This is a genomic window from Pseudomonas sp. SMSB3 (assembly GCF_052041965.1).
Classification (GTDB): domain Bacteria; phylum Pseudomonadota; class Gammaproteobacteria; order Pseudomonadales; family Pseudomonadaceae; genus Aquipseudomonas.
Genome location: NZ_JBKGGV010000018.1, coordinates 1 through 54525, shown reverse-complemented (window position 1 = coordinate 54525; position 54525 = coordinate 1). Strand labels below are relative to the sequence as shown.

At 59.2% G+C, this 54525-nt stretch carries 58 protein-coding genes and 5 tRNA genes; 3 read left to right on the top strand and 60 right to left on the bottom strand.

Annotation, left to right across the window (positions count from 1 at the left end; genetic code table 11):
- Positions 1–20: 20 nt before the first annotated feature.
- Positions 21–830: a helix-turn-helix domain-containing protein gene (locus ACLEJW_RS21850; protein WP_145190342.1), complete on the bottom strand. Its 810-nt coding sequence runs from the start codon at positions 828–830 to the stop codon at positions 21–23.
- Between the two features lie 178 nt (positions 831–1008).
- Here ACLEJW_RS21850 and ACLEJW_RS21845 point away from each other — a divergent pair, with 178 nt between their 5' ends.
- Together ACLEJW_RS21845 and ACLEJW_RS21840 are read left to right on the top strand one after the other, a co-directional pair.
- The gene (locus ACLEJW_RS21845) at positions 1009–2451 is read left to right on the top strand and encodes an alanine/glycine:cation symporter family protein (RefSeq protein WP_145190339.1); all 1443 of its coding nucleotides are present in this window, start codon (positions 1009–1011) and stop codon (positions 2449–2451) included.
- Positions 2452–2523: 72 nt separating this feature from the next.
- Entirely contained in the window at positions 2524–3510 is a 987-nt protein-coding gene (locus ACLEJW_RS21840; RefSeq protein ID WP_145190337.1) for an asparaginase, read from the top strand.
- A gap of 15 nt (positions 3511–3525) precedes the next feature.
- Here ACLEJW_RS21840 and ACLEJW_RS21835 read toward each other — a convergent pair.
- The 9 genes from ACLEJW_RS21835 to ACLEJW_RS21795 form a co-directional block, all read right to left on the bottom strand.
- Positions 3526–3621, bottom strand: a tRNA-Sec gene (locus tag ACLEJW_RS21835).
- 6 nt (positions 3622–3627) lie between these two features.
- The gene (selB, locus tag ACLEJW_RS21830) at positions 3628–5550 is read right to left on the bottom strand and encodes a selenocysteine-specific translation elongation factor (RefSeq protein WP_440778236.1); all 1923 of its coding nucleotides are present in this window, start codon (positions 5548–5550) and stop codon (positions 3628–3630) included.
- Entirely contained in the window at positions 5547–6974 is a 1428-nt protein-coding gene (gene selA, locus ACLEJW_RS21825) for an L-seryl-tRNA(Sec) selenium transferase (RefSeq protein ID WP_440778235.1), read from the bottom strand. Before selA ends, selB begins: the two co-directional genes overlap by 4 nt.
- A 129-nt stretch (positions 6975–7103) precedes the next feature.
- On the bottom strand, positions 7104–8024 hold the full coding sequence (gene fdhE / locus ACLEJW_RS21820; protein ID WP_440778234.1) for a formate dehydrogenase accessory protein FdhE: 921 nt from the start codon (positions 8022–8024) through the stop codon (positions 7104–7106).
- Positions 8025–8028: 4 nt separating this feature from the next.
- Positions 8029–8685, bottom strand: coding sequence for a formate dehydrogenase subunit gamma (locus tag ACLEJW_RS21815; RefSeq protein ID WP_440778233.1), 657 nt, complete (start codon positions 8683–8685; stop codon positions 8029–8031).
- Positions 8682–9632, bottom strand: coding sequence for a formate dehydrogenase subunit beta (gene fdxH / locus ACLEJW_RS21810; protein WP_145190322.1), 951 nt, complete (start codon positions 9630–9632; stop codon positions 8682–8684). Before fdxH ends, ACLEJW_RS21815 begins: the two co-directional genes overlap by 4 nt.
- On the bottom strand, positions 9632–12700 hold the full coding sequence (fdnG, locus tag ACLEJW_RS21805) for a formate dehydrogenase-N subunit alpha (protein WP_440778232.1): 3069 nt from the start codon (positions 12698–12700) through the stop codon (positions 9632–9634). The genes fdxH and fdnG overlap by 1 nt, the downstream gene beginning before the upstream one ends.
- A gap of 229 nt (positions 12701–12929) precedes the next feature.
- A complete protein-coding gene (locus ACLEJW_RS21800; protein ID WP_313645759.1) occupies positions 12930–13478 on the bottom strand; it encodes a single-stranded DNA-binding protein in 549 nt (182 codons plus the stop codon).
- A 9-nt stretch (positions 13479–13487) separates the two neighbouring features.
- Positions 13488–14882 (bottom strand): MFS transporter, encoded by a 1395-nt coding sequence (locus ACLEJW_RS21795; RefSeq protein WP_440778231.1) that lies wholly within the window; start codon positions 14880–14882, stop codon positions 13488–13490.
- A gap of 129 nt (positions 14883–15011) precedes the next feature.
- Between ACLEJW_RS21795 and uvrA the strand changes: the two genes are divergently transcribed.
- Positions 15012–17846, top strand: coding sequence for an excinuclease ABC subunit UvrA (gene uvrA / locus ACLEJW_RS21790; RefSeq protein ID WP_178108359.1), 2835 nt, complete (start codon positions 15012–15014; stop codon positions 17844–17846).
- 70 nt (positions 17847–17916) lie between these two features.
- Here uvrA and bfr read toward each other — a convergent pair whose 3' ends face one another.
- The 50 genes from bfr to birA all read right to left on the bottom strand — a co-directional run bounded on the left by bfr (position 17917) and on the right by birA (position 54420).
- Positions 17917–18381: a bacterioferritin gene (gene bfr, locus ACLEJW_RS21785; RefSeq protein WP_145190308.1), complete on the bottom strand. Its 465-nt coding sequence runs from the start codon at positions 18379–18381 to the stop codon at positions 17917–17919.
- A 163-nt stretch (positions 18382–18544) separates the two neighbouring features.
- Entirely contained in the window at positions 18545–19984 is a 1440-nt protein-coding gene (locus ACLEJW_RS21780; protein ID WP_440778230.1) for a catalase, read from the bottom strand.
- Positions 19985–20155: 171 nt separating this feature from the next.
- On the bottom strand, positions 20156–20542 hold the full coding sequence (gene rplQ / locus ACLEJW_RS21775; protein WP_060478900.1) for a 50S ribosomal protein L17: 387 nt from the start codon (positions 20540–20542) through the stop codon (positions 20156–20158).
- A gap of 42 nt (positions 20543–20584) precedes the next feature.
- Positions 20585–21586: a DNA-directed RNA polymerase subunit alpha gene (locus ACLEJW_RS21770; protein ID WP_003255452.1), complete on the bottom strand. Its 1002-nt coding sequence runs from the start codon at positions 21584–21586 to the stop codon at positions 20585–20587.
- 22 nt (positions 21587–21608) lie between these two features.
- The gene (gene rpsD / locus ACLEJW_RS21765; RefSeq protein WP_012316514.1) at positions 21609–22229 is read right to left on the bottom strand and encodes a 30S ribosomal protein S4; all 621 of its coding nucleotides are present in this window, start codon (positions 22227–22229) and stop codon (positions 21609–21611) included.
- Between the two features lie 15 nt (positions 22230–22244).
- On the bottom strand, positions 22245–22634 hold the full coding sequence (rpsK, locus tag ACLEJW_RS21760) for a 30S ribosomal protein S11 (RefSeq protein ID WP_012270237.1): 390 nt from the start codon (positions 22632–22634) through the stop codon (positions 22245–22247).
- An 18-nt stretch (positions 22635–22652) separates the two neighbouring features.
- Positions 22653–23009, bottom strand: a complete 357-nt coding sequence (gene rpsM / locus ACLEJW_RS21755; RefSeq protein WP_012316515.1) for a 30S ribosomal protein S13 — start codon at positions 23007–23009, stop codon at positions 22653–22655.
- Between the two features lie 131 nt (positions 23010–23140).
- Positions 23141–23257: a 50S ribosomal protein L36 gene (gene rpmJ / locus ACLEJW_RS21750; protein ID WP_002555468.1), complete on the bottom strand. Its 117-nt coding sequence runs from the start codon at positions 23255–23257 to the stop codon at positions 23141–23143.
- Positions 23258–23285: 28 nt separating this feature from the next.
- Entirely contained in the window at positions 23286–24617 is a 1332-nt protein-coding gene (secY, locus tag ACLEJW_RS21745) for a preprotein translocase subunit SecY (protein ID WP_003257108.1), read from the bottom strand.
- Positions 24618–25052 (bottom strand): 50S ribosomal protein L15, encoded by a 435-nt coding sequence (gene rplO, locus ACLEJW_RS21740; protein ID WP_023382625.1) that lies wholly within the window; start codon positions 25050–25052, stop codon positions 24618–24620.
- Between the two features lie 3 nt (positions 25053–25055).
- A complete protein-coding gene (gene rpmD / locus ACLEJW_RS21735) occupies positions 25056–25232 on the bottom strand; it encodes a 50S ribosomal protein L30 (protein ID WP_003255463.1) in 177 nt (58 codons plus the stop codon).
- A 2-nt stretch (positions 25233–25234) separates the two neighbouring features.
- Positions 25235–25735 (bottom strand): 30S ribosomal protein S5, encoded by a 501-nt coding sequence (rpsE, locus tag ACLEJW_RS21730; RefSeq protein WP_003255465.1) that lies wholly within the window; start codon positions 25733–25735, stop codon positions 25235–25237.
- 3 nt (positions 25736–25738) lie between these two features.
- On the bottom strand, positions 25739–26089 hold the full coding sequence (gene rplR / locus ACLEJW_RS21725; protein ID WP_008089801.1) for a 50S ribosomal protein L18: 351 nt from the start codon (positions 26087–26089) through the stop codon (positions 25739–25741).
- Between the two features lie 10 nt (positions 26090–26099).
- Positions 26100–26633 (bottom strand): 50S ribosomal protein L6, encoded by a 534-nt coding sequence (gene rplF / locus ACLEJW_RS21720; protein WP_009681972.1) that lies wholly within the window; start codon positions 26631–26633, stop codon positions 26100–26102.
- 12 nt (positions 26634–26645) lie between these two features.
- A complete protein-coding gene (gene rpsH, locus ACLEJW_RS21715) occupies positions 26646–27038 on the bottom strand; it encodes a 30S ribosomal protein S8 (RefSeq protein ID WP_008089805.1) in 393 nt (130 codons plus the stop codon).
- 209 nt (positions 27039–27247) lie between these two features.
- Positions 27248–27553, bottom strand: a complete 306-nt coding sequence (rpsN, locus tag ACLEJW_RS21710; protein ID WP_145190302.1) for a 30S ribosomal protein S14 — start codon at positions 27551–27553, stop codon at positions 27248–27250.
- Positions 27554–27566: 13 nt separating this feature from the next.
- Positions 27567–28106: a 50S ribosomal protein L5 gene (gene rplE, locus ACLEJW_RS21705; protein WP_012316517.1), complete on the bottom strand. Its 540-nt coding sequence runs from the start codon at positions 28104–28106 to the stop codon at positions 27567–27569.
- Between the two features lie 20 nt (positions 28107–28126).
- The gene (gene rplX / locus ACLEJW_RS21700; RefSeq protein WP_003255476.1) at positions 28127–28441 is read right to left on the bottom strand and encodes a 50S ribosomal protein L24; all 315 of its coding nucleotides are present in this window, start codon (positions 28439–28441) and stop codon (positions 28127–28129) included.
- 11 nt (positions 28442–28452) lie between these two features.
- A complete protein-coding gene (rplN, locus tag ACLEJW_RS21695) occupies positions 28453–28821 on the bottom strand; it encodes a 50S ribosomal protein L14 (RefSeq protein ID WP_008089810.1) in 369 nt (122 codons plus the stop codon).
- Positions 28822–28844: 23 nt separating this feature from the next.
- A complete protein-coding gene (rpsQ, locus tag ACLEJW_RS21690) occupies positions 28845–29111 on the bottom strand; it encodes a 30S ribosomal protein S17 (RefSeq protein ID WP_008089812.1) in 267 nt (88 codons plus the stop codon).
- A 2-nt stretch (positions 29112–29113) separates the two neighbouring features.
- Positions 29114–29305 (bottom strand): 50S ribosomal protein L29, encoded by a 192-nt coding sequence (rpmC, locus tag ACLEJW_RS21685; RefSeq protein WP_002555481.1) that lies wholly within the window; start codon positions 29303–29305, stop codon positions 29114–29116.
- Positions 29305–29718 (bottom strand): 50S ribosomal protein L16, encoded by a 414-nt coding sequence (gene rplP / locus ACLEJW_RS21680; RefSeq protein ID WP_003255479.1) that lies wholly within the window; start codon positions 29716–29718, stop codon positions 29305–29307. The genes rpmC and rplP overlap by 1 nt, the downstream gene beginning before the upstream one ends.
- 12 nt (positions 29719–29730) lie before the next feature.
- Entirely contained in the window at positions 29731–30417 is a 687-nt protein-coding gene (rpsC, locus tag ACLEJW_RS21675) for a 30S ribosomal protein S3 (protein ID WP_003255481.1), read from the bottom strand.
- Positions 30418–30430: 13 nt separating this feature from the next.
- The gene (gene rplV, locus ACLEJW_RS21670; RefSeq protein ID WP_003103908.1) at positions 30431–30763 is read right to left on the bottom strand and encodes a 50S ribosomal protein L22; all 333 of its coding nucleotides are present in this window, start codon (positions 30761–30763) and stop codon (positions 30431–30433) included.
- An 11-nt stretch (positions 30764–30774) separates the two neighbouring features.
- Entirely contained in the window at positions 30775–31050 is a 276-nt protein-coding gene (gene rpsS, locus ACLEJW_RS21665) for a 30S ribosomal protein S19 (RefSeq protein WP_003255482.1), read from the bottom strand.
- 16 nt (positions 31051–31066) lie between these two features.
- Entirely contained in the window at positions 31067–31891 is an 825-nt protein-coding gene (gene rplB / locus ACLEJW_RS21660) for a 50S ribosomal protein L2 (RefSeq protein ID WP_003255483.1), read from the bottom strand.
- A gap of 14 nt (positions 31892–31905) precedes the next feature.
- Positions 31906–32205 (bottom strand): 50S ribosomal protein L23, encoded by a 300-nt coding sequence (gene rplW / locus ACLEJW_RS21655; protein WP_003255484.1) that lies wholly within the window; start codon positions 32203–32205, stop codon positions 31906–31908.
- Positions 32202–32804 carry a 50S ribosomal protein L4 gene (gene rplD, locus ACLEJW_RS21650; protein ID WP_060509677.1) on the bottom strand — a complete coding sequence of 201 codons (603 nt, stop codon included), beginning with the start codon at positions 32802–32804 and terminating at the stop codon, positions 32202–32204. Before rplD ends, rplW begins: the two co-directional genes overlap by 4 nt.
- Before the next feature lie 12 nt (positions 32805–32816).
- Positions 32817–33452 (bottom strand): 50S ribosomal protein L3, encoded by a 636-nt coding sequence (gene rplC, locus ACLEJW_RS21645; RefSeq protein ID WP_003257089.1) that lies wholly within the window; start codon positions 33450–33452, stop codon positions 32817–32819.
- Between the two features lie 80 nt (positions 33453–33532).
- Complete coding sequence (gene rpsJ, locus ACLEJW_RS21640) at positions 33533–33844, bottom strand: 30S ribosomal protein S10 (protein WP_003186070.1); 312 nt, start codon at positions 33842–33844, stop codon at positions 33533–33535.
- A gap of 141 nt (positions 33845–33985) precedes the next feature.
- Positions 33986–35179, bottom strand: coding sequence for an elongation factor Tu (gene tuf / locus ACLEJW_RS21635; protein ID WP_010951775.1), 1194 nt, complete (start codon positions 35177–35179; stop codon positions 33986–33988).
- Between the two features lie 31 nt (positions 35180–35210).
- Positions 35211–37355 carry an elongation factor G gene (gene fusA, locus ACLEJW_RS21630; protein WP_313457618.1) on the bottom strand — a complete coding sequence of 715 codons (2145 nt, stop codon included), beginning with the start codon at positions 37353–37355 and terminating at the stop codon, positions 35211–35213.
- Positions 37356–37385: 30 nt separating this feature from the next.
- The gene (gene rpsG, locus ACLEJW_RS21625) at positions 37386–37856 is read right to left on the bottom strand and encodes a 30S ribosomal protein S7 (RefSeq protein WP_003246741.1); all 471 of its coding nucleotides are present in this window, start codon (positions 37854–37856) and stop codon (positions 37386–37388) included.
- Between the two features lie 106 nt (positions 37857–37962).
- Entirely contained in the window at positions 37963–38334 is a 372-nt protein-coding gene (gene rpsL, locus ACLEJW_RS21620) for a 30S ribosomal protein S12 (protein ID WP_003255492.1), read from the bottom strand.
- A 211-nt stretch (positions 38335–38545) separates the two neighbouring features.
- Positions 38546–42745: a DNA-directed RNA polymerase subunit beta' gene (gene rpoC, locus ACLEJW_RS21615; protein ID WP_145193585.1), complete on the bottom strand. Its 4200-nt coding sequence runs from the start codon at positions 42743–42745 to the stop codon at positions 38546–38548.
- A gap of 64 nt (positions 42746–42809) precedes the next feature.
- A complete protein-coding gene (gene rpoB / locus ACLEJW_RS21610; protein ID WP_145193587.1) occupies positions 42810–46883 on the bottom strand; it encodes a DNA-directed RNA polymerase subunit beta in 4074 nt (1357 codons plus the stop codon).
- A gap of 220 nt (positions 46884–47103) precedes the next feature.
- The gene (gene rplL / locus ACLEJW_RS21605) at positions 47104–47469 is read right to left on the bottom strand and encodes a 50S ribosomal protein L7/L12 (protein ID WP_003255496.1); all 366 of its coding nucleotides are present in this window, start codon (positions 47467–47469) and stop codon (positions 47104–47106) included.
- A 77-nt stretch (positions 47470–47546) separates the two neighbouring features.
- Positions 47547–48047 (bottom strand): 50S ribosomal protein L10, encoded by a 501-nt coding sequence (rplJ, locus tag ACLEJW_RS21600; RefSeq protein ID WP_138221852.1) that lies wholly within the window; start codon positions 48045–48047, stop codon positions 47547–47549.
- A 198-nt stretch (positions 48048–48245) separates the two neighbouring features.
- Positions 48246–48941, bottom strand: coding sequence for a 50S ribosomal protein L1 (gene rplA, locus ACLEJW_RS21595; RefSeq protein WP_145193589.1), 696 nt, complete (start codon positions 48939–48941; stop codon positions 48246–48248).
- Positions 48941–49372, bottom strand: a complete 432-nt coding sequence (gene rplK, locus ACLEJW_RS21590; RefSeq protein WP_003255500.1) for a 50S ribosomal protein L11 — start codon at positions 49370–49372, stop codon at positions 48941–48943. Before rplK ends, rplA begins: the two co-directional genes overlap by 1 nt.
- Positions 49373–49491: 119 nt before the next feature.
- On the bottom strand, positions 49492–50025 hold the full coding sequence (gene nusG / locus ACLEJW_RS21585; protein WP_012316525.1) for a transcription termination/antitermination protein NusG: 534 nt from the start codon (positions 50023–50025) through the stop codon (positions 49492–49494).
- Positions 50026–50034: 9 nt separating this feature from the next.
- Positions 50035–50403 carry a preprotein translocase subunit SecE gene (gene secE / locus ACLEJW_RS21580; protein ID WP_145193591.1) on the bottom strand — a complete coding sequence of 123 codons (369 nt, stop codon included), beginning with the start codon at positions 50401–50403 and terminating at the stop codon, positions 50035–50037.
- 44 nt (positions 50404–50447) lie between these two features.
- Positions 50448–50523, bottom strand: a tRNA-Trp gene (locus ACLEJW_RS21575).
- Positions 50524–50577: 54 nt separating this feature from the next.
- Positions 50578–51771 carry an elongation factor Tu gene (gene tuf / locus ACLEJW_RS21570; RefSeq protein ID WP_010951775.1) on the bottom strand — a complete coding sequence of 398 codons (1194 nt, stop codon included), beginning with the start codon at positions 51769–51771 and terminating at the stop codon, positions 50578–50580.
- Between the two features lie 78 nt (positions 51772–51849).
- Positions 51850–51925: transfer RNA gene (locus ACLEJW_RS21565), tRNA-Thr, on the bottom strand.
- 29 nt (positions 51926–51954) lie between these two features.
- Positions 51955–52028 (bottom strand) — tRNA-Gly (locus ACLEJW_RS21560).
- Between the two features lie 24 nt (positions 52029–52052).
- Positions 52053–52136: transfer RNA gene (locus ACLEJW_RS21555), tRNA-Tyr, on the bottom strand.
- A gap of 152 nt (positions 52137–52288) precedes the next feature.
- A complete protein-coding gene (locus ACLEJW_RS21550; RefSeq protein WP_440778229.1) occupies positions 52289–52714 on the bottom strand; it encodes a hypothetical protein in 426 nt (141 codons plus the stop codon).
- A 7-nt stretch (positions 52715–52721) separates the two neighbouring features.
- A complete protein-coding gene (locus ACLEJW_RS21545) occupies positions 52722–53471 on the bottom strand; it encodes a pantothenate kinase (RefSeq protein WP_313303220.1) in 750 nt (249 codons plus the stop codon).
- A complete protein-coding gene (gene birA / locus ACLEJW_RS21540) occupies positions 53461–54420 on the bottom strand; it encodes a bifunctional biotin--[acetyl-CoA-carboxylase] ligase/biotin operon repressor BirA (protein ID WP_313303222.1) in 960 nt (319 codons plus the stop codon). Before birA ends, ACLEJW_RS21545 begins: the two co-directional genes overlap by 11 nt.
- Positions 54421–54525: the final 105 nt, after the last annotated feature.

The window sequence follows — 54525 nt, the reverse complement described above, 5'->3', positions numbered from 1 at the left end:
GCTGGATCTCCAAGCACCCTTCACTCAATCTCAAACAAACTGTTGCGCAACGGTCCCACACTCAACCTCTCGCGCACATCGTCGTCGATGCGCGGGTCATCGGGCCGGTACAGCTTGACCTGGCGGTACGCGTTGATGCGGTTGATTTCCTCGCCCAGGTACTCCCACACCACCCGCGTGCAGGCCGGGTTGCGGCGGTCGCCGCTGGAGACGCCAGACTTCAAGCCATTCAAGCGGGTGATGCGGCTCTTGAAACTGGGAATCAGGATGGTCTGGCTCATCTCATTGAAGGTCAGCGACTCGTAATCGATCAGAAATACCCGGTCTTGCAACTGAAACGCCGCGCCCAGGTAGCGACAGCGCACCTCGGCGTGCTGGTCGGTGGCACTGGAGCGCTCCTGGCGTTCCTGACGCTCGAACAGAAAGCGCCCCTGCTCTTCCCACAGGTGCACCAACGACACCAGGATGGTCCCCGGCACCGACATGCAGTTGGAATATTCGAAGTAGTAGCCGCAATAGCGTGACAGGTTGCCGGCGTGCTCATGCAGAGGGCGGAACAGTTCGCTGATCGGGTCGCCGGGCTGTTCGGCAACGGTCGAGATGCGGGCGCCGATCAAGCGCTCGAACTGCTCGGCGGGCAGGTTCAGCTCGTAATCCTCGACGCCGAAGAAATCACCGATGCGCTTGAGGTTGAACGGCGTCGGGCGGCTTTGGCCACTGAGGTACTTGTTGAACTGCGCGCGGTTGATCGAGAGCTGCCGGCAAACTTCCGAGATAGAGCGGTAGTGGCTGCAGGCCAGCTTGAGGTTGGTCGCGAAATGATCGCTCATGGCGGGAACTCAGGTGAAGCGAATGGCGCAATTCTAGCATCAAGTAGCGCCAAGTGAGAGCAACCCGCGAAATTGTAACCTCAGTTGTCATGGCCAACCATGCGCCCCAACGAATAGCGGTGCGCCTGCCGTCCGCTGGTCTTTCAATGCGAAGAATAAGAATCGAGGTCATTTTCCAATGCTCGAAGCACTCAACGATTTCCTTTCCGGGAAACTCCTCATCGTGCTGATCGTCGGTCTGGGCGGTTACTTCACCATCCGTTCGCGGTTCGTACAGTTCCGTCATTTCGGCCACATGTTCGCCGTGTTCAAGGACTCGCTGCGTGGCCAGGCAGGCCAGCTGAGCTCCTTCCAGGCCCTGATGCTGAGCCTTGCCGGGCGCGTAGGCGCCGGTAACATCGCCGGTGTCGGCATCGCCGTTACCCTGGGCGGCCCAGGCGCGGTGTTCTGGATGTGGGTCACCGCCCTGGTCGGGATGGCCAGCAGCTTCTTCGAATGTACCCTGGCCCAGGTCTACAAGCGCGCCGATGGCGATGGCCTGTACCGTGGCGGTCCGGCGTACTACATCCTGCACGGCCTCAAGCGCCGCAGCATGGCCATCGTGTTCTCGATCCTGCTGCTGGTCACCTATGGCTTCGCCTTCATCGGCCTGCAGTCCTACACCGTGACCCACTCGCTGCAAAATGCCTTCGACTTCGACCCGAGCCATACCGGGATCGTCCTCGCGGTGCTGCTGGCCATTACCTTCCTCGGCGGCATCAAGCGTATCGCCGCGGTGTCGGACCTGCTGGTACCGATCAAGACCCTGGCTTACATCGGTGTGACGCTGTACGTGATCGGCACGCAGATCGACCATGTGCCGGCGATGCTGGAAACCATCTTCAAAAGCGCCTTCGGCCTTGACCCTGCATTCGCCGGCCTGCTCGGCAGCGCCATCGTCATGGGCGTCAAGCGCGGCGTGTTCGCCAACGAAGCGGGCCTGGGCAGTGCGCCCAACGTGGCTGCTGTGGCAGCCGTGAAGCATCCAGGCGCGCAAGGCGTGGTGCAGGCGTTCAGCGTGTTCCTCGACACCTTCGTGATCTGCACCTGCACCGCCCTGCTGATCCTGCTGTCGGGCTTCTACACGCCGGGCTTCGAAGGTGACGGTATCGTCCTGACCCAGAACTCGCTGGCTGCGGTGGTGGGTGACTGGGGCCGTCTGTTCGTCAGCGTGGCGCTGTCGCTGTTCGTGTTCACCTGTATCCTCTACAACTACTACCTGGGCGAAAACAGCCTGCAGTTCCTGACCCGCAATCGCGGCGTGCTGCTGGCGTTCCGTGGCTTGGTGCTGGCCCTGGTGGTATGGGGCTCGATGCAGGACCTGACCACGGTGTTCGCCTTCGCCGACATCACCATGACCTGCCTGGCGTTCGTCAACCTGATCGCCCTGGCGCTGCTGTTCAAGGTCGGCCTGCGGGTGATGCGCGATTACGATGACCAGCGCAAGGCTGGGATCAAGCAGCCGGTGTTCGACGCCTCCAAGTTCGCCGACCTGGACCTGGACCGCAACGCCTGGCCAGTCAATCCTCAGGTGGACACAGCCGCTGACAAAGCAGTTGGCCAGGCTCAGCCGCAGCGCTGATACCCTCCCCTGCCCAGCCGCCCCGCTCGCGGGCGGCTGCTCACACTCCGCTCACCGCTACGGAAGCTTTCCATGCGTGCAGTCAAGAACCTCCTCGTGCTTTATACCGGTGGCACCATCGGCATGCTCGAAACCGCCGAAGGCCTCGCGCCCGCCGGTGGCTTCGAGGCGCGGATGCGCGACCACTTCGCCCAGTTGACCGATGCGCCACAAGTGCCTTGGACGCTGCACGAACTCAACCCGCTGCTCGACAGCGCCAACATGCAGCAGCACAACTGGCTGGCCATGCGCGATGCCATCGTCGCAGCCGTGGATGACGGCCACGACGGCGTGCTGATCCTGCATGGCACCGATAGCCTGGCCTACAGCGCTGCGGCATTGTCGTTCCTGTTGCTAGGGTTGCCGATCCCGGTGTTGCTGACCGGCTCCATGCTGCCTGCCGGCGCCCCAGACAGTGATGCCTGGCCGAACCTGTGCGGTGCGTTGCGCCAGTTCGAGCAGGGCTTGCAGGACGGTGTGCAGCTGTTCTTCCACGGCCAACTGCTTGGCGGGACACGCGCCTCGAAGCTGCGTAGCGAAGCATTCGATGCCTTCAAGGCACTGCCACGTCATCGCCAGGGTGAGCGGGCCGCCGAGGTGCCGAGCGCCTTGACTTACCGCCAGCGGCGCACGCGCGTCAACCTCGCGCTGATGCCGGTGTACCCGGGCTTGCAAGCCGCGCACCTGGCAGGTTTGCTCGACAGCGGCGTACAAGGGCTGTTGCTGGAATGCTATGGCAGCGGTACCGGACCTTCGGATGACCTGGCATTGCTCGAGGTGCTGCGCGCGGCGCGCCAGCGCGGCGTGCTGCTGGTAGCCATCAGCCAATGCCCGGAAGGCGCGGTGGAGTTCGACACCTATGCGGCAGGCAATCGCCTGCGTAGCGCCGGTTTGATCAGTGGCGGGGGCATGACGCGCGAAGCTGCGCTGGGCAAGATGTTCGCCTTGCTCGGGGCAGGACTGGATGTGGCAGCAGCCGAGCACTGGTTCGCCCTGGACCTGTGCGGGGAACGCGCCTGAGCGCCGTAGCGTTGATGGCGGAAGGCAGCGGGAGTCGAACCTGCCCGGGAACGGCTGCCGTCCCCAACCGGGTTTGAAGCCCGGCCGCGCCACCGGGCGCGATTGCCTTCCTTGAATTCAGTGCCCGGCGTGCTGCTGGGCCAGCGCGTTGTCGGCACGGACGTGGCGCTGTTCGCCCACCCGGCGGGTCAGGCCGAGACGGTCGAAATACTCCAGGATCTGCACGCTGCGCTTGCGACCGATGCCCAACATATCGCGAAACGCAGCAACCTGCACTATCGATGTTGCACTGGCCTGCGCCAGCAGCAGCTCTGCCATGCGCCCCAGGGTAGCCTGCGGGTAGAACAGATCGCGCACCACCTGATGCACCAACCCCAGCCGCGCCAGCTTGCGCAACAACAGGCGCACGTCCGCTTCGGTGCAGGCTTCTTCCGCCGCCAGGGCTCTGACCCACGGCGGATCATACCGGCCTTCGAGCAACCTGGGCAGCAGCCGTGCCCACAGCGCGCTGTCGGCTTCACTGAGCTGTACCTGATGCTCTGGCAGATGCAACCAGGGGCCACTGCTGGCAAGCGCGCCGGCATCGAGCAATTGCGCCAGGGCACTGACGAATGCCGGTCGATCGAGCGGTAAAGCGGCAAAGCGGCGCAACCGATCACGATCAGGACCGAGCTGGTCGGGTTCCTGCTCGTGGAACCGCGCCATCGCTTGCAGCAGTTGATCTTTCAGTGACTGCCACTGGCTTTCGGCGAACAGCAGCGGACCTTGGCGGGTGTCCACGACCTTCACGTCCTGCGGCAACTGCCAGGTGTCGCGCAGGCGATTGAACTGATGCTCCAGGCGCTGCGGATCCAGCCCCCCTGGTGCACTGGCCAACAAGCCGGGCAAGGCATCCTCCAAAGCGTCGGCAGCCTCGAGCACCTGCAACTGGCGCAGGCGTTCCTCGCTGCGCCGTTTGCGGCTTGGGGCGAACGGATCGAGCACCCGGCCGCCGCCTAACGTGCGCTGGGCGCGCTGATCGCGCAGCACCAGGCGATCACCATGCACCGCCTGCAAGGGAGCGTTGAGCAGCAACTGCGCGAACATGCGCTGACCGGCAACCAGGCTCTGGCCTTCGAGCAAGGCTACCCGCGCCGTCACATCCTGAGTGCCAAGGTGCACGTGCACGGCGCTGAAGTGCTCGAGGGCACGCGTTTCGCCAGGCAGCAACTGCAAGACGATATCCACGCGCACACTGGGCGCGTGCAACCATTGCGGCACCAACCAATCGCCACGTCGCACCTGCTCCACAGCCAAGCGTTCGGCCGCAATGTTCAGCGCCACCCGCTGACCGGCCTCTGCCACCAGTGCCGCCTGGTTCTGCGCGTGCAGGCCGCGCACCCGCACGGCTCGCCCGGCCTTGCCCAGCGCCAGGGTATCGCCAGCCGTAACGCGCCCGGCGAGCGCGGTGCCGGTGACTACAACACCGGCGCCAGTTACCGCGAATACCCGGTCGACCGCCAGGCGAAAACCGCCGTGCGCGCTGCGCCGCTGGACCTGCGCCTGGCTGTGCAGCAGTGCCTGGCGCAGGTCCTCGATGCCTTGCCCGCTGACACTCGAGAGCGGAAACTGCCGCGCTTGTGCATAGGGCCCCGCCGCCAGCAACTCGCTGACTTGCGCCTGCACCTGGGCCAGACGTGCCGGCTCCACCCGATCGCACTTGCTGATCGCCACCAGCATCTGCGCGATGCCCAGCAGCTCGATGATCGCCAGGTGCTCACGGGTCTGCGGCATCACACCGTCATCGGCCGCTACCACCAACAGCACCAGGTCGATGCCATGGGCGCCGGCGAGCATGTTGTGAATGAAGCGCTCATGCCCAGGCACATCGATGAAACCCGTCAAGCCGGCGCCTTCGCCGAGTGCGGCGTAACGGTAGCCGAGGTCGATGGTCATGCCCCGAGCACGCTCTTCCTGGCGTTGATCGCCGGCCTGGCCGGTCAAGGCCTGCAGCAGCGCAGTCTTGCCGTGGTCGATATGTCCGGCGGTGCCGACAATCACGACGCCAGCCCCAGGTGCAGCGCAGGCAGCTGCGCCAGCCACTGTTGCTCGTCGTCCAGTTGCCGCAGGTCGAGCCACAGGGCGTCATCGCCGATCCGACCGAGCACTGGCACCGGTAGTTCGCGCAGGGCTCGCTCCAGGACATGCAAGCTGCGCCCGCGCAGCTTCTTCGACACATGCGCCCGCACGCACAACGCCGCACTGGGCAGACGCGCGACCGGCTGGCTGCCGCTGCCGATCATGCCCAGGGCCGGCTGCACGCTGACGTCCCAGTGCTGACCAAGGCGTGCTTGCAGGTGCGGCGCCAGGCGCTCGGCCTGCTGCTGGATGTCCGCCTGGCTGCGGGTCAGCAGGCGCAGACTCGGCAGCCGCTCAGCCAGACGGTCGGGATTGCGGTAGAGCGCCAACACCGCTTCGAGCGCGGCGAGGGTGATCTTGTCGACGCGCAATGCGCGTTTGAGCGGGTTTTTCTTGATCTTGGCGATCAGCGCCTTGCGCCCGACGATGATCCCAGCTTGCGGTCCGCCCAACAGCTTGTCGCCGCTGAACGTGACGATGTCGGCGCCGTCGGCCAGGGACTGGCGCACCGTGGGTTCAGCAGGCAGGCCCCAGCGTGTGAGGTCGAGCAGGCTGCCGCTGCCCAGGTCTTCGAGCAACGGCAGCCCATGGCGCTGGGCAATGCTGGCCAATTCGGCAGTCGGCACCTGGTGAGTGAAGCCCTCGATGCTGTAGTTACTGCAATGCACGCGCATCAGCAGGCCGGTGCGCGGCCCGATGGCAGCTTCATAGTCACGCGCGTGGGTACGGTTGGTGGTGCCGATCTCGTGCAGCCGGACCCCGGCGCGGGCCATGATGTCGGGGATGCGGAAGGCGCCGCCGATCTCGATCAGCTCGCCCCGTGAAATGACGCCCTCCTTGCGCGCCCCCAGGCTGTTGAGCGCCAGCAACACCGCCGCAGCATTGTTGTTGACCACGGTAACGGCCTCGGCGCCAGTGAGTTCGCGGATCAGGCCCTCGATCAGGTCATCGCGGTCGCCACGCTTGCCGCTGGCCAGGTCGAACTCCAGGTTCAGCGGATAACGAGCGGCGCTCTGCATGGCCTCGACCGCTTCCTCAGGCAGCAGCGCACGGCCCAGGTTGGTATGCAGCACGGTGCCGGTCAGGTTGAAGACCCGCCGCACCTGACTGCGCTGCTGAATCGCCAGCCGTTCGCCGGCACGCCCGAGCAGGACCTCCTGGGCCAGTTCGGCAGCGCTGAGCTGGCCCTGGCGGGTGGCCTCGCGCAGGTCATCGAGCAACTGCCGCAAGGTTGCCAGCACGGCATCGCGACCGTAGCGATCGATCAACGGCAGGCCGGCTGGATGGCGCAGAAGGGTGTCGATGGAGGGCAGGCGTAGGGTGTCGCTGGTGAGGCTGGCGGGCATGCGGTACTACCTTGGACTGATCCGTTGTCTGTGAGGGCGCTCTCGCAGACGAGCCCGCGCCTGCTGGTGAGTGCAGGCACGGGCCCATTCGCGAAAGCGGCGAACCGAGGGTCAGTGTAGCCAGTTGCACTACCCTGGCGCGAACATCAGGTTCGGTGCCAGGCGCCGGTAGCCCTCCTCGTCCAGACGCAGGTCCAGGCCCAGGCTGGCCAGGTCATCGGCCAACGGTTCGGCCCAGGCATCGTTTTCCAGGTAATGCTGCTTCAGGTAACTGTGGCAATTGGGGCAGCACTCGGCTTGCAGCGGTGCCTTGCCCGGGGCGCGTCGGTCATCTTCCAGGCTGGTGTAGCGCAAGTCTTTGCTCGAATCGCAGTACACGCACTTGACGCGCACCACATGCCACTCGCAAGCGCACAGCGAACAGGCCAGGTAACGCAGGCCATTGTGCTTGCCCCGGTTACGCACCACCCCTGCCATGGCCGGCGAGCCGCAGGCCGGGCACTGGGCCAGGCTCGCGGCTGGCTTGAGTTCCGCTGCCGGCAGCGCCAGCAACCAACTCGACCAGGCCGCCTGCAAGGCGGCGCCAATGAACGGCACCAGCGCTGCCGGCACGGCATCGTATTGGCCTGCCAGCAAAGCGATGCCCCAAGCCTTGCGCCGGCCTTCGTCACTGACGCGCAAATGCTGCAAGGCCTGCTCGAGCGGGCCGCTGGCGTCGGCCTCGAAGTCATCGAGCAACGCCTGCAACCACACCAGCCACGCCCCTTCACGCACCAGGCTGTCGGCCGCCAGGGGCGGCAACCCATGACTTATGCACAGGCGCTGACGCTGCTCGACCACCGGCAGCGGGCTCGGTGGATTATCCACAAGCCGCTGCTGCACCCGGCAGAGTCTGGCGACCAGTTGCAGGTACTGACCAAGGGCATTGCCGGCTGCCAATTGCTCGAGCCGCGCTGCGCGCGCGGCGAACAGGTTGCCGGGGGGCAGGTGCAGAAACGGCGGCATGACCGCCGACGCTTCGATCTGCCCAGGTTCGAGTATGCTGCTCAACGGTTCATCCTTTTTTTCGTACGTGATCGCCCGACGATTTATCGCCAGTCACATCGCGGTACCACAGTTCATGATGCTTGCGTGCCCAGGCGCGACTGACCCAGCCATGCAGCATGGCGCCCACGGAGCCCTTGATCCAGATCCCCGCGTAGATGTGCACGATGATGCTGAGCACCAGCACAAAAGCCGCGAAGGCATGCAACAGCGCACTCAGACGAATGGTGTCGATGCCGAACCAGTGACTGAAATAGGCGCGCCAGATCACCACGCCACTGACCAGCAGGACCAGCATGCACACCAGCAACGTCCAGAACAGCAGCTTCTGTCCGGCGTTGTACTTGCCGATCGCCGGCACCCCCTCTTCTTTGTTGAGCATGACTCGATCGATACGGCGCAGCCACAGGCGGTCATTGGCGTTGATGAAGTTCGCTCGCCAGAAACGCACCACCAGGCCGATGAAGAACACGAACATCGCCACGCCCAGAAACGGGTGCAGGATGCGCGTCCAAGGCCCACCACCGAACAGATGGCTGAGCCAGAACAGAGCCGGATGAAACAGCGCCAGCCCGGACAGCGCGGCAGTCATGAACAGGATCGCCACGATCCAGTGGTTGGTGCGCTCGTTGGCGGTATAGCGCAGGATCGGTTTATCGTCGTTCATGGCCGCTGCTCCCCTTGCCCACCGGGCTTGGTCGGATCGTAGACATGCACTGCAGGATCCACCTCATGCACGCTCGCATCGGCGGGCAGCGGGTGCTCATCCTCCTCCACCCGCTGCGGACCGACCCGCACATAGTGGAAGAACCCGGCCACCACCGCCGCGCCCATCGCCAGCAGGGCCAGCGGTTTGGTGAAGCCTTTCCACAACCCTACCAATGGGCTGATCACCGGTTGGTCCGGCAGGCCGGCGTACAGCTTGGGCGTGTCGGCATGATGCAGCACATACATGACATGGGTGCCGCCGACACCGTCGGGGTCATACAGCCCGGCGTTGTCGTAGCCACGCGACTGCAAATCGACGATGCGCTCGGCAGCATGCACCTTCATCTCGTCCTTGGTGCCAAAGACGATGGCGCCGGTCGGGCAGGTTTTCACACAGGCCGGCTCCAGGCCTACGCTGACCCGGTCCGAGCACAAGGTGCATTTGTAGGCCTTGTGGTCCTTCTGCGAGATGCGTGGAATGTTGAACGGGCAGCCGGTGATGCAGTAACCGCAACCGATGCAGTGGTCCTGGTTGAAATCGACGATGCCGTTGGCATGCTTGATGATCGCGCCCGGGCTTGGGCAGGCTTTCAGGCAGCCGGGCTCGGCGCAATGCATGCAGCCATCCTTGCGGATCAACCACTCCAGGTTGCCATCGTCACGCTCATGTTCGGTAAAGCGCATCAGGGTCCAGGTTTCGGCCGTAAGGTCCTGGGGGTTGTCGTAGGTGCCGTGGTTGTGGCCGACCTCGTCACGCAGTTCGTTCCACTCCGAACACGCCACCTGGCAGGCCTTGCAGCCAATGCACTTGGTGGTGTCGATGAGCTTGGCGACTTGATCGACCTGGCGTACCGAGGGCGGCACGGTGGTGGTGGCCGAGCGGGCAATGATGTCTTGGCTGGCCATCAGAGTTTCTCCACTTTGACGATGAACGACTTGGACTCCGGCGTCTGCGTGTTGCCATCACCGAGGAACGGTACCAAGGTGTTGGTCAGGTAGCCGTGCCGCGTGGCGCCGGTGAAGCCCCAGTGCAAGGGAATGCCGATCTGGTGCACGGTCTGATTGTTCACCTGCAACGGACGTATCCGCTTGGTCACCACCGCGACCGCATCGATGTGCCCGCGTTTGCTCGACACGCGCACCCGGTCACCCGCCTTGATCCCCTTCTCGTTGGCCAGCACCTCGCCGATCTCGACGAATTGCTCGGGCTGGGCGATTGCATTGAGGCGGCAGTGCTTGCTCCAGAAGTGGAAGTGCTCGGTCAGGCGGTAGGTGGTCGCTGCGTAGGGGAACTCGTCATGCTTGCCCAGCGTCTCCCATACCGAATCGAAGATCCGCCCGGCTGGGTTGCTGGTGGCCTTCTTGTTGTGCGGATGCAGCGGGTTGATGCCAATCGGCGTTTCGAACGGCTCGTAGTGCTCGGGGAATGGCCCCTCGGCCATCTTGTCGATGGCGAAGAACCGCGCCACGCCCTCGGGGTTCATGATGAACGGGTTCATGCCTGCCTCAGGCGGCGAGTCGACCTTGAAGTCGGGCACGTCGGTACCGGTCCAGGCCTTGCCGTTCCACCACACCAGGCGCTTTTTCTCTGCATCCCAAGGTTTACCCTGCGGGTCGCTGGAGGCGCGGTTGTAGAGAATGCGGCGGTTGGCCGGCCAGGCCCAGGCCCAGTTCTGCACCTGATGCATGCCGTACGGGTCGCTGTTGTCACGACGAGCCATCTGGTTACCCTGCTCGGTCCAGCAACCGGCGAAGATCCAGCAGCCCGAGGCAGTACTGCCATCGTCCTTGAGCTGCCCGAAGCCCGCCAGCTGTTGGCCCGACTTGATCAGCGCACCGGTTGGATCGGTCACGTCGGTCACCGCCCAGCCGTTCATTTCCTTGGCCAGCTCTTCCGGGGACGGCTCGTCGGCGATCTTGTACGGCCAATGGATGTTCATGATCGGGTCGGGATACGCCCCGCCTTCTGCCTGATAACGCTGGCGCAGGCGTATGAACAATTCGCTCATGATTTGCACGTCGGTGCGCGTCTCGCCGGGCCCATCAGCGCCTTTCCAGTGCCATTGCAGCCAACGGCTGCTGTTGACCAACGAGCCATCCTCCTCGGCGAAGCAGGTTGTGGGCAGGCGGATCACTTCGGTCTGGATGCTGGCGGTGTCGACGTCGTTGTAAGGGCCGGCGTTGCGCCAGAACTCAGAGGTTTCGGTCGCCAATGGGTCCATCACCACCAACCACTTGAGCTTGCCAAGGGCGGCGGTGACGCGGTTTTTGTCCGGCAACGCGGCGATCGGGTTGAAGCCCTGGCACATGTAGCCATTGACCTTGCCCTGGCTCATCATCTCGAACATGCGCAGCACGTCGTAAGCCGGCACATCGAGCTTGGGCAGCCAATCGTAGCCCCAGTTGTTCTCGGCGGTGGCGTTCGGCCCGTACCAGGCCTTCATCAGGCTGACGTGGAATTTGCCGTAGTTCTGCCAGTACGAGAGTTGCCCTGGCCGCAACGGCTTGGAGGCACGCTTGTCGATATAAGCGGTGTAGTCCTGCTCGGCATCACCCGCCAGGGTCAGGTAGCCCGGCAGCGAATTGGACAGCAGGCCCAGGTCGGTCAGGCCCTGGATGTTGGAGTGGCCACGCAGGGCGTTGACGCCCCCACCGGGCATGCCAACGTTGCCCAGCAGCAGCTGGACCATGGCCGCACTGCGGATGATCTGCGCGCCAATCGAATGCTGCGTCCAGCCCAGCGCGTACAGGATCGTCATGGTCTTGCCCGGTACCGAGCAGGTAGCGATCTCCTCCCAGACTTTCATCATGGCGTCCTGCGGCATGCCGCAGGTCATGCTCGCCAGCTCCGGGGTGTAGCGACTGTAGTGCTGCTTCATCAGCTGGAACACGCAGCGCGGGTGCTGCAGGGTCGGGTCGACCTTGGCAAAGCCATCTTCACCCAACTCATAGCCCCAGCCCGACTTGTCGGCATACACGCGCTTGGCCTCGTCATAGCCGCTGAACAGGCCATCTTCGAAGCCGTAACCCTCTTTGACGATGAACGACACGTCGGTGTAGTTGCGCACGTATTCGTGCTGGATCTGATCGGTGCTCAGCAGGTAATTGATCAGCCCGCCCATGAAAGCGATGTCGGTGCCGGTGCGGATCGGTGCGTAGTAATCGGCCACCGAAGCGGTACGGGTAAACCTTGGGTCGACCACGATCAGCCGCGCCTTGTTGTGCGCCTTGGCCTCGGTCACCCATTTGAAGCCGCACGGATGCGCTTCTGCTGCGTTGCCGCCCATCACCAGGACCAGATTCGCATTGGCGATATCGGACCAGTGATTGGTCATGGCGCCACGGCCGTACGTCGGGGCAAGACTTGCCACCGTCGGGCCGTGTCAGACACGCGCTTGGTTATCGAACCCCAGCATGCCAGTTGCGCGAACGACCTTGTGGGTCAGGTAGCCAGCTTCGCTGGAGGCCGCAGAGGCTGCGAGGAAGCCGGTGGTAAGCCAGCGATTGACCGTCTGCCCCTGGGCGTTCTTCTCGATGAAGTTGGCGTCGCGGTCCTCTTTCATCAGGTGCGCGACACGCTCGAGCGCCTCGTCCCAGCTGACCTGCACCCACTCGTTGCTGCCAGGCTTGCGCAGCTGCGGGTATTTCAACCGGCTCTCGCTGTGGATGAAGTCGAGCAGTCCGGCACCTTTGGGGCACAACGTGCCGCGGTTGACCGGGTGATCGGCATCGCCTTCGATGTGGATTATGTTCTGTTTGACGTTTTTGCCCGCATCGCCCTGGCTGTACATGATCAGGCCGCAGCCGACCGAGCAGTAGGGGCAGGTGTTGCGCGTTTCTTTGGTATGCGCCAGCTTGAAGTGGCGCACCTGCTCGGCGAAGGCTGGGGTCGGGGCCATGCCCAACGCCGCCAGGCTCGAGCCTCCAAGGCCGATCGCGGCGACCTTGAAGAACTGCCGACGGTTGAGATCCATCGTGCACTCCTGATCAGTTGCGGACGCACGGAGCTTGGCCGGCGCCTCTTGGTAATCACGGTTGGCGGCCGGTTGAAGGCTGCCAACAGGTAAGACTAGTCAAGAATTGAAAAGGTGCGATGACATGCATCACAGAGACCGTCGATTCAAACTTTACGCCCCAGAATGAAAAAGCCCCCGCAAAGCGGGGGCTCCAGACATCATCTTTACAAAATGTCTCAGCTATATCCTAGAACGGGATATCGTCATCGAAGCTGTCGAAGTCAGCCGCCGGCTGCGGGGCTGGCTGCTGAGGTGCCGGGCGCTGTTGCTGCTGCGGGCGCTGGGCCTGCTGGCGAGGTGGCGCCTGGTTGTACTGCTGCTGACCGCCACCTTGGTTGTAGTTGCCGCCAGCCTGGTTGTACGGGTCACCGCCACCTTGCTGTTGGCCTTGCGGACGGCCGCCGAGCAACTGCATGGTGCCGTTGATGTCGACGATGATTTCCGTGGTGTAGCGCTTGATGCCGTCCTTTTCCCATTCACGGGTCTGCAGCTTGCCCTCGATGTAGCACTGCGAGCCCTTGCGCAGGTACTCGCCAGCGATCTCGGCAACCTTGCCGAACAGCGACACACGGTGCCACTCGGTACGCTCGACCTTCTGGCCGGATTGCTTGTCGGTCCACTGCTCGCTGGTGGCCAGGCTCAGGTTGGTCACGGCGTTACCGTTGGGCAGGTAGCGGACTTCGGGATCCTGACCGCAGGTGCCGACCAGAATGACTTTGTTAACCCCACGGGCCATAACGTTCTCCTAGGCTTCGCACGCCGATGAGGCTGGATTCACCAGTCGCTCGAGGGTCGCGCGGTCCAAAATTTTCGTATCCAGTTTGATATAGATGGCGGCTTCGTCTTGCACCACCACCGCGTCGGTCACACCCGGCACGGCCAGCAAGCGCTCGGTCAGGCAGACCTCCTGCAGCGCTTGCGGCGTCAACGGCAGGCGCAGGCTGGTCACATAGGGCGGCTCGTTCATGCCCAGGGCGACGATCAGCCAGATGGCGCACAACACCGCGCAGCCAAGGAACACCGTATCCAGCCCACCATGCTGAAACAACCAGCCGCCGAGGATGCCGCCCAGCGCCGCACCCAGGAACTGGCTGGTGGAATACACCCCCATCGCCGTTCCCTTGCCGCCGGCAGGCGACACCTTGCTGACCAGCGAGGGCAGCGAAGCTTCCAACAGGTTGAATGCGGTGAAGAATACCACGGTGCCAAGCACCAGTCCGCGCAAACCGTCAGCCCACTCCCAGAAGTATATCTCCGTGAGCAGCAAGACAGTCACCGCACCGGCCAATACGCGTTTCATCTTGCGTTTTTTTTCGCCGTAAATGATGAACGGTACCATTGCAAAAAATGAGACGAACAACGCGGTCAGGTACACCCACCAATGCTCCTCCTTGGGCAGGCCGCCACGCTCGACGAACGCCAGCGGTAGCGCCACGAAGCTGGCCATGAGGATGGCGTGCAGCACGAAAATGCTCACATCCAGGCGCAAAAGGTCCGGATGACGCAGGGTCGGGCCGAGTGCCTGGCGGGCCACGCCCGATTCGCGGTGCTGCAGGGTGCTGTGCGATGTGGGCACGACGAAGGCGATCAGCAGGATGCCGACCAGGGCGAGTCCTGCAGTGGTCAGGAATAATCCTGACAACCCGAAGGCGCTGGTCAACAGCGGGCCGACGACCATTGCCACGGCGAACGATAACCCGATGCTCATGCCGATCATGGCCATGGCCTTGGTCCGGTGCTGCTCGCGGGTGAGGTCGGAGAGCAACGCCATGACCGCAGCCGAAATCGCCCCGGCGCCCTGCAGGATGCGCCCGGCGATCACGCCCCAGATGGAATCGGCCTGGGCCGCCAGCACGCTGCCCAGGGCAAACACCAGCAAGCCCAGGTATATCACCGGACGGCGGCCGATGCGGTCGGAAATCATCCCGAACGGGATCTGCAGCACGGCCTGGGTCAGGCCATAGGCGCCAATGGCAAGGCCGATCAGCGCAGGCGTGGCACCGGCCAGGTCCATGCCGTAGGTAGCCAGCACGGGCAATACCATGAACATGCCCAGCATACGAAAGGCAAAGACCAAGGCCAGGCCGCCTGCAGCGCGGGTTTCGCCGCTGCTCATGCGCTCGTTGTGGGTGTCGTGCATGGATAAACCTCGTGTGAACCGGCGGCGATTCTATCAGTCCGACAGCTTGACGGCATCTACGCGACGCTTTGCCGCGTGATGGCAGCGCGCCGTATAATTCGTTGTTTATGCCCGCCGAGCGAGGTCGCAGTGGACAAGATCCTGATTCGTGGGGCACGTACCCACAACCTGAAGAACATCGACCTGACCCTGCCGCGGGACAAGCTGATCGTGATCACCGGCCTGTCGGGTTCCGGCAAGTCTTCGCTGGCGTTCGATACGCTATACGCCGAAGGCCAGCGCCGGTATGTGGAATCGCTTTCGGCCTACGCGCGGCAGTTCCTGTCGATGATGGAAAAGCCTGACGTCGATACCATCGAAGGCCTGTCGCCGGCTATTTCCATCGAACAGAAGTCGACCTCGCACAACCCGCGTTCGACGGTCGGCACCATCACCGAAATCTACGACTATCTGCGCCTGCTGTACGCCCGCGTCGGTACGCCGCGCTGCCCGGACCACGATATTCCGCTGGAAGCGCAAACGGTCAGCCAGATGGTCGACCTGGTGCTGGAGCTACCTGAAGGCAGCAAGCTGATGCTGCTGGCGCCGGTCGTACGCGAACGCAAGGGCGAGCACCTGGCCGTGTTCGATGAAATGCGCGCCCAAGGGTTCGTGCGTGCGCGGGTCAACGGCAAGCTCTACGAGCTCGACGAACTGCCCAAGCTGGACAAACAGAAGAAACACAGCATCGATGTGGTGGTGGACCGCTTCAAAGTGCGCGCCGACCTCCAGCAGCGCCTGGCCGAGTCGTTCGAGACCGCACTCAAGCTGGCGGACGGCATCGCCCTGGTGGCACCAATGGACGATCAGGAAGGCGATGAGATCATCTTCTCCGCGCGCTTTGCCTGCCCGGTTTGCGGTCATGCCATCAGCGAGCTGGAGCCCAAGCTGTTCTCCTTCAACAACCCCGCTGGCGCTTGCCCGACGTGCGACGGCCTGGGGGTCAAGCAATTCTTCGACACCAAACGCCTGGTCAACAGCGAGCTGACCTTGGCCGAAGGCGCGATCCGCGGCTGGGATCGTCGTAACGTGTACTACTTCCAGATGCTGGGCTCACTGGCCGCCCATTATGGCTTCAGCCTTGAAGAGCCGTTCGGCGAGCTGTCGGCCGAACACCAGAAAGTGATTCTGCAAGGCAGCGGCAAGCACAGCGTCGATTTCAAATACCTCAATGACCGCGGCGACATCGTCAAGCGCTCGCACCCGTTTGAAGGCATCGTGCCGAACCTGGAGCGCCGCTACCGCGAAACCGAGTCAGCTACCGTGCGCGAGGAACTGGCCAAGTTCCTCGGCACGCAGCCCTGCCCGGACTGCCGCGGCACCCGTTTGCGCCGCGAGGCACGACATGTCTGGGTCGGTGAGAAAACCTTGCCGGCGGTGACCAACCTGCCGATCGGCGACGCGAGCAGCTATTTTGCCGACTTGAGCCTGACCGGTCGGCGCGGCGAGATCGCGGCAAAGATTCTCAAGGAAATTTGCGAGCGTTTGCAGTTCCTGGTCAATGTCGGCCTCGACTACCTGACGCTGGACCGCAGCGCCGATACCTTGTCCGGCGGTGAAGCGCAGCGGATCCGCCTGGCCAGCCAGATCGGCGCCGGCCTGGTCGGGGTGATGTACATCCTCGATGAACCGTCGATCGGCCTTCACCAGCGCGATAACGACCGTTTGCTGGCAACCCTCAACCATCTGCGCGACCTGGGCAATACGGTGATCGTCGTCGAACACGACGAAGATGCCATTCGCCTGGCTGACTACGTGGTCGATATAGGCCCTGGTGCAGGGGTGCATGGCGGTAAGATCGTCGCAGAAGGCACGCCGCAGGAGGTCATGGACCACCCTGACTCGCTGACCGGCAAGTACCTGTCGGGGCGCAAGAAGATTGTCGTGCCAGCCAAGCGCACCGCGCGCAACAAGAAGCTGCAACTCAAGCTCAAGGGCGCGCGCGGCAACAACCTGCAAAACGTCGACCTGGAGATCCCGATTGGCTTGCTGACCTGCGTGACCGGCGTTTCGGGTTCGGGTAAATCGACGCTGATCAACAACACCCTGTTCCCCCTGGCTGCCACCGCCCTCAATGGCGCCAGCAGCCACGAGGCCGCTGCGCACACCAGCATGGATGGCCTGCAGCACCTGGACAAGGTGGTAGACATCGACCAGAGCCCGATCGGCCGCACGCCGCGCTCCAACCCAGCCACCTATACCGGCATCTTCACCCCCATCCGCGAGCTGTTTTCCGGCGTGCCAGAGTCGCGCTCGCGTGGTTACGGGCCGGGTCGCTTCTCGTTCAATGTCAAGGGCGGGCGCTGCGAAGCTTGCCAAGGTGACGGTCTGATCAAGGTCGAGATGCACTTCCTGCCCGACATCTACGTGCCGTGCGACGTGTGCAAGAGCAAGCGTTACAACCGCGAAACCCTGGAGATCAAGTACAAGGGCAAGAATATCCACGAGGTGCTGGAAATGACCATCGAGGATGCCCGCGCATTCTTCGATGCCGTACCGGCCTTGGCCCGCAAGCTGCAAACCTTGATGGACGTCGGCTTGTCCTACATCAAGCTGGGGCAGTCGGCGACTACCTTGTCCGGTGGTGAGGCGCAGCGGGTCAAGCTGTCGCGTGAGCTGTCCAAGCGCGATACTGGCAAGACCCTGTACATCCTCGACGAGCCCACTACCGGTCTGCACTTTGCCGACATCCAGCAGCTGCTGGACGTGCTGCATCGCCTGCGTGACCACGGCAACACCGTGGTGGTCATCGAACACAACCTGGACGTGATCAAGACCGCTGACTGGCTGGTGGACCTGGGCCCGGAAGGCGGTTCCAAAGGCGGTCAGATCATTGCGTGCGGCACGCCGGAAGAGCTCACCAAGATGAAGCAGTCCTATACCGGCCACTACCTCAAGCCGTTACTTGAGCGTGATCGGGCCTGAAGCAGCGGTGATGTAAAAAAGCCCCTGGGACCGTCGGATACCAGGGGCATTTCATGATGCTGTGGATAACCTACATCTGCGACTGCAAGTAGTTCTGCAGACCAATGGCCTTGATCAGGCCCTGCTGCTTCTCCAGCCAATAGGTGTGATCTTCTTCGGTGTCGGCCAGCTGAGCGCGCAGGATATCGCGGCTGACATAGTCCTTGTGCAGCTCGCACAGCTCGATGCCCTTGCACAAGGCGGCACGCACTTTGTACTCGAGCTTGAGGTCGGCCTCGATCATCTCGGGCACGGTGGTACCCACTTCCAGGTCATCGGCACGCATGTCCGGAGTGCCTTCGAGCATGAGGATACGCCGCATCAAGGCATCGGCGTGCTGAGCCTCTTCTTCCATTTCGTGATTGATACGCTCGTAGAGCTTGGTCAAGCCCCAATCTTCATACATGCGGGAATGGATGAAGTACTGATCGCGCGCTGCGAGTTCGCCCTTGAGCAACGTGACGAGGTAATTGATGACGTCCGGGTGACCTTGCATCGCCCTGCTTCTCCCTGTGATACGACTGAATGCACATAGTGTGAACCAGGTTTTGCGCGCGGTCACTGAAAAATGGGCAATTGAAGGCAAAAAATCGGCTAAACAGTAGTGATATTCATTGAAAAACCGCCCAAATGAGGGCGGTTCTTCTTATCACTTCGACTTAGGCGAGGTTCAGCCCGAGCGCTTTGGCGACGCCTTCACCATACGCGGGGTCTGCCTTGAAGAAGTAGTGCAGCTGGCGCAGCACCACATCTTCGCTGACGCCCGCCATGGCCCCGGCGATGTTGCTGATCAACAGCGCCCGCTGCTCCGGGTTCATCAGACGGAACAGCGCACCGGCATGGCTGTAGTAGTCGTCGTCTACCCGGTGGTCGTGGCGGTCGGCATCACCACTGAGCGCCAGGGCAGGCTCTGCATGGCGAGGCGACTGCTTGGGCGCATCGGCGTAGCTGTTAGGCTCGTAGTTGGGTGCACTGCCATAGCTGCCCAGGGCCATCGAACCATCACGCTGATAGCTGTTGACCGGGCAACGCGGGGCGTTGACTGGCAGCTGTTGATGGTTGGTACCCACACGGTAGCGGTGGGCGTCGGCGTAAGCGAAGACACGGCCTTGCAGCATGCGGTCCGGTGACAGGCCAACGCCTGGAACCATATTGCTCGGGCCGAAGGCCGCTTGCTCAACCTCTGCGAAATAGTTCAGCGGGTTGCGATTGAGCTCGAGCACACCGACTTCGATCAACGGGAACTCCTTCTGCGACCAGGTCTTGGTCACGTCAAACGGATTCTCGTCACGTTTAGCCGCTTCGGCCTCAGTCATTACCTGAATGCACACCGTCCAACGTGGATAGTCACCACGTTCGATCGCCTCGAACAGGTCGCGCTGGGCGTAATCAGGCTCGGTACCGGCCAAGCGGGCAGCGTCAGCAGGGGCTAGGTTCTTGATACCTTGCTGGGTTTTGAAGTGCCACTTGACCCAGGTCCGCTGACCTTGGGCACTGATCAGGCTGTAGGTATGGCTGCCGAAGCCGTGCATGTGCCGGTAGCCATCCGGGATGCCGCGGTCCGAGAACAGGATCGTGACCTGGTGCAGCGCCTCGGGCGAATGCGACCAGAAATCCCACATCATCTGGGCGCTCTTCAGGTTGCTCTGCGGCTGACGCTTCTGCGTGTGGATAAAGTCGGGGAATTTCAGCGGGTCGCGGATGAAGAACACCGGCGTGTTATTGCCGACGATGTCCCAGTTACCTTCTTCGGTATAGAACTTGACGGCGAAGCCTCGCGGATCACGCTCAGTGTCAGCCGACCCGCGCTCGCCACCCACCGTGGAGAAGCGCAGGAAGGTCTCGGTCTGCTTACCGACCTGTTCGAACAACTTGGCGCTGGTGTACTGGGTGATGTCGCGGGTGACGGTGAACGTGCCATACGCACCAGAACCCTTGGCGTGAACGCGGCGCTCCGGGATGTTCTCGCGATTGAAATGAGCGAGCTTTTCGATCAGGTGGAAGTCGTCGAGCAGCAACGGGCCGCGCGGGCCAGCGGAACGGGAATTCTGGTTGTCTGCAACAGGTGCACCGCTGGCGGTGGTGAGAATCTTGCTCATGGGCTCTCCAAGTCTTCGTACGTTGCCGGCTGATCGGCTTGACGAGGAGTATCGACGAACGGTCGATAATGAACAAATTCATTGCGTGACTTGTATCAATAGAAAGAAATAATACAACCGCGCACAAAAAACCGGGCACTAGGCCCGGTTTCTTGTAGCAGACGGAACGTCTTACTCAGCAGCTTCTACAGCGCCGCCGACAGGACGATCAACCAGCTCGACGTACGCCATAGGCGCGTTGTCGCCAGCGCGGAAACCGCACTTCAGGATACGCAGGTAGCCGCCCTGACGGGTGGCGTAGCGCTTGCCCAGGTCGTTGAACAGTTTGCCAACAGCGGTCTTCGAACGGGTACGGTCGAAGGCCAGACGACGGTTAGCAACGCTGTCTTCCTTGGCCAGGGTGATCAGCGGCTCGGCAACGCGGCGCAGTTCCTTGGCTTTCGGCAGGGTGGTTTTGATCAGCTCGTGCTCGATCAACGACACTGCCATGTTCTGGAACATAGCCTTGCGGTGAGAGCTGGTACGGCTCAGGTGACGTCCACTTTTACGATGACGCATGATTCATTCCTTACCAAACACTACGTTCGGTGATTACGACGATCAGGCGGTCGCCTTGTCGTCTTTCTTAAGACTTGCAGGCGGCCAGTTGTCGAGGCGCATGCCGAGAGACAGACCACGAGAGGCCAGGACGTCCTTGATTTCAGTCAGGGACTTCTTGCCGAGGTTAGGAGTTTTCAACAACTCTACTTCGGTACGCTGAATCAGGTCGCCGATGTAGTAGATGTTCTCCGCCTTGAGGCAGTTGGCCGAACGTACAGTCAGTTCCAGGTCGTCAACCGGACGCAGCAGGATCGGATCGATCTCGTCTTCCTGCTCGACTACGACAGGCTCACTGTCACCCTTGAGGTCGACGAACGCGGCCAGCTGCTGTTGCAGGATGGTCGCAGCGCGGCGGATAGCCTCTTCAGGATCCAGGGTGCCGTTGGTTTCCAGATCAATGACCAGCTTGTCCAGGTTGGTACGCTGTTCAACACGGGCGTTCTCGACCACATAGGCGATACGACGCACCGGGCTGAACGAAGCGTCCAGCTGCAGACGGCCAATGCTACGACTTTCGTCTTCGTCGGTTTGACGGGAGTCAGCCGGCTCGTAACCGCGACCACGAGCTACGGTGAGCTTCATGTTCAGGGCGCCGTTGGACGCCAGGTTCGCGATTACGTGATCGGGGTTGACGATCTCGACATCGTGATCCAGCTGAATATCGGCAGCGGTAACCACCCCCGAACCCTTTTTCGACAAGGTCAGCGTAACTTCGTCACGACCGTGCAGTTTGATAGCCAGGCCTTTCAGGTTCAACAGGATTTCAATGACGTCTTCCTGAACACCTTCGATCGCGGAGTACTCATGGAGTACGCCATCGATCTCGGCCTCGACTACTGCACAGCCAGGCATGGAGGACAACAGGATGCGGCGCAGCGCGTTGCCCAGGGTATGGCCGAAACCACGCTCGAGAGGCTCGAGCGTAATCTTGGCGCGGGTCGGACTGACTACCTGCACATCAATGTGGCGGGGAGTCAGGAACTCATTTACCGAAATCTGCATGGATGCACCTATTTTCTAGCCCTTACTTGGAGTAGAGCTCGACAATCAGGTTTTCGTTGATGTCGGCAGACAGGTCGCCACGAGCTGGAACGTTTTTGAAAACGCCCGACTTCTTAGCGGAATCAACGTCTACCCACTCAACGCGGCCACGCTGGGCGCACAGTTCAAGGGCTTGAACAATGCGCAGCTGGTTCGACGACTTCTCGCGAACCGCGACCACGTCACCCGGACGAACTTGGTAGGATGGAATGTTTACAGTCTTACCGTTGACGCTGATCGCTTTGTGCGAAACCAGCTGACGGGACTCGGAACGAGTCGAGCCAAAGCCCATACGGTAAACGACGTTATCCAGACGGCACTCGAGCAGTTGCAGCAGGTTCTCACCGGTTGCGCCTTTTTTCGAGGCTGCAGCTTGGTAGTAACCGCGGAACTGACGCTCCAGAACACCGTAGATACGACGGACTTTTTGTTTCTCGCGCAGCTGGGTACCGTAGTCGGACTGACGGCCACGGCGCTGGCCGTGGATACCTGGGGCTGCTTCGATGTTGCACTTCGATTCCAGAGCGCGAACGCCGCTCTTCAGGAACAGGTCAGTGCCTTCACGACGAGACAGTTTGCATTTTGGACCAATGTAACGTGCCATTCTTCTGTCTCCTGATTACACGCGACGCTTCTTCGGCGGACGGCACCCGTTATGCGGGATTGGCGTCACGTCGGTGATGCTGGCGATCTTGTAGCCGCAGCTGTTCAATGCACGAACGGCGGACTCGCGACCTGGACCTGGACCCTTGACGTTGACATCGAGGTTCTTCAGACCATATTCCAGCGCAGCTTGACCAGCACGCTCAGCAGCGATCTGAGCTGCGAACGGGGTGGATTTGCGCGAACCACGGAAACCCGAACCACCGGAGGTCGCCCAGGACAAAGCATTGCCCTGACGGTCGGTGATGGTCACGATGGTGTTGTTGAAAGAAGCGTGGATGTGGGCGATGCCATCAACCACTGTCTTTTTGATTTTCTTACGAGGACGAGCAGCAGGTTTTGCCATGTCTATATTCCTGGGCGATTACTTGCGGATCGGCTTACGCGGGCCCTTACGGGTGCGTGCGTTGGTCTTGGTGCGCTGACCGCGAACCGGCAGACCTTTACGATGACGCAGGCCGCGGTAGCAACCCAGGTCCATCAAGCGCTTGATCTTCATGTTGACGTCACGACGCAGGTCACCTTCGGTGGTGAACTTCGCGACTTCGCCACGCAGGGTTTCGATTTGCTCGTCGCTCAGATCCTTGATCTTAGCGGCTGGGTTTACACCAGCGTCTGCACAAATCTTCTGTGCAGTAGTGCGACCGACACCATAGATGTAGGTCAGCGAGATAACAGTATGCTTGTTATCTGGAATGTTGACGCCTGCAATACGGGCCATTCAGTGGGACTCCAATTGACAGCTACCTACGCCCCGGAAGCCAAGAAATAGGGCGCGAGATAATATCGCTGTAGAAACGAATAATCAACCCAGCAGCACACTAGCTGCTGGGTTTGAAGCGCAGATCACACTCAGCCTTGGCGCTGTTTGTGACGCGGTTCCGCGCTGCAGATCACTCGTACGACGCCTTCGCGACGGATGATCTTGCAGTTACGGCACAGCTTTTTCACCGATGCACGAACTTTCATTACCGACTCCTCGAACCTTAGGGGCGTATCAGCGCAGCAAACCGCTGCCACCGTAGCCTTTCAGGTTGGCTTTCTTCATCAGGGATTCGTACTGGTGCGAAACGAGGTGCGATTGTACTTGGGACATGAAGTCCATCACAACCACTACCACAATCAGCAACGAGGTCCCGCCAAGGTAGAACGGCACATTTGCAGCCACCACCAGGAACTGGGGCAGAAGGCAGACGGCCATCATGTAAAGAGCACCGAACATGGTCAGACGAGTCAGAACGCCATCAATGTAGCGCGCCGACTGCTCACCAGGACGGATACCCGGAATAAAGGCACCGGACTTCTTCAGGTTTTCCGCTACGTCTTTCGGGTTGAACATCAACGCTGTGTAGAAGAAGCAGAAGAAAATGATCCCTGCACTAAACAGCAGAATGTTCAACGGCTGACCAGGAGCGATCGACTGCGAGATGTCCTGCAGCCAGCCCATACCTTCGGACTGACCGAACCAGGCACCCAGCGAAGCCGGGAACAGCAGAATGCTGCTCGCGAAAATGGCCGGGATGACCCCCGCCATGTTCACTTTCAGCGGCAAGTGGCTGGTCTGCGCAGCAAACACCTTGCGGCCTTGCTGACGCTTGGCGTAGTGAACGGCGATACGACGCTGACCACGCTCAATGAACACCACGAAACCGATAATCGCTACTGCAAGCAAACCGATAGCGACCAGGGCGAAGATGTTGATATCGCCTGTGCGCGCAGACTCGAAAGACTGCCCGATTGCTCTCGGAAGACCGGCAACGATACCTGCGAAGATCAACATCGAGATACCGTTGCCCACACCGCGCTCGGTGATCTGCTCACCCAGCCACATCATGAACATTGCGCCTGCCACGAAAGTGGAGACGGCAACGACATGGAAGCCGAGGCCTACAGAAAACGCCACGCCCTGGTTGGCCAGGCCAATGGACATGCCAATGGCTTGAACCAGTGCCAGGATAACGGTGCCGTAGCGGGTGTACTGGCTGATCTTGCGACGGCCAGCTTCACCTTCCTTCTTCAACTGCTCCAGTTGCGGGCTGACCGCTGTCATCAGCTGCATGATGATCGATGCCGAAATGTACGGCATGATCCCCAGTGCAAAGATGCTCATGCGTTCGAGCGCGCCACCGGAAAACATGTTGAACAAGCTAAGAATGGTCCCCTCATTCTGCCGAAACAGATCCGCCAGACGGTCCGGATTGATGCCTGGAACCGGGATATGCGCACCTATCCGATAGACGATGATCGCCATGAACAGAAAGCGCAGACGAGCCCAGAGTTCCGACATCCCGCCCTTACCGAGCGAAGAGAGAGCACCTTGCTTAGCCATTTATTCCTCGAATTTGCCGCCAGCTGCTTCGATAGCCGCACGCGCACCCTTGGTGGCTGCGATACCCTTGATGGTGACTGCGCGAGTGACTTCGCCAGACAGCATGATTTTCACACGCTGTACGTTCTGGCCGATCACGTTGGCATCCTTCAGGGATTGCACGGAAACCACGTCGCCTTCCACTTTGGCCAGCTCGGACAGACGCACTTCTGCGCGGTCCATGGCTTTCAGGGAAACGAAGCCGAACTTCGGCAGACGACGGTGCAGCGGCTGTTGACCGCCTTCGAAGCCAGGAGCGATCGAACCACCCGAACGGGAAGTCTGACCTTTGTGGCCACGGCCGCCGGTCTTACCCAGACCGCTACCGATACCACGACCTGGACGATGCTTCTCGCGACGGGAACCCGGCGCTGGACTCAGATCATTGAGTTTCATCGATTAACCCTCGACCTTCAGCATGTAGTAAGCCTTGTTGATCATCCCGCGGTTCTCGGGAGTATCCTGGACTTCTACAGTGTGACCGATGCGACGCAGACCCAGGCCTTTAACGCACAGTTTGTGGTTAGGCAGGCGGCCCGAGACGCTCTTGATCAGCGTAACTTTTACGGTTGCCATGATTAGAAGATCTCCTCAACGCTCTTGCCGCGCTTGGCAGCAATGGACTCAGGAGATTGCATGGCTTTCAGACCCTTGAAGGTGGCGTAAACCACGTTCACTGGGTTGGTCGAACCGTAGCACTTGGCCAGGACGTTCTGAACGCCAGCAACTTCCAGGACGGCACGCATTGCGCCGCCGGCGATGATACCGGTACCTTCCGAAGCAGGCTGCATGTAAACCTTCGAGGCGCCGTGGGCGGCCTTGGTGGCGTACTGCAGGGTGGTGCCTTTCAGGTCAACCTGGATCATGTTGCGACGAGCAGCTTCCATGGCTTTCTGGATCGCGGCAGGTACTTCGCGCGACTTGCCACGGCCGAAACCAACGCGACCCTTGCCATCACCTACCACGGTCAACGCGGTGAAGGTGAAGATACGGCCGCCTTTAACGGTTTTAGCTACGCGGTTAACTTGAACCAGCTTCTCGATGTAGCCTTCGTCGCGCTTTTGATCGTTATTTGCCATAACTTAGAACTCCAGCCCGCCTTCACGAGCAGCATCAGCCAGCGCTTTGACGCGGCCATGGTACTTGAAGCCGGAACGGTCAAAGGCAACTTGAGATACACCGGCGGCTTTCGCACGCTCAGCTACCAGCTTGCCAACCTTAGTGGCCGCGTCGATGTTGCCAGTGGCGCCATCACGCAGGTCTTTGTCCAAGGTCGAGGCGCTTGCCAGAACCTTGCTGCCGTCGGCCGAAATGACCTGGGCGTAGATGTGCTGCGAGGAGCGGAACACGCACAGGCGCACGACTTCGAGTTCGTGCATCTTGAGACGTGCTTTGCGAGCGCGACGCAGTCGAGTAACTTTTTTGTCGGTCATTTGCTAGGCCCTACTTCTTCTTGGCTTCTTTACGACGGACTACTTCGTCCGCGTAACGCACACCCTTGCCTTTGTAAGGCTCTGGCGGACGGAAATCGCGGATTTCAGCCGCCACCTGACCTACCAGCTGCTTATCGATACCCTTGATCAGGATGTCGGTTTGGCTAGGCGTTTCAGCAGTGATACCGGCTGGCAGTTCGTAGTCCACTGGGTGCGAGAAGCCCAGAGCCAGGTTCAGGACGGTGCCTTTAGCCTGTGCCTTGTAACCAACACCGACCAGCTGGAGCTTACGCTCGAAGCCTTGGCTTACGCCTTGGACCATGTTGTTCACCAGAGCGCGGGTGGTACCGGCCATGGCGCGAGCTTGCTGATCACCGTTACGAGCGACGAAACGCAGCTCGCCAGACTCTTCGGTAACTTCAACAGACGAGTGAACGTTCAGTTCGAGAGTGCCTTTGGCACCCTTCACCGAAAGCTGTTGGCCGGCGAATTTTACTTCGACGCCAGCGGGCAGCTTTACGGGGTTCTTAGCGACGCGAGACATGCCTATCTCCCCTTAGAACACTGTGCACAGAACTTCGCCGCCGACACCGGCAGCGCGCGCAGCGCGATCAGTCATCACACCTTTGTTGGTGGAGACGATAGACACGCCCAGACCGCCACGTACTTTCGGCAGATCTGTGACGGACTTGTACTGGCGCAGGCCTGGACGGCTGGAGCGCTTCAGTTCCTCGATGACCGGACGGCCTTCGAAGTACTTCAGTTCGATCGACAGAGAAGGCTTGGCCTCACCAGTAACCTGGTAGCCAGCGATGTAACCTTCGTCTTTCAGAACTTTGGCAACCGCGACCTTCAGGGTGGAGGAAGGCATGCTTACGACGGACTTTTCAGCCATCTGGGCATTACGGATGCGAGTTAGCATGTCCGCTAACGGGTCCTGCATACTCATGGGCTAGATGCTCCTGATACAAGAATTATTAGCCTTGCGGCTATCACAACCACCCTTGCGGGCAGGGTCAATGACCCAGGCTCGGGTGAGCCGGTCATTCTAGACACAAGCCAGAAACGAAACAAGCCCCACGAGGGGGCTTGTTTGTTGGCGAGGTCACCGACGGTCGGAAGATTGCGCTTCGACCGTCGGGATCACACCGGCAGCGCTTACCAGGAGGCCTTGACCAGACCTGGTACGTCGCCGCGCATTGCCGCTTGACGCAGCATGTTACGGCCCAGGCCGAACTTACGGTATACACCGTGAGGACGACCGGTCAGGCGGCAACGGTTGCGCAGACGGGCAGCGCTAGCGTCGCGTGGCTGCTTCTGAAGGGCGACAACGGCAGCGAAACGCTCTTCAGGAGAGGCGTTCTGGTTGACGATGGTCGCTTTCAGCTCAGCACGCTTCTTAGCGAACTTGGCTACCGTGAGCTGACGCTTCAGCTCGCGGTTTTTCATGCTCTTCTTGGCCATTTTCCTACTCCAATCAGTTGCGGAACGGGAATTTGAATGCACGCAGCAGAGCGCGGCCTTCGTCATCCGAACGAGCAGTGGTGGTCAGGGTGATGTCCAAACCGCGCAGAGCATCGATCTTGTCGTAGTCGATTTCCGGGAAGATGATCTGCTCTTTCACGCCCATGCTGTAGTTGCCACGACCATCGAAGGACTTGGCATTCAGGCCGCGGAAGTCGCGAACCCGAGGCAGGGAGATCGCCAGCAGGCGGTCCAGGAACTCGTACATTTTTTCGCGACGCAGGGTCACCTTGACACCGATCGGCCAGCCTTCACGGACTTTGAAGCCCGCGATGGATTTACGAGCGAAGGTCACAACTGGCTTTTGACCAGTGATCTTTTCCAGGTCGGCAACAGCGTGCTCGATGACTTTCTTGTCACCGATCGCTTCGCCCAGACCCATGTTCAGGGTGATCTTGGTAACGCGCGGAACCTCCATCACGTTCGACAGCTTAAGTTCTTCCTTAAGCTTAGGAGCGATTTCGTTCCGGTAAATCTCTTTCAGTCGTGCCATGGTCTTCTACCTAGCAGTGTTCAAGCATCAACCGCTTTTTGGGTCGACTTGAAGACACGAATTTTCTTACCGTCTTCAACTTTGAAGCCAACGCGGTCAGCCTTGTTGGTTTCGCCATTGAAGATGGCAACGTTGGAAGCGTGCAGAGGCGCTTCTTTTTCGACGATACCGCCCTGTACGCCCGCCATCGGGTTAGGCTTGGTATGACGCTTGACCAGGTTCACACCACCGATGACCAGACGGTCGTCAGCGAGAACCTTCAGCACCTTACCGCGCTTACCTTTGTCTTTGCCGGCGATCACGATGATCTCGTCGTCACGACGAATCTTTTGCATGTCGGATCTCCTTACAGCACTTCAGGGGCGAGCGAGACGATCTTCATGAACTTCTCAGTACGAAGTTCACGGGTCACTGGCCCGAAGATGCGAGTGCCGATCGGCTCTTGCTTGGTGTTCAGCAGAACAGCAGCGTTGCCGTCGAAACGAATGATGGAACCGTCAGCGCGACGTACACCGTGACGGGTACGTACGACAACAGCGGTCATCACCTGGCCTTTTTTGACCTTACCGCGCGGAATGGCTTCCTTGACGGTTACTTTGATGATGTCACCGATGCCGGCATAACGACGGTGCGAACCGCCGAGTACCTTGATGCACATGACGCGACGAGCGCCGCTGTTATCGGCCACATCGAGCATGGATTGAGTCTGAATCATAAAATTTCTCCGACCCCTAGCCCTTAGACTTCAACAGCGCGTTCGAGGACTTCAACCAGTGCCCAGGACTTGGTCTTGGCCAGCGGACGGGTTTCACGAATGGAAACCTTGTCGCCGATTTTGCACTGGTTGGATTCGTCGTGCGCGTGCAGCTTAGTCGAACGCTTAACGTATTTACCGTAGATCGGGTGCTTGACGCGACGCTCGATCAGAACGGTGATGGTCTTGTCCATTTTGTCGCTGACGACACGGCCAGTCAGCGTACGGACGGTTTTTTCAGCTTCAGCCATGATCACTTACCTGCCTGCTGGTTGAGCACAGTTTTCACGCGAGCGATGTCACGCTTAACTTGCGAGAGCAGGTGCGACTGACCCAACTGGCCAGTTGCTTTCTGCATACGCAGATTGAACTGGTCGCGCAGCAAGCCGAGCAGTTGCTCATTCAGTTGCTGTGCAGATTTTTCACGAAGTTCATTCGCTTTCATCACATCACCGTCCGCTTAACAAAGGAGGTGGCGAGAGGCAGCTTTGCAGCAGCCAGGGCGAAAGCTTCGCGCGCCAGCTCTTCAGAAACACCCTCGATCTCGTACAGGACTTTGCCTGGCTGGATCTGGGCAACCCAGTATTCCACGGAACCTTTACCTTTACCCATACGAACCTCGAGAGGCTTCTTGGAGATCGGCTTGTCCGGGAACACACGGATCCAGATCTTGCCGCCACGCTTGACGTGACGGGTCAGCGCACGACGTGCGGACTCGATCTGGCGAGCGGTGAGGCGACCGCGAGCAACAGCTTTCAGGGCGAATTCGCCGAAGCTGACTTTGCTACCGCGCAGTGCCAGACCACGGTTGTGGCCGGTCATCTGCTTACGGAATTTTGTACGCTTTGGTTGCAACATTTGGCGTACCCCTTACTTAGCAGCTTTTTTACGAGGCGCTGGTGCTTGTGGTTTCAGTTCTTCTTGGCGACCACCAATAACTTCGCCTTTGAAGATCCAAACCTTCACACCGATCACACCGTAAGTGGTGTGAGCTTCGTAGGTGTTGTAGTCGATATCGGCACGCAGGGTGTGCAGCGGCACACGACCTTCGCGATACCACTCGGTACGAGCAATCTCAGCACCGCCGAGACGACCGCTCACCTGGATCTTGATGCCCTTGGCACCAATACGCATGGCGTTCTGTACGGCGCGCTTCATGGCGCGACGGAACATTACGCGGCGTTCCAGCTGCTGAGCTACGCTCTGCGCAACCAGCATGGCGTCGAGTTCCGGCTTGCGGATCTCTTCGATGTTGATGTGCACAGGCACACCCATCTGCTTGGTCAGGTCCTGACGCAGCTTCTCGACATCCTCACCTTTCTTACCGATAACGATACCGGGACGAGCGGTGTGGATGGTGATGCGTGCAGTTTGAGCCGGACGATGAATATCGATACGGCTTACGGACGCGCTTTTTAGTTTGTCTTGGAGGTACTCACGCGTTTTCAGATCCTTCAACAGGTAATCTGCGTAAGTAGCACCGTCTGCGTACCAGACGGAGGTGTGCTCCTTGACGATTCCCAGGCGAATGCCAGTGGGATGTACTTTCTGACCCATCTGATCGACTCCGTTACTTGTCCGCAACCTTGACAGTGATATGGCAAGACCGCTTGACGATGCGATCAGCACGGCCTTTGGCACGTGGCATGATGCGCTTCAGCGAACGCCCTTCGTTGACGAAGACGGTGGAGACCTTCAGGTCATCAACGTCTGCGCCTTCGTTGTGTTCGGCGTTGGCTACGGCCGACTCGAGGACTTTCTTCATGATTTCAGCGGCTTTTTTGCTGCTGAAGGCCAACAGGTTGAGCGCTTCGCCCACCTTCTTCCCGCGGATCTGGTCGGCGACCAAGCGGGCTTTCTGGGCGGAGATGCGAGCGCCCGACAACTTAGCGGCTACTTCCATTTCCTTACCCCTTAACGCTTGGCTTTCTTGTCAGCCACGTGCCCGCGGTAGGTGCGGGTACCGGCGAACTCGCCCAGTTTGTGGCCGACCATGTCTTCGTTCACGAGAACTGGGACGTGTTGACGACCGTTGTGTACGGCGATGGTCAGACCGACCATTTGTGGCAGGATCATCGAACGGCGCGACCAGGTTTTAACTGGCTTGCGATCGTTCTTCTCCACCGCCACTTCGACCTTCTTCAGCAGGTGAAGATCGATAAAAGGACCTTTTTTCAGAGAACGTGGCACTGTCGTATCCCTCTAGTTACTTGCGACGACGGACGATCATGTTGTCGGTACGCTTATTACCACGGGTTTTAGCACCCTTGGTTGGGAAGCCCCATGGCGATACCGGATGACGACCACCGGAGGTACGACCTTCACCACCACCATGTGGGTGGTCAACCGGGTTCATGGCAACACCACGAACGGTTGGGCGAACGCCGCGCCAGCGTTTGGCACCAGCTTTACCCAGCGAACGCAGGCTGTGCTCGGAGTTCGAGACTTCACCCAGGGTCGCACGGCACTCAGCCAGGACTTTACGCATTTCACCAGAGCGCAGACGCAGGGTCACATAGACACCTTCGCGAGCGATCAGCTGAGCCGAAGCACCAGCGGAACGAGCGATCTGTGCACCTTTACCCGGCTTCAATTCGATGCCGTGAATGGTGCTACCCACTGGAATGTTGCGCAGTTGCAGGGAGTTACCGGCCTTGATTGGGGCCAGGGCACCTGCGATCAGCTGGTCGCCAGCGCTCACGCCCTTAGGCGCGATGATGTAGCGACGCTCGCCATCTGCGTAGCACAGCAGGGCGATGTGAGCAGTACGGTTTGGATCGTATTCGATACGCTCGACAGTGGCTGGGATGCCATCTTTGTCGTTGCGACGGAAGTCGACCAGACGGTAATGCTGCTTGTGACCACCACCAACGTGACGAGTGGTAATGCGGCCATTGTTGTTACGACCACCAGACTTCGATTTTTTCTCGATCAGCGGTGCGTGAGGAGCGCCTTTGTGCAGCTCCTTGTTGACCACCTTGACCACGAAACGGCGGCCAGGGGAAGTCGGTTTGCATTTAACGATTGCCATGATGCACCCCTTCCTTACTCAGCACTGCTGCTGAAATCGAGATCTTGGCCTGGCTGAAGGGAGACAATTGCCTTCTTCCAGTCATTACGCTTGCCCAGACCACGTGCGGTACGCTTGGTTTTACCCAGAACGTTAACAGTCGACACGTTTTCAACTTTTACGTTGAACAGGCCTTCGACAGCTTTCTTGATTTCCAGCTTGGTTGCATCGGTAGCAACCTTGAATACGAACTGGCCTTTTTTCTCAGCCAGAACGGTAGCCTTCTCGGAAACGTGCGGGCCAAGGAGGACTTTGAATACGCGTTCCTGGTTCATCCCAGCAGCTCCTCGAATTTCTTCACGGCCGAGACGGTGATCAACACCTTCTCGTATGCGATCAGACTGACCGGGTCGGAACCTTGAACGTCACGTACATCGACGTGTGGCAGGTTGCGAGCAGCCAGGTACAGGTTCTGATCAACAGCGTCCGAAACGATCAATACATCGCTCAGACCCATGCCGTTCAGCTTGTTCAGCAAGTCTTTGGTTTTTGGCGCTTCAACAGCGAAGTCCTGAACCACGACCAGACGGTCGCTACGCACCAGCTCAGCGAGGATGGAGCGCAGGGCTGCGCGGTACATCTTCTTGTTGAGCTTCTGCGAGTGATCTTGAGGACGAGCTGCGAAGGTTACACCACCGCCACGCCAGATCGGACCACGAGTAGTACCAGCACGAGCACGGCCAGTACCCTTCTGACGCCATGGGCGCTTACCGCCACCAGCCACGTCGGAACGGGTCTTTTGCTGCTTGGTGCCCTGACGGCCGCCAGCCATGTAGGCTACGACTGCTTGGTGTACCAGCGTCTCGTTGAATTCGCCACCGAAAGCCAGTTCGGAAACTTCGATCGCCTGAGCGTCATTTACATTGAGTTGCATGTCAGTTTCCCCTTAACCGCGAGCCTTGACAGCTGGACGTACAACCACGTCGCCGCCAGTAGCGCCAGGAACGGCACCCTTGACCAGCAGCAGGTTGCGCTCAGCGTCTACGCGAACAACTTCCAGGGACTGAACAGTCACGCGCTCGGCGCCCATGTGACCGGACATTTTCTTGCCCTTGAACACACGACCAGGAGTCTGGCACTGGCCGATGGAACCTGGGACACGGTGCGACACGGAGTTACCGTGGGTGTTGTCCTGGCCACGGAAGTTCCAGCGCTTGATGGTACCGGCGAAGCCTTTACCTTTGGACTGACCAGTAACGTCTACCAGCTGGCCTGCAGTGAAGAGTTCAGCTTTGATCAGATCGCCAGCCTGGAAATCGCCTTCTTCAAGACGGAACTCCCAAACACCGCGACCAGCGGCAACGTTAGCCTTGGCGAAGTGGCCTGCCTGAGCGGCAGTCACACGCGAAGCACGACGCTCGCCGACAGTGACTTGCACTGCACGGTAGCCATCGGTTTCTTCAGTTTTGAACTGGGTGACGCGATTCGGTTCGATCTCAATGACCGTGACCGGAATGGAGACACCTTCTTCGGTGAAAATGCGGGTCATACCGCACTTGCGACCGATTACACCAATAGTCATGTTGTAAACCTCATGAGTGTACGGGGCTTTCACCCGCTATGGCCGCCCATTTCAGAGCGTTACACGACCAGACCGAAGTCTTAGCCGAGGCTGATCTGTACTTCCACACCTGCCGCCAGATCAAGCTTCATCAGCGCATCAACGGTTTTATCCGTTGGCTGGACGATGTCCAGAACACGCTTATGAGTGCGAATCTCGTACTGGTCACGCGCGTCTTTGTTGACGTGCGGGGAGACCAGAACGGTGAAACGCTCTTTGCGGGTAGGCAGTGGAATAGGACCACGCACTTGTGCACCAGTACGTTTCGCGGTTTCCACGATTTCCTGGGTGGATTGGTCGATCAGGCGATGGTCGAAAGCCTTCAACCTGATACGGATTTGCTGATTTTGCATTGGATTTCAGACTCCAGGCTGTTCCCAACGGACGCACTACGCCCGCTAAAAGGAGGCGTGATTCTATAGACGCCCCCATTTAGTGTCAACCCAATAAAAAAAACCCCCGCTGAGCGGGGGTTTTTTCAATCGGTCGAGTGATTACTCGATGATTTTGGCTACGACGCCGGCGCCGACGGTACGACCGCCTTCACGGATAGCGAAGCGCAGACCGTCTTCCATTGCGATGGTCTTGATCAGGGTGACAGTCATCTGAATGTTGTCGCCTGGCATTACCATTTCAACGCCTTCCGGCAGTTCGCAGTTACCGGTCACGTCAGTGGTACGGAAGTAGAACTGTGGACGGTAGCCTTTGAAGAACGGAGTGTGACGACCGCCTTCTTCTTTCGACAGAACGTAGACTTCTGCGGTGAACTTGGTGTGCGGCTTGACCGAACCTGGCTTGACCAGAACCTGGCCACGCTCAACGTCGTCACGCTTGGTACCACGCAGCAGAACGCCGCAGTTCTCGCCAGCACGACCTTCGTCCAGCAGCTTGCGGAACATCTCAACGCCGGTGCAGGTAGTGGTGGTGGTGTCACGCAGACCAACGATTTCCAGCGGATCCTGAACGCGGACGATACCACGCTCGATACGGCCGGTTACCACGGTACCACGACCCGAGATCGAGAATACGTCTTCGATCGGCATCAGGAATGGCTGGTCGATGGCACGAACTGGCTCAGGGATGTAGGCATCCAGAGTTTCTACCAGCTTCTTGACAGCGGTAGTGCCCATTTCGTTGTCGTCTTTGCCTTCCAGCGCCATACGAGCCGAACCGATGATGATCGGGGTGTCGTCGCCTGGGAAGTCGTAGGTGGACAGCAGGTCGCGAACTTCCATCTCGACCAGTTCCAGCAGCTCAGCGTCGTCTACCAGGTCAGCCTTGTTCAGGAAGACCACGATGTACGGAACGCCAACCTGACGGGACAGCAGGATGTGCTCACGGGTTTGTGGCATCGGACCATCGGCGGCCGAGCAAACCAGGATCGCGCCGTCCATCTGGGCAGCACCGGTGATCATGTTCTTCACGTAGTCAGCGTGACCTGGGCAGTCAACGTGAGCGTAGTGACGAATGTTCGAGTTGTACTCGACGTGAGCGGTGTTGATGGTGATACCGCGTGCTTTTTCTTCCGGAGCCGAGTCGATCTTGTCGAACTCAACGACTGCCGAACCGAATACTTCGGAGCAGACGCGAGTCAGAGCTGCGGTCAGAGTGGTCTTACCGTGGTCAACGTGGCCGATGGTGCCGACGTTGACGTGGGGAAGGGAACGATCAAATTTTTCTTTAGCCACGACAGTGAACTCCTAGCCTAAAGGGGCTGAATCAGCCTTGTTTTTTAATGAGAGCTTCGACGATGTTCGACGGAGCTTCAGCGTACTTGGAGAATTCCATGGAGTAGCTTGCGCGACCCTGAGACATGGAACGAACGTCGGTTGCGTAACCGAACATTTCCCCGAGCGGAACTTCAGCGCGGACGACGCGGCCAGAGACCGATTCATCCATACCCTGTACCAGACCACGACGACGGTTCAGGTCACCCATCACGTCACCCAGGTAGTCTTCCGGGGTTACAACTTCGACCTTCATGATCGGCTCGAGAACCACGCCGCCACCCTTCTGGGCCAGCTGCTTGGTTGCCATCGAAGCGGCAATCTTGAACGCCATTTCGTTGGAGTCGACGTCGTGGTACGAACCGTCGAATACCGTGGCCTTGAGGCCGATCAGAGGATAACCGGCAACGACGCCGTTCTTCATCTGCTCTTCGATACCCTTCTGGATCGGGGCGATGAATTCCTTAGGAATCACACCACCAACGACTTCGTTGGTAAACACCAGACCTTCGGTGATGTTGCCTTTTTCGTCCACTTCCGGCTCCGAGAAACGGATCCAGCAGTGACCGAACTGACCACGACCACCCGACTGACGAACGAACTTGCCTTCGATCTCGACGTTGGACTTGGTGATCTTCTCGCGGTAGGAAACCTGCGGCTTGCCGATGTTGGCCTCGACGTTGAACTCGCGCTTCATGCGGTCAACGAGGATGTCCAGGTGCAGCTCACCCATACCGGAGATGATGGTCTGGCCGGTTTCTTCGTCGGTCTTGACGCGGAACGATGGGTCTTCCTGGGCCAACTTGCCCAGTGCGATGCCCATCTTCTCCTGGTCAGCCTTGGTTTTCGGCTCTACGGAGAGCGAGATCACCGGCTCAGGGAAGTCCATACGCTCAAGGATGATTGGCTTGTCGGCGTTGCACAGGGTTTCGCCCGTGGTCACGTCTTTCATACCGATCAGCGCAGCGATGTCACCAGCGCGCACTTCCTTGATTTCTTCACGCTGGTTGGCGTGCATCTGCACCATACGACCAACGCGTTCTTTCTTGCCTTTGACCGAGTTGATGACCGAGTCACCGGAGCTCAGAACGCCCGAGTAGACGCGAACGAAGGTCAGGGTACCGACGAACGGGTCGGTCGCGATCTTGAACGCCAGAGCCGAGAACGGCTCGTCGTCGTCAGCGTGACGCTCGTCTTTGCGAACAGCCGGATCGTCTTTATCCAGGTCCTTGTCGTCCGGGTTGATACCCTGGATGGCAGGGATCTCGGTCGGCGCAGGCAGGTAGTCGATGACGGCGTCGAGAACCAGGGGAACACCCTTGTTCTTGAACGACGAGCCGCAGACAGCCGGGACGATCTCGCTGGCCAGGGTGCGCGCGCGCAGACCGGCTTTGATTTCTTCGACGGTCAGCTCTTCGCCTTCCAGGTACTTGTTCATCAGCTCTTCGCTGGACTCGGCAGCCGCTTCAACCATGTTGGAGCGCCACTCTTGAGCCAGCTCCAGCATATCGGCAGGAATCTCTTCCTCGCGATAGGTGGTGCCTTTGTCGTCGTCGTTCCAGTAGATAGCCTTCATCTTGATCAGGTCGACCTGACCCTGGAAGTTATCTTCCGAACCGATGGCCAGCTGAACAGGAACCGGGGTGTGACCCAGACGGTTCTTGATCTGACCTACGACGCGCAGGAAGTTTGCACCTGCACGGTCCATCTTGTTCACGTAGACAACACGTGGAACGCCGTACTTGTTGGCCTGACGCCATACGGTTTCAGACTGCGGCTCAACGCCGGAGGTGCCGCAGAAGACCACGACCGCGCCGTCGAGTACACGCAGCGAACGCTCTACTTCAATGGTGAAGTCAACGTGGCCGGGGGTGTCGATGACGTTTACGCGGTAGTTGTCATACTGACCAACAGAGCCTTTCCAGAAGGTGGTAACGGCAGCGGAGGTAATGGTGATACCCCGCTCCTGCTCCTGCACCATCCAGTCGGTGGTCGCGGCGCCATCATGCACCTCGCCCATCTTGTGGCTCAGACCTGTGTAGAACAGGATCCGCTCGGTAGTGGTGGTCTTGCCCGCGTCAACGTGGGCACAGATACCAATGTTACGGTAGCGGTTAATTGCAGTAGTACGAGCCATAAAGCCCTCGCAAAATGATTGATGCTTGAATTAGAAGCGGTAGTGCGAGAACGCTTTGTTGGCTTCAGCCATACGGTGCACGTCTTCACGCTTCTTGACTGCAGCACCTTTGCCTTCAGCAGCATCCAGCAGCTCGCCAGCCAAGCGCAGAGCCATCGACTTCTCGCCGCGCTTGCGGGCGTAGTCTACGAGCCAGCGCATTGCCAGAGCGTTACGACGGGATGGACGAACTTCAACCGGAACCTGGTAAGTGGCACCGCCGACACGACGGGACTTTACTTCGACCAGCGGAGCGATGGCGTCGAGAGCTTTCTCGAAGATTTCCAGGGGGTCGCTGTTCTTGCGTGCTTTGACGGTATCCAGAGCACCGTAAACGATGCGCTCGGCTACAGCCTTCTTGCCGCTTTCCATCACGTGGTTCATGAACTTGGCGAGGATCTGCGATCCGTACTTAGGATCGTCAAGGATCTCACGTTTTGCTGCTACACGACGTCTTGGCATGATAAGCCCTCAAACGGTCTTCAGGTTAGCCCGGGACCCGGTCTTTCGACCCCTGCCCGACCTTACTCTTATCGACTCAAATAAATGGATGTCTGCAAACGGCCGATTACTTCGGACGCTTGGTACCGTACTTCGAACGACCCTGGTTACGGCCTTTAACGCCCGAAGTATCCAGAGAGCCGCGAACGGTGTGGTAACGAACACCTGGCAAGTCTTTTACACGGCCGCCACGGATCAGGACGACGCTGTGCTCTTGCAGGTTGTGGCCTTCACCGCCGATGTACGAGGAAACCTCGAAACCGTTGGTCAGACGCACACGGCATACTTTACGCAGTGCCGAGTTAGGTTTTTTCGGCGTGGTGGTGTACACACGGGTGCACACGCCACGACGTTGCGGGCAGTTCTGCAGCGCAGGAACGTCGGACTTCTCGACCGAACGCTTACGCGGCTGACGTACCAGCTGGTTGATAGTTGCCATCTACTAGCTCCACTGATTGTCTTGCGACTCTATTGTCTTGCAAGAAAGCCAAAAATTGGCGAGACGGAGCCTCACCAAATTTAAGGGTACAAAAGTCTAAAGAGGATCTTGCACCCAGTCAAGACGAGGCCCCGGCTCTCCTCGCCCGATCATCGGCAACATTTCATGTCGCCGATGCGCGTTCGAGGCTAGCCGGGGCCCTGCCCTGTACTTAGTTGCCGCTGGAATTCAGCGCTTCGGTCAGTGCGGCTTCCACCTCACTGGCGCTTACACGCAGCGGTTTGTCGGCATCACGGCGACGCTTGCGCTCGCTGTGGTAAGCCAGACCGGTACCGGCCGGAATCAGACGACCCACGACCACGTTCTCTTTCAGACCACGCAGGTAGTCGCGCTTGCCGGTCACTGCCGCTTCGGTCAGTACGCGGGTAGTTTCCTGGAAGGAAGCCGCGGAGATGAACGATTCGGTCGACAGCGACGCCTTGGTGATACCCAGCAGCACGCGGGTGAACTTGGAGATGAACTTGTCCTCGGAGGCGAGACGCTCGTTCTCTACCAGTACCTGGGTCAGTTCCATCTGGTCGCCCTTGATGAAGCTGGAATCGCCCGACTCGGAGATCTCGACCTTGCGCAGCATCTGACGCAGGATGGTCTCGATGTGCTTGTCGTTGATCTTCACGCCCTGCAGACGGTAAACGTCCTGGATCTCGTTGACGATGTACTTCGCCAGTGCGCTTACACCCAGCAGACGCAGGATGTCGTGCGGATCGCTCGGACCGTCGGAGATGACTTCGCCGCGGTTTACCTGTTCGCCTTCGAAGACGTTCAGGTGGCGCCACTTCGGAATCAGCTCTTCGTACGGATCGCTACCGTCGGTTGGAGTAATGACCAGACGACGCTTGCCTTTGGTTTCCTTGCCGAACGCGATGGTACCGCTGACTTCCGCCAGGATCGAAGCTTCTTTCGGACGACGCGCTTCGAACAAGTCGGCAACGCGTGGCAGACCACCGGTAATGTCACGGGTCTTCGACGTTTCTTGCGGGATACGCGCGATAACGTCACCAACACCGATCTGGGCACCGTCAGCCACACCGACGAGGGCGTTGGCCGGCAGGAAGTACTGAGCAGGTACGTCGGTACCTGGCAGGTACAGGTCCTTGCCATTGGCATCGACCATCTTGATTGCCGGACGGATTTCCTTGCCGGAGGCAGGGCGATCCTTGACGTCCAGAACTTCAATGTTGGTCAGACCGGTCAATTCGTCGGTCTGACGCTTGATGGTGATGTTTTCTTCCATGCCCACGAAGGTCACGGTGCCTTTCAGCTCGGTAACGATCGGGTGGGTGTGCGGGTCCCACTTGGCGACGATGGCGCCAGCTTCGACCTTGTCACCTTCCTTGACCGAAATCACTGCACCGTAAGGCAGCTTGTAACGCTCACGCTCGCGACCGAATTCGTCGGCAATCGCCAGCTCGCCGGAACGCGAGACAGCAACCAGGTTGCCGTCGGCACGCTCGACCTGCTTCAGGTTGTGCAGACGTACCATACCGCCGTTCTTCACCTGGACGCTGTCGGCAGCCGAAGTACGGCTTGCAGCACCACCGATGTGGAACGTACGCATGGTCAGCTGGGTACCTGGCTCACCGATCGACTGTGCGGCGATTACGCCGACAGCTTCACCGATGTTCACCTGGTGACCGCGAGCCAGGTCACGACCGTAGCACTTGGCGCAGATGCCATAGCGCGTTTCGCAGTTGATCGGCGAGCGCACGATGACTTCGTCGATGCTGTTCAGCTCGATGAACTCGACCCACTGCTCGTCGACCAGGGTACCGGCCGGAACGATGACGTCCTCGGTGCCTGGCTTGAACACGTCACGGGCGATCACACGACCCAGTACACGCTCACCCAGCGGCTCTACCACGTCGCCACCTTCAATGTGCGGCGTCATCAGCAGGCCGTGGTCGGTGCCACAGTCGATCTCGGTAACCACCAGATCCTGGGCAACGTCTACCAGACGGCGGGTCAGGTAACCGGAGTTGGCAGTCTTCAGTGCGGTATCCGCCAGACCCTTACGAGCACCGTGGGTCGAGATGAAGTACTGCAGAACGCTCAGGCCTTCACGGAAGTTCGCGGTGATCGGCGTTTCGATGATGGAACCGTCCGGCTTGGCCATCAGACCACGCATACCGGCCAGCTGACGAATCTGGGCCGCAGAACCACGCGCACCGGAGTCGGCCATCATGTACATGGAGTTGAAGGACTCCTGGTCGACTTCGTTGCCTTCGCGGTCGATGACCTTCTCTTTCGAGAGGTTGGCCATCATCGCCTTGGACACTTCGTCGTTCGCCTTGGACCACAAGTCGATGACCTTGTTGTACTTCTCGCCCTGGGTTACCAGGCCGGAGGCGTACTGGCTCTCGATTTCCTTCACTTCATCGGTAGCGTTACCGATGATGCGGGCTTTCTCGTCCGGGATAACGAAGTCGTTAACGCCGATGGAAACGCCGGAAATGGTCGAGTAAGCGAAACCGGTGTACATCAACTGGTCAGCGAAGATCACGGTCTCTTTCAGACCAACCACGCGGTAGCACTGGTTGATCAGCTTGGAGATCGCCTTCTTCTTCATCGGCTGGTTGACCACGTCGTACGGCAGACCTGCCGGTACAACCTGGAACAGCAGCGCACGGCCAACGGTGGTGTCGACGATACGGGTGTTCTTGGTGACGCTGCCATCGCGGTCTTTCACGGTTTCGTTGATACGAACCTTGATCTTCGCGTGCAGGGCAGCTTCGCCGGCGCGGAATACGCGGTCGACTTCCTGCAGGTCAGCGAACACGCGACCTTCGCCCTTGGCGTTGATGGCTTCACGGGTCATGTAGTACAGACCCAGTACCACGTCCTGCGACGGCACGATGATTGGCTCACCGTTGGCTGGCGACAGGATGTTGTTGGTCGACATCATCAGCGCGCGCGCTTCGAGCTGGGCTTCCAGCGTCAGCGGCACGTGAACGGCCATCTGGTCACCGTCGAAGTCGGCGTTGTACGCGGCGCAGACCAGCGGGTGCAGCTGAATGGCCTTACCTTCGATCAGTACCGGTTCGAACGCCTGGATGCCCAGACGGTGCAGGGTTGGTGCACGGTTGAGCAGCACGGGGTGTTCGCGGATCACCTCGGCGAGCACGTCCCACACCTCTGGCAGCTCGCGCTCGACCATCTTCTTGGCAGCTTTGATGGTGGTCGCCAGACCACGCATTTCCAGCTTGCCGAAAATGAACGGCTTGAACAGCTCCAGGGCCATCTTCTTCGGCAGGCCGCACTGGTGCAGACGCAGGGTCGGACCTACGGTAATTACCGAACGGCCGGAATAGTCCACACGCTTGCCGAGCAAGTTCTGACGGAAGCGACCTTGCTTACCTTTGATCATGTCGGCCAGCGACTTCAGCGGACGCTTGTTCGAGCCCGTGATGGCGCGACCGCGACGGCCGTTGTCGAGCAGGGCGTCAACCGCTTCCTGCAGCATGCGCTTTTCGTTGCGCACGATGATGTCCGGCGCCGACAGATCGAGCAGGCGCTTCAGACGATTGTTACGGTTGATCACCCGACGATACAGGTCGTTCAGGTCGGAGGTCGCGAAGCGGCCACCATCCAGCGGTACCAGCGGACGCAGGTCCGGCGGCAGAACTGGCAGGACGGTCAGGACCATCCACTCAGGCAGGTTGCCCGAGCCCTGGAAAGCTTCCATCAGCTTCAGGCGCTTGGACAGCTTCTTGATCTTGGTTTCCGAGTTGGTCTGCGGAATCTCTTCGCGCAGGCGGCCAATCTCGTGCTCCAGGTCAATCGCGTGCAGCAGTTCGCGGACCGCCTCGGCACCCATGCGGGCGTCGAAGTCGTCACCGAATTCTTCCAGCGCTTCGAAGTACTGCTCGTCGTTGAGCAGCTGACCCTTTTCGAGGGTGGTCATGCCTGGGTCGATAACGACGTAGCTCTCGAAGTAGAGAACGCGCTCGATATCACGCAGGGTCATGTCCATCAGCAGGCCGATACGGGACGGCAGCGACTTCAGGAACCAGATGTGAGCAACCGGCGAAGCCAGTTCGATGTGCGCCATGCGCTCACGACGGACTTTGGCCAGCGCGACTTCAACGCCGCACTTCTCGCAGATCACACCACGGTGCTTGAGGCGCTTGTACTTACCGCACAGGCACTCGTAGTCCTTGACTGGGCCAAAGATCTTGGCGCAGAAAAGGCCGTCACGCTCAGGCTTGAACGTACGGTAGTTGATGGTTTCCGGCTTCTTAACTTCACCGAACGACCACGAACGGATCATTTCAGGCGACGCCAGACCGATGCGGATGGCGTCGAACTCTTCGACTTGACCCTGGTTTTTCAGCAAATTCAGTAGGTCTTTCAAGGCCTTTCCTCCTGGCGGAGCAGGAAGCGGGCATTACCTGCCCCGCTCCCCTTCGCGTCACGTGTTATTCGGTTTCCAGATCGATATCGATACCGAGCGAACGGATCTCTTTGATCAACACGTTGAAGGACTCGGGCATGCCCGGCTCCATACGGTGATCGCCATCCACGATGTTCTTGTACATCTTGGTACGGCCGTTCACGTCGTCCGACTTCACTGTGAGCATTTCTTGCAGGGTGTATGCCGCGCCGTATGCTTCCAGCGCCCACACTTCCATCTCCCCGAAACGCTGACCACCGAACTGCGCCTTACCACCCAGCGGCTGCTGAGTGACCAGGCTGTAGGAACCAGTGGAACGCGCGTGCATCTTGTCGTCCACCAAGTGGTTCAGCTTGAGCATGTACATGTAACCAACGGTCACAGGACGCTCGAACTTGTTGCCGGTACGGCCATCGAACAGCACCATCTGGCCGCTTTCTGGCAGGTCCGCCAGTTTCAGCATGGCCTTGATCTCACGCTCCTTGGCACCATCGAAGACCGGAGTAGCCATAGGCACGCCTTTCTTCAGGTTGTTCGCCAGGGCGAGGATCTCTTCGTCGGTGAATTCTTCCAGGTTCTCCTGACGCCCGCCGATCTCGTTGTAGATCTCGGTGAGGAAGCCACGCAGCTCAGCAGCCTTGCGCTGTTCTTCGATCATGCGGTCGATTTTCTCGCCCAGACCTTTGGCTGCAAGGCCCAGGTGGGTTTCGAGAATCTGACCGACGTTCATACGCGAAGGTACGCCCAGCGGGTTGAGGACCACGTCGACCGGAGTACCGTTGGCGTCATGCGGCATGTCTTCGACCGGCATGATCACCGAGACGACACCCTTGTTACCGTGACGACCGGCCATCTTGTCACCCGGCTGGATGCGACGGCGGATAGCCAGGTAGACCTTGACGATCTTCAGTACGCCTGGAGCCAGGTCATCGCCCTGCTGCAGCTTGCGCTTCTTGTCTTCGAACTTGTCGTCCAGCAGGCGACGGCGGTCGACGATGTACTGCTGAGCTTTCTCGAGCTGCTCGTTCAGTGCATCTTCGGCCATGCGCAATTTGAACCACTGACCGTGCTCCAGACCATCGAGCACTTCGTCGGTGATCGCGATGCCTTTCTTCAGGCCGGCACCGCCGTCGACGATCTGGCCGTTCAGCGCAGCACGCAGACGTTCGAAGGTCGCGCCTTCAACGATGCGGAACTCCTCGTTGAGGTCCTTGCGGATCTCGTCGAGCTGCATCTTCTCGATGGCCAGCGCACGGCTGTCGCGCTCTACGCCGTCACGGGTGAAGACCTGTACGTCGATGACCGTACCCTTGGTGCCGGTCGGCACGCGCAGGGAGGTGTCTTTGACGTCGCTGGCCTTCTCACCGAAGATCGCGCGCAGCAGCTTCTCTTCTGGAGTGAGCTGGGTTTCGCCTTTTGGCGTGACCTTGCCGACCAGAATATCGCCCGCGCCGACTTCGGCACCTACGTAAACGATACCGGCTTCGTCCAGCTTGTTCAGAGCGGCTTCACCCACGTTCGGGATGTCCGCAGTGATTTCCTCTGGGCCAAGCTTGGTGTCACGCGCCACGCAGGTCAGTTCCTGGATGTGGATCGTGGTGAAGCGGTCTTCCTGAACCACACGCTCGGACAGGCAGATGGAGTCTTCGAAGTTGAAGCCGTTCCACGCCATGAACGCGATGCGCATGTTCTGACCCAGTGCCAGTTCACCCATATCGGTGGACGGGCCGTCGGCCATGATGTCGCCACGCTGAACCTTGTCACCTTTGCTCACCAGCGGACGCTGGTTGATGCAGGTGTTCTGGTTCGAACGGGTGTACTTGGTCAGGTTGTAGATATCTACACCGGCTTCACCGGTTTCCACTTCGTCATCGGCTACACGCACGACGATACGGCTGGCGTCGACCGAATCGATCACGCCACCGCGACGAGCGACCACGCAGACACCGGAGTCACGGGCGACGTTGCGCTCCATGCCAGTACCTACCAGCGGCTTGTCGGCACGCAGGGTCGGTACCGCCTGACGCTGCATGTTCGAACCCATCAACGCACGGTTGGCGTCGTCGTGCTCGAGGAACGGAATCAGCGACGCTGCAACCGAAACAACCTGCTTCGGCGATACGTCCATCAAGGTGACGTCTTCCGGCGCCTTGACGGTGAATTCGTTCAAGTGACGAACTGCGACCAACTCGTCGATCAGCTGCTTCTTCTCGTTCATCGTGGCCGAAGCCTGAGCGATGACGTGATCAGCCTCTTCAATAGCCGACAGGAACACGATGTCGTCGCTGACAACGCCTTCTTTCACCACACGGTACGGGCTTTCCAGGAAGCCGTACTGGTTGGTGCGGGCATAGGCTGCCAGGGAGTTGATCAGACCGATGTTCGGACCTTCAGGGGTCTCGATCGGGCACACACGGCCGTAGTGGGTCGGGTGCACGTCACGCACTTCGAAGCCTGCACGCTCACGGGTCAGGCCACCAGGGCCAAGCGCAGATACGCGGCGCTTGTGGGTAATCTCGGACAGCGGGTTGTTCTGGTCCATGAACTGCGAGAGCTGGCTGGAGCCGAAGAACTCTTTCACCGCGGCCGCGACCGGCTTGGCGTTGATCAGGTCCTGAGGCATCAGGCCTTCGCTTTCTGCCATCGACAGACGCTCTTTGACCGCACGCTCGACACGCACCAGGCCAACGCGGAACTGGTTCTCGGCCATCTCACCGACGCAGCGAACGCGACGGTTACCCAGGTGGTCGATGTCGTCGACGATGCCTTTGCCGTTACGGATATCGACCAGGGTCTTGAGGACCTCGACGATGTCTTCCTTGCTCAGCACGCCCGAACCTTCGATCTCGGTACGACCGATACGACGGTTGAACTTCATGCGGCCGACGGCGGACAGATCGTAACGCTCGGCGCTGAAGAACAGGTTGTTGAACAGGGTCTCGGCGGCATCCTTGGTTGGCGGCTCGCCTGGACGCATCATGCGATAGATCTCGACCAGTGCTTCCAGCTGGTTGCTGGTGGTGTCGATCTTCAGGGTATCGGAGATGAACGGACCGCAGTCGATGTCGTTGGTGTACAGGGTCTCGATACGGACGACCTGTGCCTTGGCGATCTTGATCAGCAGTTCGGTGGTCAGCTCGGTGTTGCACTCAGCCAGGATTTCACCGGTGGCCGGGTGCACGATAGCCTTGGCAGTGGTGCGACCCAGGACGTATTCCATCGGAACGTCCAGCGAGTTGACACCAGCCTTCTCGAGCTGATTGACGTGGCGCGCGGTAATACGGCGGCCTTGCTCAACGATGACCTTGCCGCTTTCGTCATGGATGTCCATGACCGCGACTTCACCACGCAGACGCTGAGGTACCAGTTCCAGGCTGAGTTTCTCGCCGGAAATGTGGAACACGTTGGTGGTGTAGAAGGTGTTGAGCACTTCTTCGGTGCTGTAGCCCAGCGCGCGCAGCAGTACCGAAGCCGGCAGTTTGCGACGACGGTCGATACGCACGAACACGCAGTCTTTCGGGTCGAACTCGAAGTCCAACCACGAACCGCGGTAAGGGATGATGCGAGCGGAGTACAGCAGCTTGCCGGAGCTGTGCGTCTTGCCACGGTCGTGGTCGAAGAACACACCAGGCGAACGGTGCAGCTGGGAAACGATTACTCGTTCGGTACCGTTGATAACGAAGGTACCGTTCTCAGTCATCAGGGGGATTTCACCCATGTAGACTTCTTGCTCTTTGATGTCCTTGATCGCTTTGTTCGACGATTCCTTGTCGAAGATGATCAGGCGCACCTTGACCCGCAGTGGGACCGCGAAGGTCACGCCACGCAGGACACATTCCTTCACATCGAAGGCGGGATCGCCCAGGCGGTAGCCTACGTACTCCAAGGCAGCATTGCCGGAGTAGCTGATGATCGGGAATACCGACTTGAAGGCCGCGTGCAGGCCGACGTCACGGAACGAATCCTTGGATGCTCCCGCTTGCAGGAATTCGCGATACGAATCCAGCTGGATGGCCAGGAGGTAAGGCACATCCATGACGTCCGGCAACTTGCTAAAGTCCTTGCGGATACGTTTTTTCTCAGTATATGAGTAAGCCATCAGCGTTCCCCAGCTTGGTCACCTGCTTGTTTGGCTTCTCCCGGCGGGAGCAGCCAGAAAATCGTGCAAACCCCTTGGTTTGCGCCACCCACATGGGTGTCTTGCAGCTTGTTATCGGGGCCGGCTTGACCAGCCACCAATAACGGAAAAAGGCCGGTGGCCTAAGCCACCAGCCATCAGCCTTAAGCTCGACGCTCAGGCTGGCATCGCAAGGTCGAGATTACTTCAGCTCGACTTTAGCGCCTGCTTCTTCCAGCTTCTTCTTAGCGTCTTCAGCGGCTTCTTTCGAAACGCCTTCAGCTACAACCTGAGGAGCGCCATCGACTTTCTCTTTGGCTTCTTTCAGGCCCAGACCGGTCAGCTCGCGAACGGCTTTAATGACGTTCACTTTCTTGTCGCCGGCTTCAACCAGAACAACGTTGAACTCGGTCTGCTCTTCAACAACGGCAGCAGCAGCAGCTGGGCCAGCAGCGGCAACAGCAGCGGTAACGCCGAAGGTTTCTTCCATTGCTTTGATCAGCTCAACAACTTCCAGAACGGTTTTCTGGCCGATTGCTTCGATGATTTGTTCGTTAGTCAGAGACATGACTTAAATCCTGTATTGGGGTGACAGCCTACGCAGCCATCAAATTAAACGTATGATTTTGAAAGAGTTCGCGCGCCTTAGGCGGCGGTAGCTTCTTTCTGGTCGCGAATGGCTGCCAGAGTACGAGCCAGCTTGCTGGTGGCGCCTTGAATGACGCTCATCAGTTTTGCAATAGCTTCGTCGCGGGTCGGCAGGGTAGCCAACACGTCGATCTGGTTCGCTGCAATGAAATTGCCGTCAAACGCAGCTGCCTTGATCTCGAACTTGTCCTGACCCTTGGCGAACTCTTTGAACAGACGAGCAGCAGCGCCCGGGTGTTCGTTGGAGAATGCAATCAGGGTCGGGCCTTTGAACGCGTCGCTGAGGATCGAAAATTCGGTGCCTTCAACAGCGCGCTTGAGCAGGGTGTTACGTACGACACGTACGTATACGCCAGCTTCGCGGGCCTCTTTACGGAGTCCGGTCATTGCGCCTACAGTCACACCACGGGCATCGGCCACGACAGCGGACAGAGCGACTTTGGCAGCCTCGTTGACTTCAGCGACGATGGCCTTCTTGTCTTCGAGTTTAATTGCCACGGGTTTACTCCTGGTTTTTACCGTTTCATCTGGCCGAGGCCGGATGTCGTTTTGGTGTCTGATTCGGTAACGAATCGGGAGCACCATCTGCGTGGGCTGGATTTTTAAGGCTTGCGCCGCCTACGGTCTTGGATAGCCCCCGCCAGGCAGGGACCCCAATTTTTGCGAGTGGCGCGACGGGTCGCGCCACTCTGTTTCTTACACGTCCAGCGAGCTCTGATCGATGACCAGACCTGGGCCCATGGTGGTGCTCAGGGTAACGCGCTTGACGTAGATACCTTTCGAGGAAGCCGGCTTGATACGCTTCAGATCGGCGATCAGGGCTTCAACGTTTTCCTTCAGCTTGCCGGCTTCGAAGCCGATTTTGCCAACGGAAGTGTGAATGATACCGTTCTTGTCGGTACGGTAGCGAACCTGACCAGCCTTGGCGTTTTTGACCGCGCCGGCTACGTCTGGAGTTACGGTACCTACTTTCGGGTTAGGCATCAGGCCGCGAGGACCCAGAACCTGACCCAGCTGACCGACAACGCGCATGGCATCAGGCGATGCGATGACGACGTCATAGTTCAGGTCGCCGCCTTTCATTTCGGCAGCCAGATCGTCCATGCCTACACGGTCAGCGCCGGCAGCCAGAGCGGCTTCAGCAGCTGGACCCTGGGTGAAGACAGCAACGCGTACAGTCTTGCCAGTGCCGTGTGGCAGCACGGTAGCGCTACGAACAACCTGATCGGATTTACGCGGGTCAACACCGAGGTTTACGGCGATGTCGTAGGATTCTACGAACTTGGCAGCCGGCAGCGAAGCCAGCAGAGTTGCGGCCTCTTCGAAGTTGTAGGCCTTGCCTGCTTCGATTTTTTCGGCGATTGCCTTTTGGCGCTTGGTCAGCTTAGCCATTACACACCCTCCACGTTCAAGCCCATGCTGCGGGCAGAGCCAGCGATGGTGCGTACAGCTGCGTCCAGGTCAGCGGCGGTCAGATCAGCCTGTTTAGCCTTGGCGATATCTTCCAGCTGAGCACGGGTAACGGTACCGACTTTAACGGTGTTCGGCCGAGCCGAACCACTGGTCAGGCCAGCAGCTTTCTTCAGCAGAACCGAGGCAGGGGTGCTCTTGGTCTCGAAGGTGAAGCTACGGTCGCTGTAGACAGTGATGATCACTGGAGTCGGCAGACCGGCTTCTTGACCCTGAGTACGGGCGTTGAAGGCCTTGCAGAACTCCATGATGTTCACACCGTGTTGACCCAGTGCTGGACCAACGGGTGGGCTTGGGTTGGCCTGGCCGGCCTTAACTTGCAGCTTGATGTAAGCCTGAATCTTCTTAGCCATGAGCTACTCCAAAATCGGGTACGAACGCCATATGGCTCCCCGGATGACTTGCGTTTTATCCCAGTGACGACAAAACCCCGCAGCACACAGGGCTGCGGGGTATGGGATGCTTCGTCCGCCTAGACCTTTTCGACCTGGCTGAACTCGAGCTCCACCGGAGTGGAGCGACCGAAAATGAGCACCGCCACCTGGAGGCGACTCTTTTCGTAGTTAACTTCTTCGACGTTGCCATTGAAGTCTGCGAACGGACCATCAATGACTCGAACCACTTCACCTGGCTCGAACAGCGTCTTGGGCTTCGGCTTGTCACTGCCATCGGCAACGCGACGCAGGATAGCTTCAGCTTCTTTATCAGTGATCGGTGCAGGCTTGTCTGCCGTACCACCGATAAAGCCCATCACGCGAGGGGTATCCTTGACCAAGTGCCAGGTACCTTCGTTCATTTCCATCTGGACCAATACGTAGCCAGGGAAGAACTTACGCTCGCTCTTGCGCTTCTGGCCATTGCGCATCTCAACGACTTCTTCGGTCGGAACCAAGATTTCGCCGAAACCGTCTTCCATGCCAGCCAGCTTGACGCGCTCGATCAGAGAGCGCATTACATGCTTCTCGTAACCCGAGTAAGCATGCACAACATACCAACGCTTAGCCACGGGACACCTTTAGCCTACGATCAGGGAGACCGCCCAGCCGAGCAGGGAATCAAGACCCCACAGCAGCAGTGCCATAACCAGCACGACAGCCACGACAATCAGCGTGGTCTGGGCTGTTTCCTGGCGGGTCGGCCACACGACTTTACGGATCTCGGTACGAGCTTCCTTCGCCAGCGCAAAGAACGACTTACCCTTCGCAGTCTGCAGAGCTACAAAGCCTGCAACGGCAGCCAGGGCGAGAAGTGCAAGGACACGGTACAGGATTGGGGCGGCGGAGTAATATTGATTACCCACAACTGCAACAACCACCAAAGCCACTACAGCCAGCCACTTGAACAGATCAAAACGCGATTCTTGGGCTTCAGTTTTGGGGGTCATCGAGGAGGATCCTGTAAGAAGAAAGCCATCACACCGAGGTGAAATGGCAGGTCAGGAGGGAATCGAACCCCCAACCTACGGTTTTGGAGACCGTCGCTCTGCCAATTGAGCTACTGACCTGTAACGCTGTATCAGGCCGGCCATTATACCGGCCTGATTAGGAAAATCAACTACTTATTCAATAATTTTTGCTACGACGCCGGCGCCGACGGTACGACCGCCTTCACGGATAGCGAAGCGCAGACCGTCTTCCATTGCGATGGTCTTGATCAGGGTGACAGTCATCTGAATGTTGTCGCCTGGCATTACCATTTCAACGCCTTCCGGCAGTTCGCAGTTACCGGTCACGTCAGTGGTACGGAAGTAGAACTGTGGACGGTAGCCTTTGAAGAACGGAGTGTGACGACCGCCTTCTTCTTTCGACAGAACGTAGACTTCTGCGGTGAACTTGGTGTGCGGCTTGACCGAACCTGGCTTGACCAGAACCTGGCCACGCTCAACGTCGTCACGCTTGGTACCACGCAGCAGAACGCCGCAGTTCTCGCCAGCACGACCTTCGTCCAGCAGCTTGCGGAACATCTCAACGCCGGTGCAGGTAGTGGTGGTGGTGTCACGCAGACCAACGATTTCCAGCGGATCCTGAACGCGGACGATACCACGCTCGATACGGCCGGTTACCACGGTACCACGACCCGAGATCGAGAATACGTCTTCGATCGGCATCAGGAATGGCTGGTCGATGGCACGAACTGGCTCAGGGATGTAGGCATCCAGAGTTTCTACCAGCTTCTTGACAGCGGTAGTGCCCATTTCGTTGTCGTCTTTGCCTTCCAGCGCCATACGAGCCGAACCGATGATGATCGGGGTGTCGTCGCCTGGGAAGTCGTAGGTGGACAGCAGGTCGCGAACTTCCATCTCGACCAGTTCCAGCAGCTCAGCGTCGTCTACCAGGTCAGCCTTGTTCAGGAAGACCACGATGTACGGAACGCCAACCTGACGGGACAGCAGGATGTGCTCACGGGTTTGTGGCATCGGACCATCGGCGGCCGAGCAAACCAGGATCGCGCCGTCCATCTGGGCAGCACCGGTGATCATGTTCTTCACGTAGTCAGCGTGACCTGGGCAGTCAACGTGAGCGTAGTGACGAATGTTCGAGTTGTACTCGACGTGAGCGGTGTTGATGGTGATACCGCGTGCTTTTTCTTCCGGAGCCGAGTCGATCTTGTCGAACTCAACGACTGCCGAACCGAATACTTCGGAGCAGACGCGAGTCAGAGCTGCGGTCAGAGTGGTCTTACCGTGGTCAACGTGGCCGATGGTGCCGACGTTGACGTGGGGAAGGGAACGATCAAACTTTTCCTTAGCCATCGAACAGTCCTCCGCAGAAGAAAATAGTCTTACGCTGATAAAACAAAGGCAGATATTTTCATATCTGCCTTGTTTATATGGAGCTCTTGAGCGGACTTGAACCGCTGACCTCACCCTTACCAAGGGTGTGCTCTACCAACTGAGCTACAAGAGCGAAACACTTTGTGCAAAATCCGGCAAACTTGGAGCGGGTAGCGGGAATCGAACCCGCATCATCAGCTTGGAAGGCTGAGGTTCTACCACTAAACTATACCCGCGGAGCTTGCGGCTCTCGCTAAAACTGGTGGAGGGAGAAGGATTCGAACCTTCGAAGCTCTCGCAACGGATTTACAGTCCGTCCCCTTTGACCGCTCGGGAATCCCTCCAGATGTGGCCGGCATTCTATTTGTCTGCCGTCCTAGTGTCAAGCATTTTTTCAAATTTTTTCAATCAAATCTGAAACTTAGCTGCATTGACACCGCTTCCAGTTCTGCCACCTAAGTGGTGTTCCCTGTGAAGCGGGCGCCATTCTATCAAGCTATTCAGCAGTTGCAATACCCTGGCAGAAAATAATTTTGTGTTTTAAGTCTTTGAAATCGTTGGAAAGAGTCTGAAGCACCGTTTGGTCCAATAATCGCTCGCTCTCAGGCGCAATCTTGACCCACAGGCCTTCCGCCCCAGGGATCTGTCCAGCCACCGTAGCGGCGTTGATATCAAGGCTGAGCAGGCGCTGACGCAGCGCCTCAAGCTGCTCCCGACCAGCCAGCCCACCCACCACCAGGCATTCATCGCGCCGCCTTGCCGGCGTAGCGGCGCCGGTTTCCTTGAGTAAACGAATTTCCTGCTGATTGCCTTTGTACAGCAAAAGCGGCGCAACATCCTTGGCTTTCAGCGGGGCTTGCTGCTGGTGCCATACGTAATAGAAGACATTGAGCACCAACAACAGCAGAAACAACCAACGCATAAGCACCTCAGTCCAATGGACAGGCCATTGCCAGGCCGACGAAAACCAGGTCAGGAACCACACGCGCCTGCGGCGCGGCCTCGCGCACCAGCGGCGCATCGCCACCGGTAAGGAATACCGTGAAATCCGCCCCCCACAGCGCATGCGCCTGGTCAATCTGGGTGCGGGCAAAACCTTGCAACATCAATACGCAGCCTCGCTCTACCGCTTCAACAGTGGAACGCCCTGGCGCAAGACTGTTCATGGCACGCTCTGCCGACGCATCGTCGTAGCGGATGCGCCGAGTATGGGTACGCAGCTGGCTGCGCATCAACGGCATACCCGGACATATATAGCCACCTAGATGCTCACCATCGGCTGATACGAAGTCCGCTTTTGCCGCAGTGCCCAGGTCGATGACCAGGCATGCGCCTTTAGCCAGATGAAAAGCGCCTAGTACAGCGAGCCAGCGGTCCATGCCCAAGCGTTGGTAATCAGCGTAGCCATTGCGCACCCCGGCCATGCCGGGCGACGGCTCGGCGACTTTTGCCTCAACGCAGAACGCGTTGGCAATAACCGCACAGAGCGCAGACGTTTCGTCCTCGCTGCGCACGCTGACGATCCTGCACCCTGTCAGTCGCAGCCCTGATAGCGCGCTCACCTCAGCCACCAGCGCTTGATCCGAGTCGACGATTCCGCCACCCACAATCGTGGCATCGGCGACATGTATCACCCGCCATTTTATGAAGCTATTGCCGCAGTCGAGCTCAAGAATCATCACGCAACCTCAAACTGAGCTCACCACCGCTGAAGCTCTTTTCTACACCATCAACTTCAAGACGCAATCCGCCCTGCCCGTCCACACCCAGCACGACACCGTGGATCTGGGAGCTGCCGGCAATCAGGGAAACCTGACGTCCTTGCCATACGTGTGACCGCTCCCATTCCTCCTGGAACGCTGCGAAACCATAACGTCGATGACGCGCGAGTTCATGGTGCAGCTGCTGGTTGAGGACGGCGACCAAGCGATTGCGATCTATCGCCGCACCCACCTCACGCTTGATCGATGTCCACTGCTGATCAACGTCGCCATTGCTCTGCATGTTCACGTTGATGCCAATACCCAGCACTACATGACAGACGTCGGCAGGATCTCCGACCAGCTCAAGCAGAATGCCGGTCACCTTCTGCCCGCGGATGAGCACGTCGTTTGGCCATTTAAGTCCGACATCCTTGACGCCGAAGCTTTGCAGGGTGCGCATGACAGCCAATCCAACCACCAGGCTTAGGCCTTCAAGCTGACGCATGCCGCCTTCAACCCGCAGGACCAGGCTGTAATACAGATTCTCGGCAAATGGACTTACCCACAGGCGACCACGTCGACCCCGGCCAGCGCTCTGGCGCTCAGCCAATACAATGAAGGGTGCCAACTGCCCCTTGCTGATTTGTCGCAAGGCTTCAGCGTTGGTTGAATCGATGGTTTCATGCACGACGACAGGCCACCTCTCACCCTGCGCGTACTGGTCAATCGCTAGTGGATCAAGCAAGCTCAGCGGCGCAGACAACTGGTAACCGCGTCCACGAATTTTATGGATGGTGAGGTTCAGGTCGCTTTCCAGGTGCTGCAGCTGTTTCCAAACGGCGCTGCGGCTTATCCCGAGGGCTGCCCCCAAGGCTTCTCCGGAATGGAACCGGCCATCCTTGAGGAGGTTCAACAACTTCAGCATGCCAATCTCGACTTGGAATAAGGCTGGCATGATAGCTAGGGGTCGTGAGCTTGCATAGGAAAAGGGCTGCAGACCCATCGCCAAGCCTGCGCATGACCGCGCTGA

Coding starts and splice junctions, on each gene's coding strand:
- rpsL (WP_003255492.1), bottom strand. CDS start 38,334: ATGGCAACTATCAACCAGCTGGTACGTCAGCCGCGTAAGCGTTCGGTC.
- rplA (WP_145193589.1), bottom strand. CDS start 48,941: ATGGCTAAGCTGACCAAGCGCCAAAAGGCAATCGCCGAAAAAATCGAA.
- rplC (WP_003257089.1), bottom strand. CDS start 33,452: ATGACTATTGGTGTAATCGGTCGCAAGTGCGGTATGACCCGCATTTTC.
- rpsE (WP_003255465.1), bottom strand. CDS start 25,735: ATGGCAAATAACGATCAAAAGCGCGACGAAGGCTACATCGAGAAGCTG.
- rplN (WP_008089810.1), bottom strand. CDS start 28,821: ATGATTCAGACTCAATCCATGCTCGATGTGGCCGATAACAGCGGCGCT.
- rpsC (WP_003255481.1), bottom strand. CDS start 30,417: ATGGGTCAGAAAGTACATCCCACTGGCATTCGCCTGGGAATCGTCAAG.
- rpmJ (WP_002555468.1), bottom strand. CDS start 23,257: ATGAAAGTTCGTGCATCGGTGAAAAAGCTGTGCCGTAACTGCAAGATC.
- fdxH (WP_145190322.1), bottom strand. CDS start 9,632: ATGGCCAGCCAAGACATCATTGCCCGCTCGGCCACCACCACCGTGCCG.
- selA (WP_440778235.1), bottom strand. CDS start 6,974: ATGCCCGCCAGCCTCACCAGCGACACCCTACGCCTGCCCTCCATCGAC.
- ACLEJW_RS21840 (WP_145190337.1), top strand. CDS start 2,524: ATGCGTGCAGTCAAGAACCTCCTCGTGCTTTATACCGGTGGCACCATC.
- secE (WP_145193591.1), bottom strand. CDS start 50,403: ATGACCCCCAAAACTGAAGCCCAAGAATCGCGTTTTGATCTGTTCAAG.
- ACLEJW_RS21770 (WP_003255452.1), bottom strand. CDS start 21,586: ATGCAGATTTCGGTAAATGAGTTCCTGACTCCCCGCCACATTGATGTG.
- rplP (WP_003255479.1), bottom strand. CDS start 29,718: ATGTTGCAACCAAAGCGTACAAAATTCCGTAAGCAGATGACCGGCCAC.
- rpsG (WP_003246741.1), bottom strand. CDS start 37,856: ATGCCAAGACGTCGTGTAGCAGCAAAACGTGAGATCCTTGACGATCCT.
- rpsK (WP_012270237.1), bottom strand. CDS start 22,634: ATGGCAAAACCTGCTGCTCGTCCTCGTAAGAAAATCAAAAAGACAGTG.
- ACLEJW_RS21845 (WP_145190339.1), top strand. CDS start 1,009: ATGCTCGAAGCACTCAACGATTTCCTTTCCGGGAAACTCCTCATCGTG.
- rplW (WP_003255484.1), bottom strand. CDS start 32,205: ATGAACCAGGAACGCGTATTCAAAGTCCTCCTTGGCCCGCACGTTTCC.
- secY (WP_003257108.1), bottom strand. CDS start 24,617: ATGGCTAAGCAAGGTGCTCTCTCTTCGCTCGGTAAGGGCGGGATGTCG.
- ACLEJW_RS21545 (WP_313303220.1), bottom strand. CDS start 53,471: ATGATTCTTGAGCTCGACTGCGGCAATAGCTTCATAAAATGGCGGGTG.
- ACLEJW_RS21850 (WP_145190342.1), bottom strand. CDS start 830: ATGAGCGATCATTTCGCGACCAACCTCAAGCTGGCCTGCAGCCACTAC.
- rplR (WP_008089801.1), bottom strand. CDS start 26,089: ATGACCGACAAAAAAGTTACTCGACTGCGTCGCGCTCGCAAAGCACGT.
- rplD (WP_060509677.1), bottom strand. CDS start 32,804: ATGCAACTCAATGTAAATGACGCTCAGGCGATCGAAGTTTCCGAACTG.
- rpoB (WP_145193587.1), bottom strand. CDS start 46,883: ATGGCTTACTCATATACTGAGAAAAAACGTATCCGCAAGGACTTTAGC.
- rpsH (WP_008089805.1), bottom strand. CDS start 27,038: ATGAGTATGCAGGACCCGTTAGCGGACATGCTAACTCGCATCCGTAAT.
- rpsD (WP_012316514.1), bottom strand. CDS start 22,229: ATGGCACGTTACATTGGTCCAAAATGCAAACTGTCTCGTCGTGAAGGC.
- fusA (WP_313457618.1), bottom strand. CDS start 37,355: ATGGCTCGTACTACTGCAATTAACCGCTACCGTAACATTGGTATCTGT.
- ACLEJW_RS21815 (WP_440778233.1), bottom strand. CDS start 8,685: ATGAACGACGATAAACCGATCCTGCGCTATACCGCCAACGAGCGCACC.
- rpsN (WP_145190302.1), bottom strand. CDS start 27,553: ATGGCCAAGAAGAGCATGAAAAACCGCGAGCTGAAGCGTCAGCTCACG.
- rplF (WP_009681972.1), bottom strand. CDS start 26,633: ATGTCTCGCGTCGCTAAGAACCCCGTAAAGCTGCCCGCTGGCGTCGAA.
- rplL (WP_003255496.1), bottom strand. CDS start 47,469: ATGTCTCTGACTAACGAACAAATCATCGAAGCAATCGGCCAGAAAACC.
- rplV (WP_003103908.1), bottom strand. CDS start 30,763: ATGGAAGTAGCCGCTAAGTTGTCGGGCGCTCGCATCTCCGCCCAGAAA.
- birA (WP_313303222.1), bottom strand. CDS start 54,420: ATGCTGAAGTTGTTGAACCTCCTCAAGGATGGCCGGTTCCATTCCGGA.
- rpsM (WP_012316515.1), bottom strand. CDS start 23,009: ATGGCCCGTATTGCAGGCGTCAACATTCCAGATAACAAGCATACTGTT.
- rplE (WP_012316517.1), bottom strand. CDS start 28,106: ATGGCACGACTGAAAGAGATTTACCGGAACGAAATCGCTCCTAAGCTT.
- rplX (WP_003255476.1), bottom strand. CDS start 28,441: ATGCAAAAGATTCGTCGTGACGACGAGATCATCGTGATCGCCGGCAAA.
- rpsQ (WP_008089812.1), bottom strand. CDS start 29,111: ATGGCTGAAGCTGAAAAAACCGTCCGTACGCTGACTGGCCGTGTCGTC.
- ACLEJW_RS21795 (WP_440778231.1), bottom strand. CDS start 14,882: ATGCACGACACCCACAACGAGCGCATGAGCAGCGGCGAAACCCGCGCT.
- rpmC (WP_002555481.1), bottom strand. CDS start 29,305: ATGAAAGCGAATGAACTTCGTGAAAAATCTGCACAGCAACTGAATGAG.
- rpmD (WP_003255463.1), bottom strand. CDS start 25,232: ATGGCAACCGTAAAAGTTACGCTGATCAAGAGCGTCTCGGGCCGCCTG.
- ACLEJW_RS21780 (WP_440778230.1), bottom strand. CDS start 19,984: ATGAGCAAGATTCTCACCACCGCCAGCGGTGCACCTGTTGCAGACAAC.
- rplB (WP_003255483.1), bottom strand. CDS start 31,891: ATGGCAATCGTTAAATGCAAACCGACTTCCCCTGGCCGCCGTTTCGTG.
- rplK (WP_003255500.1), bottom strand. CDS start 49,372: ATGGCTAAGAAGATTCAGGCTTACATCAAGCTGCAAGTTAAGGCCGGC.
- ACLEJW_RS21800 (WP_313645759.1), bottom strand. CDS start 13,478: ATGGCCCGTGGGGTTAACAAAGTCATTCTGGTCGGCACCTGCGGTCAG.
- bfr (WP_145190308.1), bottom strand. CDS start 18,381: ATGCAAGGTCACCCGGACGTCATCAATTACCTCGTCACGTTGCTCAAG.
- rplQ (WP_060478900.1), bottom strand. CDS start 20,542: ATGCGTCATCGTAAAAGTGGACGTCACCTGAGCCGTACCAGCTCTCAC.
- tuf (WP_010951775.1), bottom strand. CDS start 51,771: ATGGCTAAGGAAAAGTTTGATCGTTCCCTTCCCCACGTCAACGTCGGC.
- ACLEJW_RS21550 (WP_440778229.1), bottom strand. CDS start 52,714: ATGCGTTGGTTGTTTCTGCTGTTGTTGGTGCTCAATGTCTTCTATTAC.
- rplO (WP_023382625.1), bottom strand. CDS start 25,052: ATGAAACTCAATGATCTGAGTCCAGCGCCGGGTTCCCGTCGCGAGAAG.
- rpsJ (WP_003186070.1), bottom strand. CDS start 33,844: ATGCAAAATCAGCAAATCCGTATCAGGTTGAAGGCTTTCGACCATCGC.